Consider the following 57671-nt stretch of genomic DNA (forward strand, 5'->3'; position numbering starts at 1 on the left):
AGCCGAGCGCCTGCGTAATCTACTGACGACCACATAGGCCATCAGGTGTTGCGAAGACCCCGAGAATCCGCCCACCGGCGACGGGCCCCTCGCCATGCCCGAACCAAACCGCACGGCCGAGGTCGAGGTTTCGAAGTACGTGAAGGCCCCCTTCATTGCGCTAGGCGCAAGCAAGGGGGCCTTCACGTACTTCGGGCGGCGCATGAACCGCGACACCCCGTCAAGCCGACTCCAGATAGGCCAACGCCATCTCGGTCGTCTCACGCGCCCAACCGTCCCAGCTCAGGCCGTCCGACCAGAACCGGCCGCTGGCGGCCCGGTGCACACAGGATCCGATGATGGTCCGGCTCATCATCCGGATCGCCTGCTCCCCGTCCGGCCGGCGGATCTCTTCCAGGCACGGTCGAGCGGCGTCCACGAATTCGCGCTGGATCGTGGCCAGCGCTTGGAGGCCACGATCGCGCCCCTCGGCGCGCTGGCTGTCGAGCAGCTCGGAGAAGATCCGGTCGTGACGGGCGAAAGTCCGCGCCAGAGCCTGGGTGAACGCGTCGACAAGCCCGCTCAACCCCGGCGCCGCGGAGCCAAGCGCTTCGCTGACGGCGGTCTCCAATTGTCCGAGCAGCTCGTCTTTCACGGCGTACAGCAGCTGGTTCTTGCCGGAAAACCGGCGATAGATCGCGCCCACCGACATCCCAGCCTGCTCGGCGACCGCCGCGACGGTGAACTCCTCGAAGCCCTGGCCTGCCAGAACGTGCTCGGCGGCGGCCAGCACCTTCTGCAGGGACTCCCGGCTGCGGGCTTGCTGCGGCGGGCGGAAGCCCTGATCGACGGATAGCTGACTCACCGGCCGCACGTTACCGCACTCAAAAGCGAATGATAACTTCCGTTCGCATCTGACGAGGGCGAGGAGGCCGGCACCGTGGTGAGCATCGAGGTACAGGGCGCCTACGTCGACTTCCCGATTTTCGACGCCAAGACCCGGTCACTGAAGAAACAGGTGCTCGGCAAGGTCGGCGGCAAGATCGGGACCGACGCGAAAGTCCCGGTCATCGAGGCGCTGCGGGACATCTCCCTGTCCCTGAGCGAGGGCGATCGCGTCGGCCTGGTCGGGCACAACGGCGCGGGCAAGTCCACGCTCCTGCGGTTGCTGTCCGGCATCTACGAGCCGACCAGGGGCAGCGCGCGGGTCGTCGGGCGGATCGCGCCGGTGTTCGACCTCGGCGTGGGGCTGGATCCCGAGGTCTCGGGACACGAGAACATCCTGATCCGGGGCCTGTTCCTCGGCATGAGCCGCAAACAGATGGAGAAACGGGTCGACGACATCGCCGAGTTCACCGAACTGGGCGACTACTTGCACCTGCCTTTGCGCACCTATTCCGCGGGCATGCGAGTACGGCTCGCGCTCGGCGTGGTCACCACCATCGATCCCGAGATCCTCATCCTCGACGAGGGTCTCGGCGCGATCGACGCCGCTTTCCTCACCAAGGCACGCGAACGCCTGGTCGACCTCGCCCGCCGCTCGGGCGTGCTGGTGTTCGCATCGCACTCGGACGAACTGCTGCGCGAACTGTGCACCACCGCCCTCTGGATGGACGAAGGCCGGATCCGCGCGCGCGGCTCATTGAACGCGGTTCTCGCCGAATATCACGAGGTCCTTCGCGCGTAGCCGTCCAACTCCGCCCGGGAAAACGAAAGCTCTCCCACGTCCACGGCTCCGCAGTCCAGCCCTCGCAACAAGAAACCCGCCAGAGCCTGCGCGGTCGCCGGCTCGTCCAGCACACCACGCCCGGTCTGGTCCGCGTAGTCCCGCAAGCGGCCCAGCGCCTCCGGGAAGCCCTCGCGGAAGAACGCGTACGTGGCGGCGAACCGGGTCGGCAACTGGTGCGGGTGCAGATCCCAGCCCTGGTAGAAGCCGCGTTCGAGGGATCGCCGCACCAGCCGCAGATGTTCGCGCCAGGCCGGGAGGATCGCGTCGCCGACGGGCAGCTTGTTCGTCGAGCCGTCCGAAAGCCGGACGCCGGTGCCCGCGGCCGAAACCTGCATGAGCTGCTTGGCGAAATCGGCGGCCGGGTGTTCCATGCTCTGGTACTCGGCGCTGATCCCGAGACCGGCGCTGTAGTCGTAGGTGCCGTAGTGCAGTCCTGAACACCGGCCGCGCGCGGCTTCGATGATCCGCGGGACCGCCACCGTCCCGGCGGTGTCCACAATGGACTGCGCCGTCTCGATCTGGACTTCGAACCGCAGCGCGCCGTCAGGCAGGCCGTATGCGGATTCGAGGCGCTCCACGACATCCGCCGCCACTTCGACCTGTTCGACAGCGGTCACCTTCGGCAGCGTGACGACGAAACCTTCCGGCAGCGGACCGCTTTCCAGCAACCCGGTCAGAAAGAGATCGAGCGTGCGGATGCCGCGACGGCGGGTCGCCTGCTCGAAGCTCTTGAACCGGATGCCGACGAACGGCGTGCCGCCCGTGACGGCGAGGGTCCGCCCCGCGGCGAGCGCGGTGGCGTCCTCCTCGTCGTCGCCCGGCCTGCCGAGGCCGTCCTCGAAGTCGATCCGCAGATCTTCGATCGGCTCGGTCAGCAGTTTGGTCCGGACCCGGTCGGCGATGTCCGCGTCCAGGCCCAGCTGATCGGCGTGCTCGCCGAAGACCCGCAGGGCCTGTTTGCCCCAGTCCGCCACGAGCCGCGTCTTGTACCGCGACGCGGGCACGTACACGGTGTGCACGGGCTGGCGGCCGGGCGGCTCGCCGGGGTACTTGGCCGCGACGCGCGCGTCCGCCTCGGCGAGGCGCGCGTCCGCGGCGGTGTAGACGTCCTCGGTGAGCCGCCCGTTCCCCATCTGTCTACTTGATCCGTTCGTAGGCGGGCAGGGTCAGGAAGTCCGGGAACTCGTCGGCGAGCGCGACCTGCTCGAACAGCTCGACGGCGGGCTCCAGCAGCTCCGGCTTGATCTCCGCGGCGAGTTCGCCGCGGACCTCGGCCAGCACGCCGCGCACCAGTTCCCCGGTGACCTTGTCGCCGGTGTCGAGCAGCGTGCCGTTGCGCACCCATTGCCACACCTGCGAACGCGAGATCTCCGCGGTGGCCGCGTCCTCCATCAGGTTGTGGATGGCCGCCGCGCCGTTTCCGCCGAGCCAGGAGGCGATGTAGCGGATGCCGACGTCGACGGCGGCACGCAGACCGGCCGCGGTGGCGCCACCCGGCGTCGAAGCCGCGTCGAGCAGCTGGTCGGCGGTGACGGACACCTCGTCGCGGGTGCGGTCGAGCTGGTTCGGCTTGTCGCCGAGGACCTTGTCGAACTCCTCGCGGCAGATGTCCACCATGCCGGGGTGCGCGACCCAGGAGCCGTCGAAGCCGTCGCCCGCCTCGCGGCTCTTGTCGGCGCGGACCTTGTCGAGCGCCGCGGCGGTGACTTCCGGGTCCTTGCGGTTCGGGATGAACGCGGCCATGCCGCCGATCGCGAACGCGCCCCGCTTGTGACAGGTGCGCACCAGAAGTTCGGTGTACGCGCGCATGAACGGCGCGGTCATGGTGACCGAGTTGCGGTCCGGCAGCACGAACTTCTCGCCCGCGTCGCGGAAGTACTTGATGACGCTGAACAGGTAGTCCCAGCGGCCGGCGTTGAGGCCGGAGGCGTGCTCGCGCAGTTCGTAGAGGATCTCTTCCATCTCGAACGCGGCCGGGATGGTCTCGATCAGCACGGTCGCGCGGACGGTGCCGTGCTCGATGCCGAGCGTCTTCTCCGCGTGGGTGAAGACGTCGTTCCAGAGCCGGGCTTCGAGGTGGCTCTCCATCTTCGGCAGGTAGAAGTACGGGCCCTTGCCGCGGTTGAGCAGCTCCTGCGCGTTGTGGAAGAAGTGCAGGCCGAAGTCGACCAGCGCGCCGACGGCCTGGCGTCCGCCGAAGGACAGGCCTCGCTCGTCGAGGTGCCAACCGCGCGGGCGGACGACGATGGTCGCGTGCTCGACGTCGTCACGCAGCGCGTAGCTCTTGCCGCCGCTCTCCAGCGTGATGGTCTCGCGGACCGCGTCGTACAGGTTGACCTGGCCGGACACGACGTTCGCCCAGTGTGGCGTGTTGGCGTCCTCGAGGTCGGCGAGCCAGACCTTGGCGCCGGAGTTCAGCGCGTTGATGGTCATCTTGCGGTCGGTCGGGCCGGTGATCTCGACGCGGCGGTCGCGCAGGGCGGGCGGGGCCTCGGCCACCTTCCAGTCGCCCTCGCGGATCTCCTTGGTCTCGGGCAGGAAGTCGAGTTTGCCCGTGGTCCTGGCTTCCTCGCGGCGCTTGCTCCTGGCCTGCAGCAGCTCGTCGCGGCGGGCGGCGAAGGCCTCGTGCAGGCCGGCGAGGAAGGCGAGCGCCTCCGGCGTGAGGATTTCGTCCCCGCGCTCGACCGGATCGCCGAGCACCTGAGCTTCAGACATGAGTAACACCCCGAGTTCGGATAAATAACGTCCCTACGGTTTTACATGACGGACTATAGTTTCTGCATAGCGGAACCTCAACGCCGACGTAAGGAGTACCACGGTGGCAGCGGAGAAGAACGGGCGTGATGGCGGCGTCCAGTCACTTCAGCGGGCCTTCGAGCTCCTCGAGCATCTCGCGGACACCGGCGGGGAGGCGAGTCTTTCGGAGCTGGCGACGCTGTCCGGGCTGCCGATGCCGACCATCCACCGGCTGATCAGGACACTGGTGGACCTGGGCTACGTCCGGCAGAACACCAATCGCCGGTACGCCCTGGGCGCCCGGCTCATCCGGCTCGGCGAGAACGCCAGCATGCAGTTCGGCTCGTGGGCGCGCCCGCTGCTCGCGGAACTGGTCGACGAGGTCGGCGAGACCGCGAACCTCGCCGTCCTGGAACGGGACGAGGTCGTCTACGTCGCCCAGGTGCCTTCGAAGCACTCGATGCGAATGTTCACCGAGGTCGGACGGCGTCTCTTGCCGCACGGCACCGGCGTGGGGAAGGCGATGCTCGCGCACCTGCCGTCCGACGACGTCACGGCGCTGCTCGCGCGGACCGGAATGCCCTCGTACACCGAGCACACCTTCACCGACCAGGACGCGCTCCTGCGCGAGCTGGCGAAGATCGCCCAACAGGGTTACGCGCTCGACGAAGCGGAGCAGGAACTGGGCGTCCGCTGCGTGGCCGTCGCGGTCCCGGGCGCGCCGGTGCCGGCGGCCGTCTCGGTGTCCGGGCCTTCGGGACGGCTCACGATGGAGGCGGTCGAGCGGATCGCGCCCGTCGTCCAGCGGATCGCGACCTCACTCGGCTCGACCCTTTCGCGGGACGGGGTCACCGTTTGAGCATCCGCTAGCTGCTCAGAAGCGCTTCCACGAACGCGCCCGGCTCGAACGGCGCCAGGTCGTCCGGCCCCTCGCCGAGGCCGACCAGCTTGACCGGCACACCGAGTTCGCGCTGCACCTGGAAGACGATGCCGCCCTTCGCGGTGCCGTCCAGTTTGGTCAGGACGATGCCGGTGACGTCGATGACCTCCGAGAACACGCGCGCCTGCATCAGCCCGTTCTGCCCGGTGGTGGCGTCGAGCACCAGCAGCACCTCGTCGACCTTCGCCTGCTTCTCGACGACTCGCTTGACCTTGCCCAGCTCGTCCATCAGGCCGGTCTTGGTGTGCAGACGGCCGGCGGTGTCGACCAGGACCGCGTCCACACCCGCCTCGGTGCCGCGTTTGACGGCGTCGAAGGCGACCGCCGCCGGGTCGGCGCCTTCCTTGCCGCGCACGACCTCCGCGCCGACCCGCTCGGCCCACGTCTGCAATTGGTCCGCCGCGGCGGCGCGGAAGGTGTCGGCCGCGCCGAGCACCACGGTGCTCCCCTGCGCGACGAGCACCCGGGCGAGTTTGCCGGTGGTGGTGGTCTTGCCGGTGCCGTTGACGCCGGCGATCAGCACGACGGCGGGCTGCTTCACCCCGTCGACGGTGTGCGGCAGCGCGCGGACGGCCCGGACCGCGTCGGTCGACAGCGCGGAGGTCAGCACCTCCTGCAAGACCGCGCGCGCCTCCTCCGACGTCCGCACGGCGCGGCGCTTCAGCTCGTCGCGAAGGCGCTCGACGATCTCGGTGGTCGTCGCGGCGCCCAGGTCCGCCATGAGCAGCGTGTCCTCGACGTCCTGCCAGGAGTCCTCGTCCAGGTCGCCGGCGCCCAGCAGGCCGAGCAGGCTCTGCCCGAACACCGAACGGGACTTGCCGAGCCTGCCGCGCAGCCGCTCCAGTCGGCCGGTGGCCGGGGCGATCTCCTCGGCGGGAGCGGGCTCGGGAGCGGGCTCGGGCGCCGCTTCCTCGGCGGGTTCGGGAAGTTCGACGTCGCGCACCGTGCGCTGCGCGGAATCCCTCGGCACCGCCGCGTCGTCCCCGACGGCGGGCTGGCCGTCGGTCTCCGGGCGATCCTCGACCGGGTGTTCCGGTTCCTCGGCCTCTTCGGTCTTTTCGCCACCCGGGGCGAGCGCGATCCCGCCTGTCGCGGTATAGCCGCCGCCCTTCGGCTTCTCGACGACGTCGGCAGCCTTGGACTCGTCCAGGCTGATCCGGCGGCGGCGCGCGATGAGCAGGCCGGCCACCAGAACGGCGACCAGGACCACGACGGCAACGACAACGATCCAGAACCAGGGGCTACTCGACACGGCGCCATCCTCGCATCCGCATCCCGCCGCGCTCAGACGCCCCACGGGAAGGAAGCCGATCTTGTCACCTACCCACTGGATAGGACTCATTTCGGACAAGAAGAAACGGTCTCGCTTGCGCGGTCTCCCGGACGACGGCTAGACCACTCCGAATGACGGTTTTCTCCGGCACTGGGGTCCGGGTGATCGGACTCATCTCCGGCACATCGATCGACGGAATCGACGTGGCGGCCGCCGAACTGCGCGCCGACGGGGACACCGTGGTGCTCTCGCCACTCGGGCAGCTCGAAGTCCCTTATCCCGAAACACTCCGCGAAGCCTTGCTCGCCGCTCTGCCGCCGAATCCCTGCGACGCCGAACAGCTCACGAAACTCGACACCCTGGTGGGCCAGGCCTTCGCCGAGGCGGCCACGCGCGGCGTCGAGGAACTGGCCGGCGGCGAGGCGGACGTCGTCGCCTCGCTGGGCCAGACGGTGTTCCACTGGGTCGAGGACGGCATCGCGCGCGGCACACTGCAACTGGGGAACCCGGCTTGGATCGCCGAACGCACCGGACTGCCGGTGGTCGCCGACCTGCGCGTGCGCGACGTCGCCGCCGGCGGGCACGGCGCGCCGCTCGCGAGCACGCTGGACGCGTTGTGGCTACGGGAAATGGCCGCGCTCGGCCCGGTCGCGGCGCTGAACATCGGCGGGATCGCGAACATCACCGTGGTCCCCGCGGACGGTGCGGTCCTCGCCTACGACACCGGGCCCGGCAACGCCCTGATGGACATCGCCGCGCACCGCGTCACCGGCGGCGTTCAGCGCGCCGACCTCGGCGGCGCGCTCGCCCTGCGCGGCTCCGTCCGGCCCGACCTGCTGGCCAGACTCCTGCTCGATCCCTACTACGCGGCCGCGCCGCCGAAGTCCACCGGCAAGGAACTGTTCCACGTCGCGTACCTCGACACGGCGCTCGACGGGCTCCCGCCGGTCGGTGCGGAAGACCTCCTGGCGACGCTGACCGAACTGACCGCGGTGACGATCGCCGCGGAATGCCGTCGCCACGACACGGCCACGGTGATCGTCTCCGGCGGCGGTGCCGACAACCCGGCGCTGATGGCCGCGCTCGCCAGGAACCTGCCGGGTACGGCACTGAAGACCAGCGACGACCACGGCCTGCCGCGCGCGGGCAAAGAGGCATACCTGACCATTCTGCTCGGCTGGCTGACCTGGTCCGGCGTCCCGGGGAACCTCCCGTCGGCGACCGGTGCCCGCGGCGACCGGCTGCTCGGCAGCATCACCCCGGGCGCGGGCCCCCTGCGGCTCCCCGCCCCGCACAGCTCAACCGTGACCCGGCTACGGGTAGCGGCGAAGACCGGCGAGCGATAGGAGATACGGATGCGCGCACTTGACCTCGCGATCATCGGGCTTTTTCTGGTCGGCATGCCCCTGCTGGGCGTCTGGATCGGCGGCAAACAGAAATCCGGCTCCGACTACTTCGTCGGCGAAGGCAAGATCTCCTGGTGGGTGGCCTGCCTTTCGGTCGTCTCCGCGGAGACGTCGACCCTCACCGTGCTTTCCGTGCCGACGGTGGCCTACATCGCCACTCCCGGCGACGGCGGGATGACGTACCTGGCCTTGGCGATCGGTTACATCGCCGGCCGGATCGTGGTGTCGATGGTGCTGTTGCCGCGCTACGTCGCGGGCAACCTGGTCACCGCGTACGCCTTCCTGGGCAAACGGTTCGGCAGCGGGCTGCAGGGCACCGCGTCGGTGACCTTCCTGCTGACCCGGACCCTGGCCGACGGCATCCGGCTGTTCGCCACCGCGATCCCGATCAAGGTGGTGATGGCGGCCTACGGCCTGAACGTCTCGTACTGGACCATCGTGGTCGGACTGGGCATCGCGATGGTGCTCTACAGCTTCTTCGGCGGGGTCCGCGCGGTCGTCTGGGTCGACGCGATCCAGATGCTCTGGTACATCCTCGGCGCGGCCATCGTGATCTGGGCGATCTCGAGCAGGCTGCCGGACGGCTGGTTCGGAAAGGCCTTCGACGCCGGCAAGTTCCAGATCTTCGACTTCTCCTCGAACATGCTCACCGGACAGTACGCGTTCTTCACCGCGGTGATCGGCGGCGCGGTGCTCTCGATGGCTTCGCACGGTTCGGACCAGCTGATCGTGCAGCGCCTGCAGGCCACCAACGATCTGCGCGCCGCGCGGAAGGCCTTGGTCGCCAGCGGTTTCGTGGTCTTCCTGCAGTTCGCGCTGTTCCTGTTCATCGGTGTGCTGCTGTGGGCGCTGTACAACGGCCTGAACCCGACCAAACCGAAGCCGGAAGGCCTGGGGCTGGCCAACAAGGACGAACTGTTCGCGAACTTCATCGTGAACGACCTGCCGAGCGGCCTGTCCGGTTTCGTGATCGCCGGGATCCTCGCCGCCGCGCTGAGTTCGTCGCTCGGCGCGCTGGCCTCGTCCACGGTGACCGATGTCTACGAACGGGTGATCGGCAGGGAACTGCCGGAAGCCGACCGGCTGAAGCACGGCCGGATCTGGACGATCATCTGGGCGAGCGCGCTCATCCTGTGCGCGGGTTTCTTCGCCTCCTCCAACAAGACCTCGGCCGATCCGATCGTGGTGCAGGCGCTCGGCATCACCGGCTACACCTATGGCGCGCTGCTCGGCGCGTTCCTGCTGGGCCTGCTGTTCAAGCGGGCGAGGCAGGCGGACGCGATCGTCGCGTTCGTGTCGACGGTGATCGTGATGGCGTTCATCATCCTGGGCGTCAAGTTCAACAAACCGGACGGCAACCTGATCGGCGTCGACTTCAGCAAGGCGTCCGGGAACACGGTGGCGCTGGCGTGGCCGTGGTACACGCTGTGCGGCGTGGTGATCACGCTCGTGGTCGGCGGGTTGCTGTCGCTGCGGCACAAGAGCCGGGACCCGCTCGCCGAGCCGGACGTGAAGGAATCCGAACCCGTGTAGGCCTCGTGAGTGGTAAGGACGGTTAGAACCGTCCTTACCACTCACGAGGCGGTGAGCTAGGCGGGGACCGGGTCCTCTTCGGAGGTCCGCAGCCGCTGCGAGATGACCTTCGTGATGCCGTCGCCCTGCATCGAAACGCCGTACAGGGCGTCGGCGATCTCCATGGTCGGCTTCTGGTGGGTGATGATGATCAGCTGCGAAGAGTCCCGCAGCTGCTCCAGCAGCCCGATCAGCCGTCGCATGTTGGTGTCGTCGAGCGCGGCCTCGACCTCGTCCATGACGTAGAAGGGCGAAGGCCGGGCGCGGAAGATCGCCACTAGCATGCCAACGGCGACGAGCGACTTCTCGCCACCGGAGAGCAGCGAGAGCCGCTTGACCTTCTTGCCCGGCGGGCGCGCTTCGACGTCGACACCGGTGGCGAGGAGGTCGTTGGGCTGGGTGAGCACCATGCGCCCCTCGCCGCCCGGGAACAGCACTCCGAACACGGTCTCGAACTCGCGCGCCACGTCCTCGTACGCCGACGCGAAGACCTCGAGGATCTTTTCGTCGACCTGTTTGATGACGGCTTCGAGGTCCTTGCGGGTGTCCTTGAGGTCTTCGAGCTGGGTCGAGAGGAACTTGTACCGCTCCTCCAGCGCCGCGAACTCCTCCAGCGCCAGCGGGTTGACCTTGCCCAGCAGGCTCAGGTCCTTCTCCGCGCGCTTCGCCCGGCGGGCCTGGGTGTCGCGATCGAACGGCATGGGCGGCGGCGGGGTGACGTCCTCGCCGCGTTCCTTCGCGGCCTCGTACTCGGCCATCTCCCCCGCGCTCGGCGGCACGGGATTGTCCGGGCCGTACTCGGCGACGAGGTCCTCGAGACCGATGCCGAAGTCCTCGGCGATCTTGGTTTCGAGCTGTTCCAGCCGCAGCCGCTGCTCGGCGCGCAACACCTCGTCGCGGTGGACGGCGTCGGTGAGCTTCTCCAGTTCGCCGGTCAGCTCGCGGACCTTGCTGCGGACCTGGGTCAGCGCGGTCTCCCGCGACTGCCGCTGCGCCTGCGCCTCGTCCCGTTCGTGGGCGGCGCGCTGCACGGAGACCTCGATGCGCTCCAGCGCGATCTCACCGCCGTTGACCACCGCGTTGGCGATCTCGGCGCCGCGTTTCCGCGCGGCCCTGGACTTCTCGGCCCGTTCGCGGGCCTGCCGCTCGGCGTGCGCGGCCCGGCGGAGCGATTCGGCCTTGCCCTGGATGCTCCGCGCGCGCTCCTCGGCGGTGCGCAGCGCGAGCCGGGACTCCATCTCCTCCTGGCGGACCGTGCCGAGGTCTTCGGCGGCCTGATCGCGCTCGGCGGTGTCCGGATCCTCGTCGACTTCCTGCTCGGCGACGGCGGCCAGTCGTTCTTCGAGTTCGGCGAGCTGCTGCAGCGCCTGCTCGCGGCTCTGCTCGACCTTGGCGCGCTGAGTGCTCAGCCGGTCCATCTCGGCCTGCGCTCCGCGCGCGGCCTGCTGCAGCCTGTTCAGCCGCTCGGACGAGCGCGCCTTGCGGACCTTCGCGTCCCCGAGCGCTTCCTTGGCCCTGCCGACCTCTTCGCGGCGGGCCGCCTGTCCGGCGCGGGCGCCTTCGAGTTCCGCGGCGGTGCGTTCCAGCGCGCGCTCGGCGGCGTTCAGCCGATCGCCTGCCTCGTCGACCGCGGCCTGCACCTCGATGACGCTCTCGCTGCGGGCGGAACCGCCGACCGCCCAGCGGGCGCCGAAGACGTCGCCCTCGGGCGTCACCGTGCTGACCTCGGGATACACCTCGACGAGACGGCGCGCGGACTCCAGACCGTCCACAATGGCCACCCGGTCGAGCGCGTGCTCGACGGCGGAGCGCAGCGCGGGCGGCGCCGTGACCACTTCACGCGCCCAGCGCGCGCCCTCGGGCAACGGCGGCCAAGCACTGGTGTCCACAGTGGATTCGAGACCGCCGAGCAGAATACCGGCGCGACCGGAATCGTTTTCCTTCAGGAACTTCAGCGCGGCGAGCGCGTCGGCGCCGCCATTGACCGCGACCGCGTCGGCGACCGGGCCGAGCGCCGCGGCCAGCGCGACCTCGTGGCCCGCCTCGACGCTGAGCAGCGCGGCCACCGAACCGAGCAGACCCGGCAGTTCGTGCTGCGCGCCGAGCAGCGCGCCGGCGCCGTCCTTGCGGCGCAAGCCCATCGACAGCGCCTCGACGCGCGCCTTCTCCGACGCGATCTCGCGTTCGGCGGCACGCTCGGCCTTGACCAGTTCCTCGACCCGGGCCTTGGCGGCGTTGTTGGCCTCCACCGCGCGGTCGTGATGGGCCTGCAGGTCGAGGTCGTCGGACTCCTCCACACCGCCTTCGGCCTTGGCCTCTTCGAGTTCCTCGACGGCGATCTCCGCGCGCTCGGCGGCCTCTTCGAGCGACACGGTGAGCCTGTCGATCTCGTCGGAGGTGGCGCCGTTCTTGCTGCGCAGCGCTTCGACCTGTCCGGTGAGCTTCGCGAGCCCTTCCCGGCGGTCGGCGATCGCGCGGACGGCGGCCATATGCGCGCGCTCGGCTGCCTGGACGAGGTGTTCGAGCTGCTCGCGCCGCTGGACGGTCTCCGAAAGCACCATGCGGGCCTCGGCGACGGCCTCGTTGAGCTCCTGCTCCCGCTCGGCGACCTGCTCGGCCTCGGCGAGCAGCTCGTCGGGATCGCGGCCGGTGCTCGCCTGCTGCACGTCGGAGGACAGGTGCCGTTGCCGCTCCAGCGCGAGCCGCACGGTGCCGCGCAGCCGCTCGGTCAAGGCGGAAAGCTTGTACCAGGTCTCCTGGGCGGCGGCCAGGCGTGGCGCGTCCTCGGCGAGCGAGGCTTCGAGCTCGGCCTCCTCGGCGGCGACGATCTCCAGCGCCTGCTCGACTTCGGCGCGGCGCTGACGGGCAACGCGCTCGTCGGCCTCTTCCTTGGCGATGCCTTCGCGCTGGGTGACCAGGTCGTGGGCGAACAACCGCAGCCGGGCGTCGCGTAGTTCCGACTGCACCCACTGCGCCTTGCGGGCGATCTCGGCCTGCTTGCCCAGTGGTTTGAGCTGGCGGCGGAGCTCGGTGGTGAGGTCGCCGAGGCGGTCGAGGTTGCCCTGCATGTTCGCGAGCTTGCGCAGGGTCTGTTCCTTGCGCTTGCGGTGCTTGAGGACACCGGCGGCCTCTTCGATGAAGGCGCGGCGCTCCTCGGGCTTCGATTCGAGGATCGCCGAAAGCTGCCCCTGCCCGACGATGACGTGCATTTCGCGGCCGATGCCGGAGTCCGACAGCAGTTCCTGCACGTCCATCAGACGGCAGCGGTCACCGTTGATCTCGTATTCGCTCGCGCCGTCACGGAACATCCGGCGGGTGATCGAGACCTCGGAGTACTCGATGGGCAGCGCGCCGTCGGCGTTGTCGATGGTGAGGGTGACCTCGGCGCGCCCGAGCGGGGCACGGCCGGCGGTCCCGGCGAAGATGACGTCCTCCATCTTGCCGCCGCGCAGGTCCTTCGCGCCCTGGGTCCCCATGACCCAGCGGAGCGCGTCGAGGACGTTCGACTTGCCGGAGCCGTTCGGTCCGACCACACAGGTGATGCCCGGCTCGAAACGCAACGTCGTCGCCGAGGCGAAGGACTTGAAGCCCTTGAGCGTCAGGCTCTTCAGGTGCACGTCGTGCTGACCCCTCTGGCTGCGGGAACCGGTCGTTCAATCGGTCCAGGCTACCTGTGCGCTCAGGGTGATCGTGGGACGCGGGGTCTCAGCGCTCCACGAACCCTTGGAGCCCGCCCTTCGCGGGTGACCAGCGCTCGACGACGTGATCCACACTTCCGGGTGATTCCCCGGATCGCAGGGCCGCCAAAAGCCGCTCACAGTGTTCACGAACACCCTCAGCCACCACCTCGACACGCCCGTCGGCCAGATTGCCCGCGCTGCCGACCAACCCCAGCTCAAGCGCCCTGCTGCGGGTCCACCAGCGGAAACCGACACCCTGCACCCGGCCGTGCACCCACGCGGTCAGCCTGATGTGCGTTACTTCTCCACTCACGACCCCTATCGTGCACCATGCGGATGAACGCGGAGGGTGAACACGACGTTCGCTGTAGTTCGCAGACGGTGAAGCGGCGGTGATAATCTCCGCGCCAGGTCCCCACTTCGGGCTACCTCGCCCGGGTAGCCGGAGGCGGCTCGGCATACGTCCGTATCGCCATTGCCACCTCGAACTCCCCGAAGCCCCCCATCCGAGGAGTCAGCACATGCCCCGTCCCGACGGGTCTGATTCGAGCGCACGCGTGTCCGTGGCGCCCCCGCGCGGCGCCACCGGCAAGCTCAACCGCGCCGGCTACGCCGTACTCGGCGTCAGCGGCCTCGTGGTGGCGACGGCCTTCGCCGCGATCGCCGAACTCGCGGGCCCCGGCGTCTCCGCCACCGCGGGCGGCACCGGCGTCCCCGGCGGCGGACAGGGTGTCGCCCCAGCCGGCGTCCAGCTGGTGCCGGGCAACGCCGTCCCCGGCGGCCCGATGACCGTCAGCGGCTCGCCGACCCCCGGCGCGTCCTCCAGCTCGACGGCGCCGCCGACCACGGTGACGTCGGTCGGCCCGGACGGCAAGGAGACGACGAGCGTCGTCGTCCCGACCCCGCCCGCGACGAACCCGGGCGGCGGTGAGCCGCCGCACACGGTCCTGCCGCCGACGACGCCGACCACCCCGAAGCCCACACCGTCGGCGACGACGACCACGCCGCCGAAGACGACTCCGTCGGACCCGCCGTCGACCACGCCTGACAGCTCGAGCCCGCCGGGTGGCGGCTCCAGCTCCAGCGGCGCACCCAGCGAGTCGACTCCGGGCCGGTCCAGTACCTCCGGCACCTCCACGAGCAGCGCTCGGTAAGACGCGCAAGTAGTCACCTACTTGCGCGCCGGGCCGCGGTTCACATTTCGAAGCGGTACCCCATCCCCGGTTCCGTCAGCAGGTGCCGCGGCCGTGAGGGTTCCGGTTCCAGTTTCCGCCGCAGCTGCGCCAGGTACACCCGCAGGTAGTGCGATTCGGTCTCGTAGGCCGGGCCCCACACCTCGTGCAGCAGCTGCTTCTGCGCCACCAGGCGGCCGCGGTTGCGCACCAGCAGTTCCAGCACTCCCCATTCGGTCTTGGTGAGGTGCACTTCCCTGCCGTCCCGGCGCACCTTCTTCGCCGCCAGGTCGATGCGGAACGATCCCGTGTCCACCACCGCGTCCGCACCGTCCACACTGGACGCCGACGAACGCCGCACGGCGGCACGGAGCCGCGCCAGGAGTTCGTCCATGCCGAAGGGTTTGGTGACGTAGTCGTCGGCGCCGGCGTCGAGGGCCTGAACCTTGTCGGCCGAGTCGCCGCGCGCGGACAGCACGATGATCGGCACCGTCGTCCAGCCGCGAAGCCCGGCGATCACCTCGGTGCCGTCGAGGTCGGGCAGGCCGAGGTCGAGGACGACGACGTCGGGTTTGGTCTCGGCGACGGCCTTCAGCGCGGCCGTCCCGTCGTGCGCGGTGATCACCTTGTAGCCGCGGGCGGACAGGTTGATCCGCAGGGCTCGCACGATCTGCGGTTCGTCGTCGACGACCAGCACGGTCGCCGACGCGGTGTCTGCGCTCATCGCACTCGCTCCTCCTCTTCGTTCTCAAGGCCCTCGTCGTCGAAAGCGAGGAGGCTCTTTTCCGGATCCTGACCAACATATGCGGGCAGCGAGATGACGACGGTGAGCCCGCCGCCGGGCGTGTCCTCCGCCCGGATCCGCCCGCCCATCGCCTCGGTGAACCCCTTGGCGACCGACAGCCCCAGTCCCACACCGGGCACGCTGTCCCGGTCTCCCCCGAGCCGCTGGAACGGCGCGAACGCCGAGTCCGCGGTGCCCTTCTTGAGCCCGCGCCCGTGATCGATGACGCGCAGTTCGACGTGATCCGAATGCGTGCTGGCACGGGCCGAGACCGGCTCCCCGGACGCGCCGTGCCGCAGCGCGTTGTCGATCACGTTCGCCACCACCCGTTCCAGCAGGCCGGGGTCGGCGCACACCGACGGCAACCGCGAGTCGATCGCGACCACGACCGAAGCCGAGTTGTCCACATTGGACAGGGCGTGCGAGACGACCTCGTCGTAGCCGACCGGGCGCAGGTGCGGGCGTACCGCGCCGGTCGCCAGCCGCGAGGAGTCGAGCAGGTTGTCGATCAGCCCGGCGAGCCGGTCCGCCGATTCCTCGATCGCTTCGAGCAGCTCGTCGGTGTCCTCTTCGGACAGTGAGATGTCGGTCGCGCGCAGGCTGCCGATGGACGCCTTGATGGACGTCAGCGGCGTCCGGAGGTCGTGTCCCACGGCGGAAAGCAGTGCCGTGCGCAGTTCGGTCGCCTCGGCCTTGCGTTCGGCCCGGATGGCCGCCTTCGCCGTCCGCTGCTGCCGCAGGGCCAGCAGGGCCTGTCCGGCGACGGCTTCCAGCACTCCCCGGTCCGACGCGGGCAGCGCGCGGCCCCGCAGGGTCAGGTGGACGTCGGCGGTGACCGCGATGTCGGCGTCGGCCTGATCGGGATCGGCGCAGGGATCCGAGCCCGCGTTCGCCACCCGCTTCCACTTCCCGTCCCGCTTTTCCAGCAGGGTCACCGAAGTCATCCCGAAGTTCTCACGGACCTTCTCCAGCAGCCGCTCGATCGGGTTCGTGTGCGTGAGCACTGTCCGCGCGTAGGAGGCGAGCAGCGCCGCCTCGGTCCGCGCCCGCGCGGCCTGCGCCGCGCGCCGGGCCGCCGTGTCGACGACCGCCGCGACGAGGATCGCCACGAGCACCATCGCGACCAGCGTGATCACGTTGCGCGGCTCGTGGACGGTGAGGGTGTACAGCGGCGGGGTGAAGAAGAAGTTCAGCAATCCCGCCGAGACCACCGCCGCGAGCAACGCGGGCCCGAGCCCGCCCACGAGCGCCACCAGCACCGTCGCGAGGACGTAGTCGACCACGTCGGTGGAGAAGTCGAGATGATCCCTCAGCAGGACACCGAGCAGCGTCGCCAGCGCGGGCAACCCCAGCGAGAGCGTCCAGCCGGTCAGCCGTCGCGAAGGCGTGAGCGGGCTGCGGTTGAACCGGGCGCGCAGCCGTCCGCCCGCTTGGGCGTGCGTGACCATGTGGACGTCGATCGGCCCCGATCGCTGGACCACGGCCGCGCCGATGCCCTCGTCGAACAACCGCGCCACCCGCGACCGCCGCGAGGTTCCGACGACCAGCTGCGTCGCGTTCACACCCTGGGCGAAGTCGAGCAGGGCCGTCGGCACGTCGTCGCCGACGACGGTGTGGAAGGTCGCGCCGACCTCTTCGGCCAGCTTCCGGTACCTGCCGACCGCCGTCGGTCCCATCCCGGCGAGCCCGTCACCGCGCAGGATGTGCAGCACCTGCAGGTCGGCGCCCGCGCGGTTCGCGATGCGGCTCGCGCGGCGGATCAGCGTCTCGCTCTCCGGACCGCCGGTGATGGACACGACCACCCGTTCGCGTGCTTCCCAGGTGTCGGTGATCTTCTGCTCGGCCCGGTACCGCTGCAGGGCGACGTCGACCTGGTCGGCGACCCACAGCAGCGCGAGTTCCCGGAGCGCGGTGAGGTTGCCGGGCCGGAAGTAGTTGCCCAGCGCCGCGTCGATCCGCTCGGCCGGGTAGACGTTGCCGTGCGCCAGGCGCCGCCGCAGCGCTTCGGGCGTTATGTCGACCAGCTCCAGCTGCCCGGCCCGCCGCACGACCTCGTCGGGCACCGTCTCCTGCTGGGTGACGCCGGTGATCCGCTCCACGACGTCGTTGAGGCTCTGCAGGTGCTGCACGTTGACCGTGGAGAGGACGTCGATCCCGGCGGCGAGCAGTTCGTCGATGTCCTGCCAGCGCTTCTCGTTGCGCGAACCCGGCACGTTGGTGTGGGCTAGTTCGTCGACCACCGCGACCTCGGGGGCGCGGGCGAGCAGCGCGTCGAGGTCCATCTCCTCGAACTCGCGGTCCCGGTGCGCGGAACGGCGGCGTGGGACGGTCTCGAGGCCTTCGACGAGCTCCGCGGTCTTCTTCCGCCCGTGCGTCTCGACCAGGCCGATGACCACGTCGGTGCCCCGGTCGAGGCGTCGCCGCGCCTCGCCGAGCATCGCGTAGGTCTTGCCGACGCCCGGGGCCGCGCCGAGGTAGATCCTCAGCTCGCCCCGGCGCGGCTTGGTCGTGTTCTCGTCCACGTCTGTCAGTGTGCTCCTCCGGCCGCGTCGCGCACGGCCAAGTTGACCTTCAGCACATTGACTCCCGGCACACCGATCCCGGCACCGCCCGTGTTCTCGGCCACGAGCTGCCGGACCTTCTCCTCCGGCAGGCCGGTGTTCCGCGCCACACGCGGGATCTGCAGCTCCGCGTAGGCGACGCTGATCGCCGGATCCATCCCGGAGCTCGAAGCCGTCACCGCGTCGGCGGGCACTCGCGACTCCTGGACGCCCTCGCGCGCGGCGATGAGTTTCTTGCGTTCACCGATCGCGGCGATCAGGCCCTCGTCGTACGGGCCCTTGTTCGAGGCGCCGGACGACGACGGGTCGCCGGGGCCGAGGGCGTCCTTCGATCCCGCTGACGGGCGGTTGTGGAACCACGGGTCCTTGGCCGGGTCGGCCGCGACCGGGTCCACACCGATCAGGGACGAGCCGGCGGCCTGTCCGTCCTGGCCGATGATCGAACCTTCCGCGTTGCCTTCGAGGCCGGGGATCCGGGAGACCGCCCACACGCCCAGGGGGTAGACCACACCCAGCAGAACCGTGAAGACGAGCAGGACACGCAGCCCGGCGAGGGTCTGCTTCAACAGTGCGTTCATGGGTTATCCGATTCCAGGGATGAGACGGACGAGCAGGTCGATCAGCCAGATCCCGAGGAACGGGCTGACGATGCCGCCGAGGCCGTAGACCAGCAGGTTCCGGCGCAGCAGCGCCGAGGCTGAAGACGGTTTGTACCGGACGCCGCGCAGGGCGAGCGGGATCAGGCCGACGATGATCAGGGCGTTGAAGATGACCGCCGACAGGATCGCCGACTTCGGCGTCGCGAGCTGCATGATGTTGAGCGCGCCTAGCTGGGCGAAGATGCCGGTGAACATCGCGGGCAGGATCGCGAAGTACTTCGCGAGGTCGTTGGCGACGCTGAAGGTGGTCAGCGCGCCGCGGGTGATCAGCAGCTGTTTGCCGATCTCCACGATCTCGATCAGTTTCGTCGGATCGGAGTCGAGGTCCACCATGTTCCCCGCCTCCTTGGCGGCGGAAGTCCCGGTGTTCATCGCGACGCCGACGTCGGACTGCGCGAGCGCGGGGGCGTCGTTGGTGCCGTCGCCGGTCATCGCGACCAGCCGCCCGCCCTCCTGCTCCTTCTTGATCAGCGCCATCTTGTCCTCGGGCTTGGCCTCGGCGAGGTAGTCGTCGACGCCCGCGTCCCGCGCGATGGCCTTGGCGGTGAGCGGGTTGTCCCCGGTGATCATGACGGTCTTGATGCCCATCGCGCGAAGCTGGACGAACCGCTCCTTCATCCCCGGTTTGACCACATCGGACAGCCGGATCACGCCGCGCACGAACGCTTTCGCACCGTCGTACTCCGCGACCACGAGCGGGGTCCCGCCCTGCCGGCCGATCTCGTCGACGACGCGTTCGGTCTCGTCCGGCATGTCGCCACCGCGTTCGCGGACCCACTCACGCACGGCGGTGGTGGCCCCCTTGCGGACCTGGCGTTCACCGATGTCGATGCCGCTCATCCGGGTCTGCGCGGTGAACTCGACGAAATCCGCGAGCTTCTCGTCGTCGGACGCCGTCTCCGCGAGACCGTGTTCCCTCGCGACGAGTTCGACGATGCTGCGGCCTTCCGGCGTGCCGTCGGCGAGGCTGGACAACCGGGCCGCCTTGGCGATGTCGTCCACAGTGGACGCTCCGACCGGGATCAGCTCGGTGGCCTTGCGGTTGCCGAAGGTGATCGTGCCGGTCTTGTCCAGCAGCAGCGTCGAGACGTCCCCTGCGGCCTCCACCGCGCGACCGCTCGTCGCCAGGACGTTCCGCTGCACCAGCCGGTCCATCCCGGCGATGCCGATCGCCGACAGCAGCGCGCCGATCGTCGTCGGGATCAGGCAGACCAGCAACGCGGTCAGCACGATCACGGACTGCTGGCTCCCGGAGTAACCCGCCATCGGCTGCAGGGCCACGACGGCGAGCAGGAAGATGATCGTGAGCGTCGAGAGCAGGATGGTCAGCGCGATCTCGTTCGGCGTCTTCTGCCGCGAAGCGCCCTCCACCAAGGCGATCATGCGGTCCACGAAGGACTCGCCGGGTTTGGTCGTGATCTTCACGACGACGCGGTCAGAGAGCACCGTGGTGCCGCCGGTGACCGCGCACCGGTCACCGCCCGATTCGCGGATGACCGGGGCCGACTCGCCGGTGATGGCCGATTCGTCGACGGTCGCGATGCCCTCGACGACGTCGCCGTCACCCGGGATCACCTGGCCGGCCTCGACGACCACGAGGTCGCCGACGCGCAGGTCCGCGCCCGGCACTGTCTCCTCGTCGCCGTCCTCGGTGAGGCGGCGCGCGACGGTCTCCTTCTTGCTGCGCCGCAGGGTTTCCGCCTGTGCCTTGCCCCTGCCCTCCGCGACGGCCTCGGCGAGGTTCGCGAACAGGACGGTGAACCACAGCCAGATCGTGATGAGGATGGTGAACACGCTCGGGTCGGTGATCGCGAAGACGGTGGTCAGCGCCGAGCCGATCCACACCACGAACATGACCGGGTTGCCGAGCTGATGGCGGGGATTGAGCTTGCGCAGCGCCTCCGGCAGGGAGGTCAGCAGCTGGCGCGGGCTGAAGATCCCCGCGCCGACCCGGCCGGTGTTCTCCACGTGGTGCTGCGTTGTCTCTTCAGGGGTCCGTTCCTGGGTCATGGTCATGCGAGTGCCTCTGCTATGGGCCCGAGCGCGAGCGCCGGGATGAACGTGAGGGCCGCGACGAGCACGATCGTGCCCGCGAGCATCGTGCCGAAGAGCGGTCCGGTGGTGGGCAGCGTGCCGGCGGTCTCCGGAACCTTCCTCTGCGCGGCAAGGGATCCGGCCAGGCACAGCACGGCGAGGATCGGGACGAACCTGCCTAGCAGCATGGCGACGCCGAGCGAGGACTGGAACCAATCATTGGTGACGGTGATGCCGGCGAACGCGCTCCCGTTGTTGTTGCCCGCCGACGCGTAGGCGTAAAGCACCTCGGAAAGCCCGTGGGCGCCCGAGTTGTTCAACGCGGCCAGGTTGCCGGGGTTCATCAGCGCGATCCCGGCGCCGAGCAGCACCACCGTCGGCATGGCGAGCATCGAGACCGCCGCGCAGGTGACCTCGCGCTTGCCGAGTTTCTTCCCCAGGTACTCCGGCGTCCGGCCGACCATCAGCCCGGCGAGGAACATCGCGATCACGGCCATCACCAGGATCCCGTAGAGACCGGTGCCCACCCCGCCCGGCGAGATCTCGCCCAGCAGCATGTTGAGCAGCGCTCCGCCGCCGCCGAGCCCGCTGTAGCTGTCGTGCATGCTGTTGACCGCGCCCGTCGACGTGCCCGTGGTGGCGTTGGCGAACAGGGAACTCAGTCCGATGCCGAAGCGCTGTTCCTTGCCCTCCATGTTCGCCCCGGCGGCCAGCGGCGCCGGTCCGCTCGCGTTGGCTTCGGACAGCCAGGTCACGGCGAGCATCGCGGTGAACAGCCCGGCCATCACCGAAAGCAGGACGTAACCCTGCCGCGTGTTGCCGACGAGCTTGCCGAACGTCCGGGTGAGCGAAACCGGGATGACCAGGATCAGGAAGATCTCGATCAGGTTGGTCCAGGCGTTCGGGTTCTCGAACGGGTGCGAGGAGTTGGCGTTGAAGATGCCGCCACCGTTGGTACCGAGCTCCTTGATCGCCTCCTGGCTCGCGGCGGGCGCGAGCGCGATCTTGCTCGCGCTGCCGTCCGGGTTGAGGACATCGATCCCGCTCTTGAGGCTCTGGACGACGCCGAGTGCGATGAGCACGATCGCGGCCACGAACGAGATCGGCAGCAGGATCCGGATCGTGCCGCGGGTCAGGTCCACCCAGAAGTTGCCGAGGCGGTCGGTCTTCGAGCGGACGAACCCGCGGACGACCGCGACGGCGACCGAAAGGCCGACGGCGGCGGACAGGAAGTTCTGCACGGTCAGTCCGGCCATCTGCACGAAGTGACCCATGGTCGCTTCGGGGCTGTAGGACTGCCAGTTCGTGTTGGTCACGAAGCTGACGGCGGTGTTGAAGGCGACCGCCGGCGAGACCGGTTCCTTGCCGAGACTCCACGGCAGGATCGCCTGGAATCGCTGAAGCAGGTACAGGAGCACGACGGAAACGAACGAGAAGCCGATCACGGCGGACGCGTAGGTCTTCCATTGCTGTTCCGATCCGGGGTTCACCCGGAACAGGCGGTACAGGCCGCGTTCGGCCTTGGTGTGCTCCTCCGTAGAGGAGACAGTGAAGACGCGCGCCATGTAGTCGCCCAGTGGCCGGTAGACCACGGCGAGCGCGACGAGGAGGAGACCGGCCTGCAGGAGGCCGGCCGCGGTGTCTGACATCAGAATTTCTCCGGCCTGACCAGTGCGATGAACAGATAGACGATCAGCCCCAACGCCAGCAGTCCGCCGACGACGTTGGCCACGGCTCCCGTGCCGGTCACAGCTTTTCCAGACCGCGAAGGGTCAGGGCGAGAACCACGAATACGCCGATCAGGAGCACGGCGTAGAGCAAGTCGGCCACTAGGCACCTCTCAGGACAGGTCACCCCATCGGCGACCAGGACCCCGCAACACTGCGCCTGGTACAGACCATCGAGGCCCCTGCCTGACGGCCTCTTGATGCCCCGATCGGGTGCCTTTACGACTTCTTGATGCCCGGTGACGTGCCCCACAGACCGTGACGCACTGCGGACGGAGCGTGCAATTCGGGCAGACAAGCCGCCCGAAGCGTGTTACACCAGTGTTACGGGTAGTTGTATGTGCTAACTAATCACCAGGAGGTAGCGATGTGCGGAATCGCCGGGTGGGTCTCCTACGGCACGGACCTGACACAACGCCGCGAGGTCGTCGACGCGATGACCGCGACCATGGCGTGCCGCGGACCGGACGACTCGGGCACCTGGGTCCGGCCGAACGTCGCGCTGGGCCACCGGCGGCTGGCGATCATCGACCTGCCGGGCGGCAGGCAGCCGATGGCCGAAGCCGGGCTGGCCGCGATGGTCTACAGCGGTGAGGCGTACAACTTCACCGAGCTGCGCGAGGAACTTCTCAAGCGGGGCCACAAGTTCGAGACCGACAGCGACACCGAGGTCGTGCTCCACGGTTACCTGGAGTGGGGCGACGAGGTCGTCGACCACCTCAACGGCATGTACGCCTTCGCGATCTGGGACGAGCGCGACGAGAAGCTCGTGATGATCCGCGACCGCATGGGGATCAAGCCGTTCTACTACTACCCGACCCCGGACGGCGTCCTGTTCGGCTCGGAGCCGAAGGCGATTCTCGCGAACCCCTTGGCGCGCAAGGTGGTCGACACGGACGGCTTGCGCGAGCTGATGTCCATGACCAAGACCCCGGGCTGGTCGCTGTGGAAGGGCATGCACGAGGTCGGGCCGGGCACGATCGTCACCGTCGACCGCTCCGGGATCCGCACGCGGACGTACTGGAAGCTCGACGCGAAACAGCACACGGACGACCAGGAGACCACGGTCGAACGGGTCCGCGAGCTGATGACCGACATCGTGCACCGTCAGCTGATCGCCGACGTGCCCCGTTGTGTCCTGCTCTCCGGCGGGCTCGACTCCAGTGCGGTCACCGGCCTCGCCGCCGCACGGCTGGCGGAACAGGGCGAACGGCTGCGCACGTTCTCGGTCGACTTCCAGGGCCAGGAGGAGAACTTCCAGCCGGACGAGGTGCGGGACACCCCGGACTCGCCCTACATCCGCGATGTCGCGCGGCTGGTCGGCTCGGACCACAAGGACGTCGTGCTGAACCCGGCCGAGCTCAGCGACCCCGAGGTCCGTCGCAAGGTACTGACCGCGCGGGACATCCCGGCCGGGCTCGGGGACATGGACACCTCGCTGTATCTGCTGTTCAAGGCGATCCGCGCGGAGTCGACGGTGGCACTGTCCGGCGAATCCGCCGACGAGGTCTTCGGCGGATACCGCTGGTTCCACGACGAAGCCGCGGTCAACTCGGGAACGTTCCCCTGGCTCGCCTTCCAAATGGGGCTCACCAGTGAGCGGGGCGCCCTCCTGCGCGGCGAGGTCCAGGAGAAGCTGGACCTGCCCGGCTACATCGCCGACCAGTACGCCACCGCCGTCGCCCAGGTCGAGCACCTCGACGGCGAGAGCGAACAGGACCGCAAGATGCGCACGGTCTGCAACCTCCACCTGAGCCGGTTCGTGCGGATGCTGCTGGACCGCAAGGACCGGGCGTCGATGGCCGTCGGGCTCGAGGTGCGCGTGCCGTTCTGCGATCACCGCCTCGTCGAGTACGTCTACAACACGCCGTGGTCGCTGAAGACGTTCGACGGCCGGGAGAAGAGCCTGCTGCGGCACGCGACCGAACACGTGCTGCCGACGTCGGTGCGGGACAGGGTCAAGAGCCCGTATCCGTCCACTCAGGACCCCGGCTACGCGGCGGCGCTGCAGCAGCAGGCCAAGGAGGCCCTGACCGAACGGGACAACCCGGTGTTCGACCTGGTGGACCGCGACTGGCTGCACCGGATGTCCGAAGTGGATCCGGCCACGATGCCCTCGGCCCAGCGCTCCGGGATCGACCGGGCGCTGGACCTCTACCACTGGTTCGACCTGTACCGGCCCGAACTTCGGCTCGACTGAGTTCCCGGTCCGCCGCCGTCTCAGCGACGGCGGCGGACCGTGCCCCCTACCGCGACGCCCCCGAGCACCGCGGTCGCGGCGAGCAGGATGCCCGCCTCGGTCCACTGGAACCGCCAGAACCGGCCGGCGGGCTGGTAGACGGTGAAGTCGCGGTATCCCGCCGCCTCGACGCAGGCGTTCATCCCCTTGCCGCGAGGACATTCGGGCACCTCGTCCAGCAACCGCAGCTCCCGCCCGTCCGGCGCGACCCTCCCCGCCCGCACGATCAAGCCGTCCTTTGTCGAGGGATCGACGCCGACCGTGCGGACCGGCTCGGCGTAGTGCGGCCGCAGGAGCATCAGCGTGATCGCGGCCGCGACGAACACCGCGGCCGTGATCGCGATGGCGGGCAGGGTTTTGCGCACCAGCACCCCCGCCGCGGCCCCGAGGGCGAAGGCGAACAGCCACCACGCGGCGGGCGCGACGCCGACGGCGCCGAAGTACGACGTCTCGCCGAGCGTCTCGGCCTTGCCGGGGAAGATCTCCAGCCAGCTGCCGAACATCTGCCCCGAGGCGAGCCCGGCGAGCGCCGCGGCCACGGCGAGGACGCCGAACTTGACGCCCAGCCAGCGTCCACGGTTCACCGACTGCGTCCACGCGAGCTGATACGTGCCCCGTTCGTATTCCCTGGCGAGCAGCGGCGCTCCCCAGAAGACACCCGCCAGCAATGGGACGAACGGCAAGGTCACGATCAGCGGGTAGACCTTCTGGTAGAGGTCTTCCAGTCCCGCGTCGTAGTCGCGGCAGGGCACGCCGCCGCCGTAGCAGTACGAGGAGATCTCGCCGCTCGCGGCGTCGCGGGCGGCCTGCCCGGACAGGAGCAGGATCCCGCCGACCACGGCCAGGAAGCCGAGGGTGACGAGCAGCTGAGTGCGGTGCTGCCGCCAGGTGAGCCAAAGCAAGGAAATATGCCTTTCTAGGAACGGCGCCGGATGGCGAAGGTCGCGGCGACGGCGAGCAGGAGGGAGACGCCCGCCAGGATCGCGGCTTCGGTCCACTGGAAGCGCCAGTACCAATCCTGGGGCAGGACCTTGAGCGCGGTGATCTCTCCGGCGGCGTCCCTGACCATTTCGACGACCCGGCCCACGGGTTCCTGACCGGTTCCCAGCGTGACGAGCCGCGGTTCCGCGTAGAGGTCGCGCACGTTGCTCAGGCCGATCATCAAGCCCACCGTCACCGCGATGGTGGCGGCGATGGCGGGCAGGGTCTTGCGGATGAGCGCGCCCGCCGCGGTACCGAGCACGAACCCGAAGAGCCACCACGCGCCCGGCGCGACGCCGGTCATCGTGAACAGGACCGGGTTGTCGAAGCGGCTGGTGAAGGCGGTGTCGCCGCGGTCGGCGGGGAAGACCTCCACCCAGCGCTGCATCATCGCGCCGAACGCGAGGCCGCCGAGGGTGGCGAGAACGGCGAGGAACCCCAATTTCACGCCCAGCCAGCGGAATCGTGAGATCGACTGCGTCCAGGCGAGTTTCGTCGTGCCGCGCTCGTATTCGGCCGCGACCAGCGGGGCGCCCCAGAAGACGCCGATCGCCACGGGGACGACCTGGAGCCAGGAGAGGTACTGGTACAGATCCGCGAACAGCTTCGCCGGGTTCGGACTGTCCGCCGCGGCGTTCCCGTTGACCAGCAAGAGGATCCCGACGGCCACGAGCAGGGCCGCGGTGACCAGCAGCTGCATCCGGTGCTGGCGGTAGGTGAGCCAGAACATCATTCCCCCTTACGCCGAAGCCAGTGTCGGACGAGGCAGGCTCGCGGACTCGGGCCGCCTCAGGTAGGCGAGCACCAGTTCCTCCAGGTTCGCCGGCCGCTCGGTCCACTGTGGACTCAGCGGAACCGGCGCGGTGCGGGCGAAGACGGTCGCTTGCCTTCCGGTCCTGACCTCGTCCACGACCGTGACACGCTTGGCCAGCGCGTCAGCCTCCTCCACCGGCCCGGACAGGGTCCGGTGCCCGGCGACGAGTTCGTCGATGTCGCCGCTGACCTGGACACGGCCGCCGTTGAGGACGATCAGCCAGTCGCAGGTGTTCTCCAGGTCGGAGACGACGTGGGACGAGAGCAGGACGGTCATCCCGGTTTCGGCGACCGCCTCCATCAGCCCGCGCATGACCTCGTGGCGGGCCAGCGGGTCGAGATTGGCGAGCGGCTCGTCGAGCACCAGGAGGTCCGGGCGTTTCGCGAGCGCGAGGGTGAGCGCGACCTGCGCGCGCTGCCCGCCGGACAGCTTGCCGACCTTGTGCTTCAAGGAGAGCCCGAGCGAATCGACGCGCTTGAGCGCGAACTCGTCGTCCCAGCCGGGATTGAGGCGCCTGCCGAACTTGAGCATCTCCGCGATGCTGAAGCCGGAGTACAAGGGCTTGTCCTGCGCGAGGAAGGCGGCGGTTCCCTGGATCGAGACCGAGCCGAGGCTCGCGTCGAGCAGTCCGACGGCCAGGTGCAGGAAGGTCGTCTTGCCCGCGCCGTTGGGCCCGACCAGTGCGACGACGCGTCCTTTCGGGACGGAGAGGGAGCAGTCCCGCAACGCCCACTTGCGGCGGTAACGCTTGCCGAGACCGGTCGCCTCGATGACGGGATTCTCAGTCATGCGGTTCGCTCCCCTCGAAAGCCGTCGACCACCACCGAGGTGAACAGTGCCTCGACGTCTTCCTGATCCAGCCCCGATTCCCGCGCGTCGCGGACCCAGGCTCCGAGGCTCTTGCGCAAGCGTGTGCGCTCCGCGAACGAAGCGCCTCCCAGCGTCTTCTGCACGAAGGTGCCGAGGCCCGGCTTCCCCTCGACGAGCCCTTCGCGTTCCAGCTCGCGATAGGCCTTGAGGACGGTGTTGGGGTTGATCGCCAGATCGGCGACCACTTCCTTCGCCGTCGGCAGCCGGTCCCCCGGTTCCAGCAACCCCAGCCGGAGGGCGTTCTTGACCTGCTGGACGAGCTGGACGTACGTCGCGACGCCCGAGCCCTTGTCCAGGTGGAAGGTGACCACTGGCAACACCCTTTCACTAATTAAGTAGTGAAAGGGTGCAGGCAGGCGCCCGCACCTGTCAAGTGATCGATGGTGGTCACGCCGAAAACCGTGAAGGCCCCCTTGAGGGACTCTGGATCCCTCAAGGGGGCCTTCACGGAAAACCCCAGCCCCAGTCAAGAAGAAGCGCCAGTCCGACGACACGGGGGAAGACGTCGAGCTGGCACTACCCCCAACCCCCACCGCCGTCAGATGGCGGTGCCTGTGCAAGTTGAAGGTGCCCACCGTCGTACCGGAACCGATTGGGGGGTCCTGCCCGTCTGGTTGGTTGGGCACGGTTCCGGCGACGGGTCCTCGGTGGACACAGGGCAAGGATCACGCCGTCCGGATGCAGGGCGCTTGCACTACGCTTGCAGGCTCCGACGAGGTGAGCGGAGGTGACCGGGTGGAGTTCCGCGTCCTCGGCGCCGTCGAGGCGTGGGCCGGTGGCGTTCCGGTCGATCTCGGCTCGCCCAAACAACGGCTCGTGCTGGCGGTTCTGCTGCTGGAGGCGGGCAAGCCGGTGCCGCGCGACCGGATCATCGACCTGCTCTGGCCCGAAGAACCACCCGCCAGTGCACGGAACACCGTTCAAGCGCTGGTGTCCCGGCTGCGTGCGGTGTTCCGCGGCGCGGGCGGACCGGAGATCGTCTCCGAGGGCACCCGGTACCTGCTCAAGGTCGACCCGCGCCAAGTCGACCTGCATCGCTTCACGGAGCTGACGGCGCAGGCCAGGGACGCCGACGACGAGACCGCCGTGGAGCTCTTGGACGAGGCGCTCGGTTTGTGGCGTGGCGAGGCGTTGTCCGATGTGGTGAGCGGCGAGGTCGCCCAGCGGCTCCGCGGCGGCATGAACGAGGAACGCTGGACGGCGCTGGAGGATCGCGCCGAAGCGCAGCTGCGGCTCGGCCGCGGCAGGCAGGTCCTCGCGGAGCTGACCGAACTGGTCGCCGCGCATCCCTTGCGGCAGCGGTTCGTCGGGCAGCTCATGCTCGCGCTGCACCGCGAAGGCCGCACCGACGACGCCCTAGAGGCCTACCGTGCCTTGCGGGACCGGCTCGGTGCCGAACTGGGCCTCGATCCGTCGCCTGAGCTGCGACGGCTGGAAGCCGCCATCCTCGCCGCCGATCCCGCCCTCGAGCCCGGGACGGCCGCGGCCAAACCCGAGCCGGTCCGTCCGGCGCAGTTGCCGCACGACGTCCGGGGGTTCGCCGGGCGGGCGGCCGAGCTGGAACGGCTCGACGAGGCGACCCGGCACGCGGGCGAGGGCACCGACATCTGGGTCATCAGCGGGACCGCCGGGGTCGGCAAGACCGCGCTCGCGGTCCGCTGGGCCCACCGCGTGCGCGACTCGTTCCCCGACGGCCAGCTCTATCTCGACCTGCGCGGCTTCGACCCCGACCACGAACCGCTCACCCCTGCCGTCGCGCTCACCCAGCTCCTCCAGGCGCTCGGCACCGCGCCCAAGGCGATCCCGCCGGACACCGACACACGAGCCGCGTTGCTCCGTTCCCTCCTTGCCGACAGGCAAGTGCTCCTGGTGCTCGACAACGTGCGCGACAGCGGCCAGGTGCTGCCGCTGCTGCCGCCCTCGGGCACCGTCCTGGTCACCAGCCGCCAGCGACTCGGTGACCTCATCGTCCGCACCGGCGCCCGCGCGCTCCCGCTGTCCGTGCTGCCCGCCGAGGACGCGCGGCATCTGCTGGAAGCCGTGCTCGGCAGCGAAACCGTGGCCGCCGAGGAGGGCGCGGCCGCGGAACTGGCCAGATTGTGCGGGCATCTCCCGCTCGCCCTCCGGATCGCGGCGGCCAACCTCGGCGCGAGCGGCGAACCCGAGATCGCCGAACTCGCCCGCGAGCTGGCCGGTGGCGACCCGCTGGCGGAGCTGACCGTCGACGGCGCCGAAGAAAGTGCCGTGACCACGGCGTTCGGCGTCTCCTACCGGGCGCTTCCCGAAGAGCACCGGCAACTGTTCCGCCGTCTCGCGCTCGTCCCCGGCCAGACGTTCACCGCCCCCGCCGCGCAGGCGCTGACCGGCGTTCCGCACTCGAAGGCGAACCAGCAACTCAAGGCGCTCGCGGCGGCGCATCTGGTCGAGCGCTACACCCCGGGGCGCTACCGGTTCCACGACCTTCTCCGCAGTTTCGCGGCGGGCCGCACGTGGGCGGAGGACACGAAGGGCGAACGGGACGCCGCGGGGAGGCGGCTCTTCGAGAGCTACCTGACCACCGCCGACGCCGCCGGCCGTGCCCTCATCCCGCACTTCCTGCGCCTGCCGCGCGAAGAACCGGCGGACAAACCCTTCGCCGACACCGAAGAGGCGCTGGCGTGGCTGGACGCCGAATGGCCGAACCTGGCCGCCGCGGTCGAGCACAGTGCCGAACACGGCCCGCCCGAGTTCTCCTGGCACCTCGCCGACGCGCTCCGCGCCTTCTTCCACCAGCGCGGGCATCACGCGGAATGGATCGACACGGCCTCGACCGCGCTCAAGGCCGCCCGCCGCAGCGGTGCGGGGCAGGCACAAGCCGCGATGCACCTGAGCATCGCGCTGGCCTGTGTCAACAGCGGCCGCTACGACGAAGCGCGCGAACACCTCACCAGTGCCTTGCGCGGAGACCTGCTCGACGGATGGGACGCCGGCCGCGCGGCCGTGCTCAACAATCTGAGCGCGGTGCACCAGCGCCTCGGCGACCCGCAGGAGGCGATCCGCTGCGGGCTGGAATCCCTGCGGCTGTGCGAAGAACTGAACATGCCCGCCGTCTCGATGGCACTGGCGAACCTCGGTTTCCCGTACTGGCAGACGGGTCAGCTCGACGAGGCGCTCGCCAACTTCACCCGTGCGCTGACGATCGCCGAACGGGACGGCGCCCGGTTCAGCGTCGCGGTGCTGCTCGTCGACCTCGGCAACGTGCACCGCGACCTCGGCCTTCCCGACGACGCCTACGACTTCTACACCCGCGCGCTCGCGGCCAACCGCGAACTGGGCTACACCTACGGCGAAGCGACGGCGCTGTCCGGCAGGGCCGTGCTCGAAAGCAGGCGCGACCCGAGCGAGCAGAACCGCAGGGACGCGCTCCAAGCCGTCGAACTCACCCGCAAGATCGGTGACCGGGGCACCGAGGCATGGACGCTCGTCGGGCTCGGCGAGGTCTGCCTGCGGCTCGGCCTGCCCGAGGAGGCCGCCGAACATCACCGGCTCGCGTTGTCCATCGCGCGGACGACCAGTTTCTTCTGGTGTGAGGCCGCCGCGCGGACCGGGCTCGCGGAAACCCTGCTGAAACTGGGAAAGCTCACCGAAGCCCGGACGCACGGCGAACTGGCTCTGGAACTCGCCGCGCGCTCCGGTTACCGGCTCGTCGAGGAACGCGCGAAGCTGATCCTGGACGAGCTTTAGCCGCGCGCCTCCTCGACCCGGACCGGGCGGCGTTCACGACGCGAGACCTCGCACGCCTCGGCGATGTAGAAGGCCTCCAGCGCGTCCGTCACTCCGCACGGGCTCGGCGCGCGACCCGCGGCGACATCGAGGAACGCCTTCAACTCACTGATGTACGCGGGCCGGAAGCGTTCCATGAACCCGGGATAGGCCGGGCCGGGCAACGGCTGGGCGCCGGGTTCCACCGAGGTCAGTGGCGCACGGTCGTCCAGGCCCACCACGGCGTTGCCCGCCGAGCCGAGGACCTCCAGCCGGACGTCGTAGCCCGCCCCGTTGTAGCGCGTCAACGAGACCACCGCCAGCGTTCCGTCGTCGAGCGTCAGGGTGGCGGCCGCGGTGTCGACGTCACCGGCGTCGACGAAGAACCGCTCGCCCTTGTTGGTACCGACGGCGTAGACCTCGACGACTTCGCGGCCGCTCACGAACCGGACGACGTCGAAGTCGTGCACCCCGCAGTCGCGGAACAGACCGCCGGAGTGCGCGACGTACTCGGCGGGCGGCGGTGCCGGGTCGAGCGTGGTCGCGCGCAAGGTGTGCAGCCAGCCGAGTTCGCCCGAAGCCACCGCCGCCCGGGCGGCCGCGTAGCCCGCGTCGAACCTGCGCTGGAAACCGATCTGCACCGGCACGTCCGAACCGGAGATCTTGTCGATCACCGCGAGTGTTCCCGGGATGTCGGCGGCGACCGGTTTTTCGCAGAACACGGGGATTCCCGCGTCCACGGCCTTGAGGATCAGCTCCGGATGCGCGTCCGTCGCCGCGGCGATCACCAGGCCGTCCAAAGAGGACGCGAAAAGCGAGGGGATGTCCGCCGCCGCTTCGACACCGAGCTTGGCCGCGGCGGCCTGGGCGCGGGCGGCGTCGACGTCGGCGACGACCACGGAGGAAACCTCGTCGAAGCTCTTCAAGGTCTCGGCGTGCGAAGTGCCGATCCGGCCGGTGCCGGCGAGTCCCAATCTCATGTGGTTACCTTTCTGGAGCGGCGGTGGTCGAGCGGACCACCAGCGACGGGTGCAGCAGATGCCGGACCGGTTCGGCACGTTCGCCCCGGACCCGTTCGAGCAGTGCTTCGACGGCCAGCCTGCCCATTTCCGTGCGCGGCTGGTCCACAGTGGTCAGTGAGAGATGGCGCAGCGCGGCGAGCGAGGTGTTGTCGTAGCCGACCACGGAAACGTCTTCGGGCACTCGCAGGCCCGCCTCCTCCAGTGCGGAGATCGCGCCGACGGCGTTGAAGTCGTTGCCCGCCACCAACGCCGTCGGCATTCCCCCTTGCGGAGGCTCGCCGAGCAGTTCGTGCACGGCCTTCTCCCCGGCGGTGTCGGTGTGCTCGCTGCGCACGATGACCGGGTGCAGCCGATGCCGCCGCATGGCCTGCTGGTACCCCCTGCGCCGGGCCGCCGCGCCGGCCGCGAGACCACCGTCCAGATGGGCGATCCTCCGGTGCCCCAAGGAGACCAGATGATCGACGGCGAGCGCGGAACCCGCCTCCCCGTCGTCGTTCACCGTGTCCACCCCCGGGGCGCGCGAAGTACGCGACACCAGGACGACGGGGCCTTGCGCGGCCGCTTCCTCGATCGCCGCCGCGGGCACCACCGGCGACAGCAGGATCACCCCGGCCGGACGGAAGGACAGCAGGCTTTTCAGCGCGGCGCGCTCACGCGCGGGGCTGCGGCCACCGGTGTTGAGGATCAAGTGGAACCCGGCCGCTTCGGCCGCCGCGTCGAGCCCTTCCACGACGTCGGCGAAGAACGCGTTGCGGAGATCGGAGACCATCACACCGAGGACGGTCGACGTCCGGCTCGCCAGCGACCTGGCCATCGCGTGCGGTTCGTAGCCCAGTTCGTGCGCCGCGCACAGCACCCGCGTGCGCCGTTCGTCGGAGACGTTCGGCGCGTTCCGCATCACCAGTGACACGAGCGCACGGGACACCCCCGCTTTCGCGGCGACGTCCTCCATCGTCGGTCGCGCCATCTTCACTGCCTCCAACCCCTTGACTTTGCTGTGACGGACGCTACAAGATTAGAGCGCTCTAAGCAATAGAGCGCTCTAATCCGACTCCGGAGGCCGCCGATGACAGGGACGACATCCCGGATCCGCATCGCCGCCGCCCCGATCTCCTGGGGCGTCTGCGAAGTCCCCGGCTGGGGCCGCGTGCTCGACGCGGGGACCGTACTGGGTGAAATGGCGGAGCTGGGGGTGCGCGCCACCGAACTCGGCCCGCCCGGCTACCTGCCGCGCGATCCGGCCGGGCTGCGCGAACTGCTCGGCGGGTACGAGCTCGAACTGGTCGGCGGCTTCCTCGCGGTGGTACTGCACGAGAACCCCGGAGCCGCGCTGGCGGAGGCCGAGGAGTCCGCCGCGCTGTTCGCCGCCTGCGGTGGCGACATGCTCGTACTCGCCGCCGCGACCGGCCTCGACGGTTACGACGACCGCCCCAAGCTGAGCGACGCCGAATGGGCGGCCTTGATCGAAACCTCCGGCGAGATCGGCGAGATCGCCGCGCGTCACGGGCTTCGCACCGTACTGCATCCGCACGTCGGGACACAGGTGGAAACCGAGGAGGAGGTCGAGCGCTTCCTCGGCGACTCCGCTCTCCCGCTGTGCCTGGACACCGGGCATCTCATGATCGGCGGAACCGATCCGGTCGCGCTGGCCGAGCACTATCCGGAACGGGTCGGCCATCTGCATCTCAAGGACGTTCGCGGCGAACTCGCCGACGAAGTCCGCGACGGACGGCTTCCCTACGCCGAAGCCGTCGGCAAGGGTTTGTATGTCCCGCTGGGTGACGGGGACGTCGACATCGAAGCGATGGTCAGGTTCGTCCACGGGGCGGGCTATGACGGGTGGTACGTGCTCGAACAGGACACCGCGCTGAGCGAGGGGAGCCCGGAAGATCTGCCGAAGCGGGACGTGGCCAGGAGCCTGGCGCATCTCGACGGAATCGTCAGCCGGCTCCCGGCTGCCAGGTAACGGAAGAAGCGAGGAGAGACGACGATGTCCCATCGCTTGAAAAAGGCTTTGGTGGTCGTGGCGGGGCTGGCGCTCCTGTCCGCGTGCACCGGGCCGAAGGCCGAGGAGAAACCCGCCGCGGGCGCGGGCCCGGTGACGACACAGCCCAGCGGGCCGCTGCGGGTCGCGGTCATCTCGCACGGCACGGCGGGCGACGCCTTCTGGAACGTGGTCAAGAACGGCGCCGAGGAGGCGGGCAGGCAACTCGACGTCCAGGTCGAGTACAACTCCGACGGGGACCCCGGCAACCAGGCCAAGCTGATCGACAACGCGGTCGCCCAGCGGGTCGGCGGGCTGGTGGTGTCGATGGCGAATCCGGAGGCGCTCAAGACCTCGATCGAGAACGCGGTCCGCGCCGGGATCCCGGTCATCACCATCAACTCCGGCGAGGACGAGAGCGCGGGCTACGGCGCGCTCACCCACGTCGGGCAGAACGAGACCATCGCCGGCGAGGAGGCCGGGAAGAAGTTCCGGGAACTCGGCAAGAAGAAGCTGCTCTGCGTGGTTCACGAAGCGGGCAACGTCGGCCAGGCGCAGCGTTGCGACGGCGCCAAGACCGGTTTCGCGGGCGACGTGCGGACCCTGCAGGTCGACATCGGCAACCCCACCGACGCGGAATCCCGGATCAGGGGCGCGGTGCAGACCGACTCCTCCCTCGACGCCGTCCTGACGCTGAACTCGCAGGTCGCCGCGCGGGCGGTGAGCGCGATCAAGGCGGTCGGCTCGCGGGCGCAGGTCGGCACGTTCGACCTCAACACCGACGTGGTCGGCGCGATCAAGGCGGGCGACGTGGTCTTCGCGGTCGACCAGCAGCAGTACGAGCAGGGCTATCTCCCGGTGCAGTTCCTCAAGCTCTACCGGGACAACGCGAACGTCGTCGGCGGCGGGAAGCCGGTGCTCACCGGGCCCGACCTGGTCGACAAATCCACTGTGGACACCGTCGGCCAGTACGTGCGAAGGGGCACGCGATGACAACCACCACTCTCGACGAACGGATCGCGAAACCGCGGCTGCTCGACCGGCTGGTCGTCCGGCCCGAGATCGGCGCGCTGCTCGGCGCCGTCGTCGTCTTCCTGTTCTTCACCGTCGTCACCGACCAGTTCTTCAGCGGCAGCGGCGTGGCGACCTGGCTCGACGACGCCTCGACGCTCGGCATCATGGCGGTCGCCGTATCCCTGCTGATGATCGGTGGCGAGTTCGACCTCTCGGCCGGTGTCATGACGGCGTCCACCGCGCTCGTCACCGCGACATTGGCGACGCAGGCGGGCTGGAACGTCTGGCTCGCGCTGTTCGCGTCGCTGGTCTTCGCCCTCGCGGTCGGCGCGTTCAACGGCTGGCTGGTGATGCGCACCGGCTTGCCCAGCTTCATCGTCACCCTGGGCACCTTCCTGGCGCTGCAGGGGCTCAACCTCGGCGTCACCCGGCTGGTCACCGGCACCGTCCAGGTGTCCGGGATGCGCTCGACCGACGGCTACGAGTCCGCCGGTTTCGTCTTCGCGTCCACAGTGGACATCGGTGGGACGGCGTTCCAGATCTCAGTCGTCTGGTGGATCGGCTTCGCCGTGCTGGCGGCCTGGCTGCTGGTGCGGACCCGGTTCGGCAACTGGATCTTCGCCGTCGGCGGCTCCGCGCAGAGTTCGCGCGCCGTCGGGGTCCCGGTGGTGCGCACCAAGATCATGCTGTTCATGACCACCGCGCTCGCCGCGTGGCTGGTCGGCTCGATCAACATCCTGCGGTTCGCCAGCGTCCAGGCGAACCAGGGCATCGGGCTGGAGTTCCAGTACATCATCGCGGCCGTCATCGGCGGCTGCCTGCTGACCGGCGGGTTCGGTTCGGCGATCGGCGCCGCGATCGGCGCGCTGATCTTCGGTATGGCGAGGCAGGGCATCGTGTTCGCCCGCTGGGACAGCGACTGGTTCATGCTGTTCCTCGGGGTGATGCTGCTGTCCGCGGTCCTGGTCAACAACGCCTTCCGGCGGCGCGCGGAAAGGGTCCGGCGATGAGTCGTCTCCTCGAGGTCAAGGACGTCGGCAAGACCTACGGCAGCGTGATCGCGCTGCGCGACGTGTCCACCGTGGTCAACGCGGGCGAGGTGACCTGCGTACTCGGCGACAACGGCGCCGGCAAGTCCACCCTGATCAAGATCCTGGCCGGAGTCCACCAGCACGACAGGGGCGAGTTCCTGGTCGAGGGCCGGCCGGTCAAGTTCGCTTCGCCACGCGAGGCGCTCGATCGCGGCATCGCGACGGTGTACCAGGACCTCGCGGTCGTACCGCTGATGAGCGTCTGGCGGAACTTCTTCCTCGGCTCCGAACCGACGGTCGGCTTCGGCCCGTTCCGCGCGCTGGACCGGAAGAAGGGCCGCGAGACGACCAAGAAGGCGCTGTCCGACATGGGCATCGACCTGCGCGACGTCGAGCAGCCGGTCGGCACGCTCTCCGGTGGCGAGCGGCAGTGCGTCGCCATCGCCCGGGCCGTGCACTTCGGGGCGAAGGTGCTGATCCTCGACGAGCCGACGGCCGCGCTGGGTGTCAAGCAGGCGGGTGTGGTGCTCAAGTACGTCGCGCAGGCCCGTGACCGCGGGCTCGGCGTCGTGCTGATCACGCACAACCCGCATCACGCGTACCCGGTGGCCGATCGCTTCCTGCTGCTCAAACGGGGCGCGTCGCTCGGTGCCTACGAGAAGTCCGAGATCGACCTGGCCGAGCTGACCCGGCAGATGGCGGGCGGCGCGGAACTGGAAGCCCTCGAACACGAATTGCGAGCCGCGGAGTCCCCTTCATGACCGCTCTCGAAGCACTCACCGTCGGCCGGGTCGGGGTGGACCTCTACCCCGAGCAGAGCGGCGTGCCGCTGGCCGGGGTCAGCACCTTCGCCAAGTCGCTCGGCGGCACCGCGACCAACGTCGCGGTCGCCGCCGCGCGGCTCGGCCGCTCGACGTCGGTGCTGACGAAGGTCGGCCCGGACGGCTTCGGTGAGTACGTGCGGCAGGCGCTTCGAGGGTTCGGCGTGTCCCCCGAGCACGTCGGGACGTCGGCCGGGTTGCAGACGCCGGTGGTGTTCTGCTCGCTGGACCCGCCCGCGGATCCGCCTCTGCTGTTCTACCGGTCCCCCATCGCCCCGGATCTGACCATCACCGAGGACGACGTGCCCTGGGACGTCGTGGAGACCGTTCCGCTGCTGTGGGTCACCGGGACCGGTGTCTCCGTCGAACCGGCGCGCGGCACCCAGCGCGAGATGCTCGAGCGGCGCGGACGCCGGTCGCACACCGTGCTGGACCTCGACTTCCGGCCGATGTTCTGGCCGGACACCGAGACGGCGCGCGAGGAGATCGGCTGGATGCTCGACCACGTCACGGTCGCGGTCGGCAACCGCACCGAGGCGGAGGTCGCCGTCGGCACGGCGGACCCCGACGAGGCCGCGTCCCGGATGCTGGCCAGGGGTGTCGAACTGGCGGTGATCAAGAAAGGCGCGGAAGGTGTGCTGGTGGCCACCGCCGAGGGCCGCTGGACCGTGCCGCCCCGGCGGGTCGAGGTCGTGTGCGGGCTCGGCGCCGGGGACGGTTTCGGCGGCGCGCTGATCCACGGTCTGCTGTCCGGCTGGGATCCGGTGCGCATCGCCACCTACGCCAACGCGGCGGGCGCGCTCGTCGCTTCCCGGCTCGCCTGCGCCGACGCCATGCCCACCGCCGACGAGATCGAGGAGTTGCTGTGAGCAAGCTGCACCGTCCACTCGGGACGCTTTCGGACGAGCGGGATCCGGTCCGGCTCACCCCGGATTCGGCGGGCTGGAGCTACAGCGGCCTGAGGGTTCTCTCGCTGGCCGCCGGGGAGTCCCGGGTGGTGCGCACCGGCGAGTACGAAGCGTTCGTGCTGCCGTTGGCGGGGGCGTGCACCGTCCGGGTCGACGGACAGGTCTTCGAACTCGCGGGGCGGGATTCCGTGTTCACCCGGGTCACGGATTTCGCCTATGTGCCACGGGACGCCGAAGTCGAGTTGTCGACAGTGGCGGGGATCGAGGTCGCGCTGCCGATGGCGCGCTGCGCCCGCCGCCTCGAACCGCGGTACGGACCGGCCGAGAACGTGCCGGTGGAGGTGCGCGGGGCGGGGCAGGCGACCAGGCAGGTCACCAATTTCGGTGTGCCCGGCGTCTGGGACCACGCGGACAAGCTGAACGCGTGCGAGCTGATCACCCCCGGCGGCAACTGGTCGTCGTACCCGCCGCACAAACACGACGAGGCGTCCGGATGCGAGGTCGTCAACGAGGAGATCTACTACTTCCGCATCGCCGGCCGCGACGGCGTGACACCTTCGCGCGAGGGGTTCGGCCTGCACCGGACGTACACCTCCGACGGTGAGCTGGACGAGGACGTCGCGGTCCGGGACGGGGACGTCTTCCTGATCCCGCGCGGCTACCACGGTCCTTGTGTCGCCGCGCCGGGCTACCCGATGTACTACCTGAACGTCCTGGCCGGGCCTGCCGACGAGCGATCGATGGCGTTCTGCGACGACCCCGCGCACGGCTGGGTCCGCGAGACGTGGAACGACCAGGAGCTCGATCCGCGCTGCCCGGTCACGAGCCACGAAGGGCGGGTCTCATGAAGCTGACCACGGCACAGGCCCTGGTGCGCTGGCTGCTCGCGCAGCGGTCGGAAACCCTGGACGGGCGGGAAGTCCCGTTGTTCCCCGGGGTGTTCGCGATCTTCGGGCACGGCAACGTCCTCGGTCTCGGCACCGCGCTGGAGGAATACCGCGACGAACTCCCCGTGTGGCGTGGGCAGACCGAGCAGGGCATGGCACTCGCGGCGGTCGGCTACGCCAAGGCGACGCATCGTCGCCAGGTCTGCGTGGTGACGTCGTCGATCGGGCCCGGCGCGCTGAACATGGTCACCGCGGCCGGGGTCGCGCACGCGAACCGGTTGCCGGTGCTGCTGCTCCCCGGTGACACCTTCACCAGCCGTGCCCCGGATCCCGTGCTGCAACAGGTGGAGCATTTCGGTGATCCGACGGCCACGGTCAACGACGCCTTCCGCGCGGTGAGCCGGTACTTCGACCGCATCGTCCGGCCGGAGCAGCTGCTTTCGACGCTGCCGCAGGTCGCCAGGGTGCTGACCGATCCCGCGGACGCGGGACCCGTGACGCTGGCGCTCCCCCAGGACGTCCAGGCGGAGACCTACGACTTCCCGGACGCGCTGTTCGCTCCGGTGACCCATCGTCCGCAGCGTCCGCGCCCCGATCGCCGGGCGCTGACCGAAGCGGCGGGCGTGTTACGGACAGCGCGGAAACCGTTGCTGGTGCTCGGGGGCGGCGTCCGGTATTCCGGCGCGGGCGAGCGCGCGCTGGCCTTCGCCGAACGGCACGGTATCCCCGTCACCGAAACCACGGCAGGACGCACCCTGGTCCCGCACGGCCATCCGCTGCACGCCGGCCCGCTGGGGGTCACCGGCTCGACGTCGGCGAACGTCCTGGCCGCCGAGGCCGACGTCGTACTGGCCGTCGGCACCCGCTTGCAGGACTTCACCACCGCGTCCTGGACGGTGTTCTCCCCCGACGTCCGGCTGATCACCCTGAACGCCGCCCGGTTCGACGCGGTCAAGCACGGCGCGCTGGCCGTCGTGGGTGACGCCGACGCGGGTCTCGTGGATCTGTCCGCCCAGCTCGAAAACCAGCGGGTCGATCCACTGTGGACAGAGCGCGCCGCGGCGGAGCGCGGCCGCTGGGACGCGCACATCGACACCCTGCGCGCCGTTTCCGGTGAGGTGCCGACCTACGCCCAGGTCGTCGGCGCGGTCAACGATCTGTCCGGGCCGCACGACTATGTGATGACAGCGTCCGGCGGGATGCCGGGCGAACTCATCGGAGGCTGGCGCGGCTCGGGCTCGATCAGCATGGACGTCGAGTACGGGTTCTCCTGCATGGGTTACGAACTCGCGGGCGCCTGGGGTGCGGCGATGGCGCACACCGACGGCCTGGTCACCACGATGCTCGGCGACGGTTCGTACCTGATGCTGAACTCGGAACTGTTCTCGGCCGCCTTCGCCGGGCATCCCTTCGTGGCGGTGGTCTGCGACAACGACGGCTACGCGGTCATCGCCCGGCTGCAGGAGGGGCAGGGCGGCAAACCGTTCAACAATTTCCTCGGCGACTGCCGCAGCGCGCACGCCACTCCCCCTCGGGTCGACTTCGCCCGGCACGCGGAGTCGCTGGGGTGCGCGGTGTTCACGGCGTCCACTGTGGACGACGTGCGGGCGGCTTACGCGAAAGCACGGGAAGCCGCGGTAGCCGAGCGCCGACCGGCGGTGGTCGTGGTGCGGACCCGGCCGGACTCGTGGACCGAAGCCGGCGCCTGGTGGGAGGTCGGCGTTCCGGAGTACCTCTCGGGAAGGGAGGACTTCGAGCACGGAAAAGCGGCGCAGGTGCGGTATGTGGACCGCAAGTAGGTGACTACTCGCGGTCGAAGAAATTCGCGCGAGCGCGGGGGTACTGTCACGAAACCTGGAACATCACAACCCCTGGATGGTGGTTTCGACTACCTGGGTGAGCGCTTGCCGGTCCGCGGTCTTGCCCAGCACCCGCAGGCCGTACATCGCGGCGAGGGTGAACTGCGCCAGCGCCCGCGGATCCCGGTTCGGGCCGATCTCGCCCTCCTGCCGCGCGGCGGCGAACTCGGCGTGGAACGCGTTCTCCACCCGCTCGAAGTTGTGGCGGACGCGGGCGGTGACCTCGTCGTCGATCCCGCCGAGTTCGAGGGCGGCGTTGACGGCGAGACAGCCGCGATGCCCGTCCGAGGTGTCCATCTCGTCGTCGACCACGTCCATCAACACGCGCCTGATCCGCTCGCGGATGGTGCCCGGCGCGGCCAGTATTTCTTCCACCCGGGTCGCGGACGTCTCCTCGTAGCGGCGCAGCGCCTCCTTGAACAGCTGCTGCTTGCTCGAAAACGTGTTGTACAGGCTTCCCCGACCCAGCCCGGTGCCGTCGACCAGATCCTGGGCCGACGTGGCGGCGTATCCCTTGCGCCAGAACGTGCCCACCGCGGCGTCGAGCACCTCGGTGGGATCGAATCCCTTGGGGCGGGGCATGCCGTCCAGCCTCCCACGTTCTGTAACGATCAGTCAAATACTCCCCACCAGCATCCGAATCCGCCACACTCAACGCATGATTCCCACTTTCGTCTTCGTGCACGGTTCGGGAAGTTCGGCACACGCCTGGTCTGCCACCCAGCGGGAGATGGCATCACGCGGGCATCGGACGCTCGCGCTCGACCTCCCCGGCCGGGGCGCGGGTTTCACCAGGGCCTACCACGAACAGGACCTCGAAACCTTCGCCGCCGAGCCGTCGGTGATGAGCGACCTGACCGCGGACGACTTCACCCGGCAAGTGGTCGACGCGGTACAGCGGGTGCGCCACCACGGCCCGGTCGTCCTGGTCGCGCACAGTTTCGGCGGGCTCCCGGTCACCGCCGCCGCCAACGCGATCCCCGAATTGATCGACCGGATCGTCTACATCGCCGCGCAGTGCCCGGTGGACCGCGCGCCCGGCGAGTACCCGGCACTGCCCGCGTGGTCGTCGTCCGATCTCTTCACCGCGACGGCACCGCTCCTCGTCGGCGACCCGTCGCGTCAGGGTTTCGTCCGGGTCAACTGGCGTGGCGCAGACCGCGCCCAGCGCGACGCGCTGCGGAAGGCCATCTCCGGAGAACTCACCGAGGAGGAGTTCCTCCAGGTCGTCGTCACGAGCCAGCCGGACGAGGTGTTCTGGCTGACCGGGCCGGAGTGGGATCACCGCGCCGACAAGGATTCCTGGGGCCGGATCCCGCGAACGTTCATCAGACTGACCGAGGACCGTTCGATGCCGCCCGCCGTGCAGGACCTCTACATCGCCGAGGGCGACGCGCTCACCCCGGACAACCCGTTCGACGTCCGCGAGCTCGCGAGCAGTCACGCCGGGTTCTTCCGGCGGCCCGCCGAACTGGCCGGGCTCCTCGACGAACTCAGCGTCCGAGCAGGCGCCGGATCTCGGTGACGGCCGCGCGGCCCGCCCGGTTCGCGCCGACGGTGCTGGCGGACGGGCCGTAGCCGACCAGGTGCAGCCGCGGTTCGGCGACGACGCGGGTGCCGTCCATCCGGATACCGCCATGTCCCGACGCGCGCAGCCTCAGCGGCGCGAGGTGGTCGATCGCGGCACGGAACCCGGTGGCCCACAGGATGACGTCGGCGGGCTCGAAGGTGCCGTCCGCCCACTCCACGCCGTCCGGTGTGATCCGCTGGAACATCGGCCGGCGGTCGAGGACGCCCGCGTCCAGCCCCGCGCGCACCTCGGGTGTCACCGCCAGGTCGGTCACGCTGACGACGCTTTCCGGCGGCAGGCCTTCGCGGACGCGGCGGTCGACCTTCGCGACGGCCTCACGGCCCCAGTCCTCGCTGAACGGCTCGTCGCGCCAGACCGGCGGGCGCCGGGTCACCCAGCGCGTCGAGCGCGCGAAGGGCGCGATCTCCAGCAGCAGCTGTACGGCCGACGAGCCTCCGCCGACCACGACGACACGTTTCCCCCGGAAGTCCTCGACGCCGGTGTAGTCGGCGGTGTGCAGCTGGCGGCCGCGGAAGGTCTCCTGCCCTGGGTAGTGCGGCCAGAACGGCCGGTCCCAGGTGCCGGTCGCGCTGATCACCGCGCGGGCGGCCCACGTCTCCGCCGCGCTCGCGACGATCAGCCTGTCGTCCTCGTCGCTCACCGACAAGACGTCGACGGGGCGATGGACCGGGAGATCGTAGGTGCGTTCGAAGCGGCCGAAGTACTCGGAGACGACATCGGCGGCGGGCAGTTTCGGGTCCGGCGTGCCGAAGGCCATCCCGGGGAGGTCGTAGATGCCGTGGACCTTCTCCACGCTCAGCGAAGGCCAGCGGTACTGCCACGCGCCGCCGGCCCGTTTGCCGTGGTCGAGCACGACGAAACCCGCCTCGTTGGCGAATCCCGCGCGGCGCAGGTGATACGCCGCCGACAGACCGGCCTGGCCCGCCCCGATCACCGCCACGTCGACTTCGTGATCCGCCTTCATACCGGATTCAACGGTGGCGGGCCCTGGCTATTTCCTTCTCTGTCACTGTGCGCGCTGCGTCACAGCCCGCACGATCGCGACGATCAGGAGCACCCCGGCGAGGGCCACCAGCACCGGCGCCACCCGTTTGACCACGGATTCGCCCGCGTACTCCATCAGGTCGATGGCTTGGCCCTCCGTCACCGGCTTCACCGCTTTCAACGGCGGGTGTTCCTTCGGTTTCTCAGGTTCCGGCTCGGGCGTGGTGGCGAGCTTGCCGGACAGACAGTCCGCGAACGAGTCGAGGATCTTGCCACCGACCTCGGAGATCATCCCGCGCCCGAACTGCGCCGGCTTACCGGTGACCGCCAGGTCCGTGGCGACGGCGCCATGGGTGACACCGTCCTTCTCGGTCAGGGTGAGCGTCACCGTCGCCGACGCCGTGCCCGCTCCCCGGGCGTCCTTGCCCGCGGCCTTGATCACCACCTTCCTTGCGTCGGCGTCCTTCTCGACGAAGTGGCCGGTTCCCTTGTAGAGCAGGGAGATCGGCCCGAGCTTGACCTTCACCGTGCCTTTGAAGGCGTCCCCGTCGACCTCGGTGACGGTGGCGCCGGGCATGCACGGCGCCACCCGCTCCGGGTCGACGACGGCCTTCCAGACCTCGCCGACCGGGGCGGGAACGGTGAATTCGTGGTCGAGCCGCACGGGCCGACCTCCCTTCTGTCTAGGAACCCGCGGCCGCGAGGACCGCGCGCCCGGTCAGCACCCGCGCGAGATGCTGCCGGTATTCGACGTCGGAGTTGTCGTCCGCGGTCGGGTTCGTGCCCTCGGCCGCGCGTTCGGCCGCGCCGCGGATCGCCTCGGCGGTGGCCGCGCAACCGACCAGCGCCTCCTCGACCCCGGCCGCCCGCACCGGGGTCGAGCCCATGTTGGTCAGTGCGACCCGCGCCTCCTCGATGATGCCCGCCTCGGTGCGGACGCAGGCCGCGACCGCGACCATCGACCACGCCTGCGCGACCCGGTTGAACTTCTCGTAATGGGCACGCCAGCCGGTGTGCTTCGGCACCCGGACCTCGACCAGGAGTTCGTCCGCGGCGAGCGCGGTGGTGAACATGTCCTGGAAGAAGTCCGCCGCGGCGACCGTCCGCCGCCCGCCCGGTCCGGCGACGACGAGTTCGCAGCCGAGCGCGAGCACGGGGGCCGGCAGGTCACCGGCGGGATCGGCGTGCGCGAGGGCGCCGCCGAACGTGCCGCGATGACGGATCTGCGGATCGGCCACCGTGTCGGTGGCGGCTTTGAGCAACGCGGCGTGCTCGGCGACCAGCGCGTCCCGCTGGACGTCGTAATGCGTGGTCATCGAGCCGATCACCAGCGCGTCACCGTCCTCGCGGACACCGCGCAGCTCGGCGACCTTCCCGAGGTAGACCAGCGTGGCCGGCGTGGCGAGCCGCATCCGCAGCACCGGCAGCAGGCTTTGCCCGCCCGCCAGCACCTTGGCGTCCTCACCGACTTCAGCGAGGACGGTCACTGCTTCGTCCACTGTGGACGGAGCGACGTAGTCGAACGGGGCCGGGATCACTGGGCACCTCCGGTGGCGTCGATCGAACCGAGACCGCCACCGGCTTCGGAGCCCAGTCCGCCCGCGGCGGCCGTTCCGTGCTGGATGGCGTGCCAGACCCGCATCGGGGTCAACGGCATTTCGATGTCGTTCACCCCGAAGTGCCGGACGGCGTCGACCACGGCGTTGACCACCGCCGGGGTCGAGGCGATCGTGCCCGCCTCCCCGACTCCCTTGGCGCCCAACGGGTTCGTCGTCGACGGTGTCTCGGTGCGGTCGGTGGTGAAGCTGGGCAGATCCGCCGCCGACGGCAGCAGGTAGTCGGCGAACGTCCCGGTGGTCAGCGTCCCGCCTTCGTCGTGGACGGCCTCTTCGAACAGCGCCTGCGCGATGCCCTGCGCGAGCCCGCCGTGCACCTGGCCTTCGACGATCAGCGGGTTGACGGCGACGCCGACGTCGTCGACGCACACATAGGAGCGCAACCGCACGCGTCCGGTCTCGGTGTCGACCTCGGCCGCGCACAGATGCGTGCCGTGCGGGAACGAGAAGTTCTCCGGATCGAACGTGTCCGATGAATCCAGTGAGGGTTCGACCCCGTCCGGCAGGTTGTGCGCCGAGAACACGGCCCACGCGATGTCCTGGATGGACGTCGAGGAATCCGTGCCCTTGACCGAGAACTTGCCCGCCGAGAATTCGAGGTCGTCCTCGGCGCATTCCATCAGATGCGCCGCGATCGGCTTGGCCTTGGCGAGGACCTTGTCCGCCGCCTTGACCACCGCGATCCCGCCGACCACCAGTGACCGGGAGCCGTAGGTGTCCATGCCCTTGTGCGAGGACTGGGTGTCGCCGTGGATGACCTCGATGTCCTCGAACGGGACGCCGAGTTTGTCGGCGACGATCTGGCTCCACGCCGTCTCGTGTCCCTGGCCGTGCGCGGAGGCGCCGGTGATGACCTCGATCTTGCCGGTGGGCAGCACCCTGATCTCCGCGTGCTCCCAGCCGCCCGCCGCGTAATCCAGCGAGCCGAGCACCCGCGACGGCGCGAGACCGCACATCTCGGTGAACGTCGAGATGCCGATGCCCAGCTGGACCGGGTCGCCCGATTCCCGCCGTTCCTTCTGTTCGCGGCGGAGACCGTCGTAGTCGAAGAGTTCCTTGGCCTTGGCGGTGGCGGCCTCGTAGTTTCCCGAGTCGTAAGTCAGCCCGGCCACCGTGGTGAACGGGAACTCCTCGTGCTTGATCCAGTTCTTCTCGCGGATCTCCATCGGGTCCATGCCCAGTTCGACGGCGAGTTCGTCCATCATCCGCTCGATCCCGAACGTGGCCTCCGGCCGCCCGGCGCCGCGATACGCGTCGGTGAGCGTGGTGTTGGTGAACACGTTGGTGCAGGCGAAGTGGTACGCCGGGAACTTGTAGATCGCGTTGAACATGAACGCGCCGAGGATCGGCACGCCGGGGCCGACGAGGCCGAGGTACGCGCCCATGTCGGCGAGCAGTTCGACCTTGAGGCCGGTCACCGTGCCGTCGCGGTTCGCGGTGATGGTGATGTCCTGGATCTGGTCGCGGCCGTGGTGCGCGGCGACCATCGTCTCCGAACGGGACTCGGTCCACTTGACCGGTTTGCCCAGCCGCTGCGCGATGAGCGTCGACATCATCTCTTCGGGCAGCACGGCGATCTTGCCGCCGAACCCACCGCCGACGTCGGGCGCGATCACCCGCACCTTGTGCTCGGGCAGGCCGAGCGTGGCCGCGGTCATCGTCTTGAGGATGTGCGGGACCTGGGTCGCCGACCACATGACCAGCTGATTGCCGGTCGGGTCGACGACGCACGCCCGCGGTTCCATGAACGCCGGCACCAGCCGCTGCTGACGGAACCGCCGCTTGAGCACGACCTCGGAGTTCGAGATCGCGTCTTCGACGCTGGAACCCGTTCCCGCGTCGGCGGAATCGAAGACCCAGACAGCATTTTGGTTGGTGCCGAGATCTTCGTGCACCAGCGGCGCGCCCTCGGCGAGCGCGTTCTCGAGCCCGAGGACGACCGGCAGTTCGTCGTAGTCGACGTCGATCGTTTCGAGCGCGTCATGCGCTTCGGCCGACGTCCGGGCGACGACCACCGCGACGCCCTCACCGGCGAAGTTCACCGTGTCCGAAGCGAGGACGGGCCGCCTCGGCGATTTCATGTCCGGAGTGATCGGCCACGCGCACGGCATGCCGATGGCACCCTCGGGGTCGAGGTCCTTCCCGGTGAAGACCGCGACCACACCCGGCGCGGATTTCGCTTCGGTGACGTCGATCGAGACGATCTTGGCGTGCGCGAACGGGCTGCGGAGCACCGCCAGGTGCAGCATGCCGGGCAGGGTCAGGTTGTCGGTCCAGCGGGTCCGGCCGGTGATGAGGCGCTCGTCCTCCTTGCGGCGACGGGCCTTCCCGACCTCCGGTTCGATCGTGGAGGTCATCACTCACCACCCGCGCCGACACGGGAAGCGGTGTCCGAGGCGAGCCGCTCGGCCTCGGGACCGGCGCCGGGCCGCATCTCGTGGGCGGCGTCGCGCACCGCGCGGACGATGTTCTGGTAGCCCGTGCAACGGCACAGGTTGCCTTCGAGCCCTTCACGAACGGCTTTCTCGTCCGGATCGGGATTGTCGGCGAGCAGGTCGATCGACTGCATGATCATGCCGGGAGTGCAGAAACCGCACTGGAGCGCGTGATTCTCGTGGAAGGCCTTCTGCACCGGATGCAGTTCGCCGTCGCGGGCGAGTCCCTCGATCGTGGTGACCTCGCAGCCGTCGGCCTGGACCGCGAGTACCGAACAGGATTTCACGCTGCGCCCGTCGAGGTGGACGGTGCAGGAACCGCAGTTGCTGGTGTCGCAACCGACCACGGTACCCACCTTCCCGACCCGTTCGCGCAGATGGTGCACGAGGAGGGTGCGGGGCTCGACGTCGTCTGTGCAGGGTGTGCCGTCGACGGTGACGGTGATGCGCATCAGGCCTCCAAAGCAAGAGAAACCCCGCGCTGGTCCGGGGTCGTTCGGGAACGGCCGGTCATTCGGTTGTCACGGACCGACCCCGGAGCGACCGTGATCGGACTCACAGCCGAGAGTGCTACGCTGGCCCCCTCCAGATCAACCCCCGCCGGGGGGTCTTACCGACTCGTGACTGGTTAGGACGGTTAGAACCGTCCTAGCCACTCACGAGGCCAAGTCGCGTTCGCGCCGGTGATCACGGTGGCGACCCGGTCGCCCGGGATGTCGTGCACGGTCAGTGCGGCCAGGCCGGCAGCCCCCGCGGGTTCCGGGAGTACACCGAGGGTCTCCGCGCCCAGTCGCATGGCCGCGCGCAGATCGTCGTCCTCGACCAGGACGAAGTCGTCGACCAGCGACCGCATCCGCCGGATGGATTCGGGTTCCGGCGAGCGGATCGAGATGCCGCCGGCGAACGAGTTGGCCCGGTCGACGGTGATCGGCTCGCCCGCCAGCCAGCTCTTCGCCATGGCGGGCGCCGACGTGGTCCCGACACCGACGATCCGGACGTCCGGCGAGTGCGCCTTGAGCCACAGCGCGACCCCGGCGATCAGCGCGCCGTCGCCGACCGGGAGCACGACCGTGTCGATCCCGTCCTCCCGCGCCAGTTCCAGGCCGATCGTGCCCGCCCCTTCGGAGATCGCGGGCTCACGGCCGTCGACCACGAAGACGCGGTCCGGGGCTTCGGCGGCGAAGGCGGCCGCGGCGACCTTCGCCTCGCCCTCGACCCGGCGCACTCGCGCGCCCAGCGTCTTCATCCGCCGCAGTTTGACCGGGGAGATGTCGGCGGGGACGAACACCTCGGCCCGCAAACCGTGCTTCCGGGCGGCGAAGGCGACGGCCTGCCCGAAGTTGCCGCTGGTCCCGCACACCATCGTGGTCCCCGGCTCCAGTCCGGCGGCGAAGTAGTCCGCGCCGCGGCCTTTGAAGCTGCGCAACGGATTCAGCGTCTCGATCTTCACCAGCACGCGTCGTCCGAGCCGTTCGTTCAGCTGTTCGTCGCTGTATTGCGGGGAGTCCAGGAAAACGGGATCGATCACCTTCGCCGCCTCGGCGACGTGGTCCAGCTGCAGGTCGATGTCGGTCATGACGCCCAAGCTAGGCCGGGAGCCGATCATGCCGATTGTAAATTTTCCCACCTCCGTGCAAAAATCTTGCGTGCCACTAGACGAGATCGACCGTCTGCTGCTCGACCTCGTCCAGGCCGACGCCGCCCGTCCTCTGCACGATCTGGGCGACGCCGTCGGCCTCTCACCCAGCGCGGTCCAGCGGCGGCTGACCCGGCTGCGCGCCGCGGGCGTGATCCGCGCCCAAGTCGCCGTGCTCGATCCGGAGACGCTCGGCGCGGGGATGACGTCGGTCATCCTGGTCGCGCTGACCGACGACGACGAGAAGCGCCACGCGGCTTTCCGCGAGCGCATGCTGGCCGAGCCCCGCGTCCAGCACTGCTACAGCATCGTCGGGCAGTGGGACTACGTCGTCGTGCTGCTCACCCCGGATCTCAAGGCGAGCCGGTACCTGTCCAGGAAACTGTTCGACGAGCACGTCAAACGGTTCGAAACCCTGCCCGCCTTCGACGTGGTCAAGTCGAGCCAGGCGGTCCCGGTGCCCGGCGTCAGCCGTGGATCCGGCCGGTGAGTTCGGCGAGCCGCGATCCCGAGCCACTCCACCGCAGCGCGATGATCTCCGCCGCGATCGACACGGCGGTCTCCTCGGGTGTCCGTGCGCCGAGATCGAGGCCGATCGGCGACGAAAGCCGTTCGAGTTCCGCCTCGGTGACCCCGGCCTCGCGCAGCCGCGCGAACCGGTCGTCGTGGGTCTTGCGCGAGCCCATCGCGCCGACGTAGCCGACGTCGAGGCGCAACGCGACCTCCAGCAACGGCACGTCGAACTTCGGATCGTGGGTGAGCACGGCGATCGCGGTCCGGCCGTCGATCCGGCCCGCGTCGGCTTCGGCCTTGAGATAGCGATGCGGCCAATCGACGACGACCTCGTGCGCGTCGGGGAAACGGCTCTTCGTCGCGAACACGGGCCTCGCGTCGCAGACCGTGACCTGGTAGCCGAGGTACGCGCCCATTTTCGCCATCGCGGCCGCGAAGTCGATCGCGCCGAAGACCAGCAGGCGCGCCGGCGGTTCGAAGGAGTTGACGAAGACCGTCATCCCTTCGCCGCGGCGCTGTCCGTCCGGTCCGTAGTGCAGGGTGCCGGTGCGGCCGCCGGCGAGCATGCCGCGCGCGTCGTCGACGACGGCGTCGTCCATCCGCGAAGAACCGAGCGAACCGGCGACCCGGTCCGGCCAGACGATCAGATGCTCGCCGACCAGGCCTTCCCGTTCGTGTTCGATCACCGTGACCACGGCGACCGGGTGTCCACTGTGGACCGATTCGACGACGTCGCCGAACTCCGGCATCGAGTCGCTGTCGACGTGCTGGACGTAGATGTCGATGATCCCGCCGCAGGTCAGCCCGACGGCGAACGCGTCGTCGTCCGACACGCCGTAACGTTGCAGCACGGGTGCGCGGTCGGCGACCACCTGCTGCGCGAGTTCGTAGACGGCGCCCTCGACGCAACCGCCGGAGACGCTGCCGGTGACCGTGCCGTCCGGCGCGACGAGCATCGCCGCGCCGGGGCTCCGCGGCGCCGACGAGAACGTCGCCACCACGGTGCCGACCCCCACCGTCTCGCCTGCCGCCCAGCGGCGGTGCAGTTCGTCCAGTACGTCACGCATCGGCGATCTCCACCAGCAGTCGTTCCAATGTGGCCACACTGTGCCCGGCGAGCAGCCGATCGAGGTACGGGAGCGCGGCCACGATGCCGGACTGCACAGGAGCGTAACCCGCCCGCCCCGCGTGCGGATTCACCCAGAATACGACGTGCGCGAGCCGCCGCAGCCTGGCGAGCTGCTCGCCGAGCAGGCCGGGATCGCCCCGTTCCCAGCCGTCGGAGAACACGGTGACCACGGATCGCCTGGCCACGCCGCGTTGCCCCCACCGGTCGAGGAACGCCCGCAAGGTCTCGCCGAGCCTGGTCCCGCCCGCGAAATCGGGGACGGCCGCGGCCGCGGCGAGCATCGCGTGCTCGGGATCGCGCAGCCGGAGCTGGCGGGAGACCCTGGTGAGCCGGGTGCCCAGCGTGAACACCTCGACCCGGCCGGGAGCGCGCCGGGCCACGACGTGCGCGAACCTCAGCAGGGCGTCGGCATACGGCCCCATCGAGCCGGAGACGTCGATCAGGAAGACGAGACGGCGTGGCTTGGTCCCTCTCCGCCGATACGCCAGGCGCACCGGCTCGCCGCCTCCGGCCAGCATCGCCCGGAGCGTGCGCGACGGATCGAGAGTGCCCCGCCGGGCCGTGCGACGACGCGGCGACGACCGCAAGGGCAGCGCCGGGCGCAGTTTCGCGAGCAGTTCCCGCAGGTGAGCACGTTCGGCGACGCTCAGTTCGGCGAGGTCGCGATGCCGCAGGATCTCTTCCTCGCTCGCCGCCACCCGGAGCTCGTCGGGTTCCGCGCCGGACTCGCCCTGGCCCGCCTGCGCGAGCGTGGCGATCCTGGCGCGTTTCGGGGCCGCCTTCCGGTCTCGCCGCCGTGGTCCGGCTTCCTTTTCGGTGAACCATCCGTCGAACGCGGCGTCGTAACGCGGGAGGTCGTCGGGGTCGGCGCACAGCGTCAGCCGTCCGGCCCAGTACAGCTGCTCCGGATCGGCCAGATCGACCTCGCCGACAGCCTCGAGATACGCCCGCACTCGGTGCGCGTCGCACGGCAAACCGGCTTCGCGCAATGCCTCCGCGAAGCCGACGAAGCCCGCCAGTGGGTCGCTCACTCCTCCATTATGAGCCTCGGCGGGCGAAGACCGGGGTCTTCTCGCGCAGGGGACCACTGCCGCCCATGACGGCCGCGAGGGCGGTGAGCTGCGGAAACCGGTCCGAGATCCGGAGTGGCAGCGGCACGGTCCGCTCGTTGAGCGTCCCGTCGAGGGCGGGTTCGATGAGCATCTTGTGCTCCTCCAGTTGCTGCTTCTGGGCGAGCGTGACGGCCACGGCCCGCCGGCGCTGCACGCGGGCGAGATCCCGCGCGGTCAGTGTCCCGCGCAGCAGCGGGGCGGCGAGGATCCGCGCGGCCGCCACGGCGTCCTGCACCGCGATGTTGACGCCCATGCCGCCGACCGGCGACATGGCGTGCGCGGCGTCGCCGATGCAGAGCACCCGGCCGGAGTACCAGTGCGGGAGCTTGGACATCCTGACCTTCAGCAATTTGACGTCGTCCCAGCCGCGGATCTCGCTCAGCTGCTCGTCGTTCCAGCCGAACAGGCCGCCGATCCGTTCCCGGAACCTCTCGATCCCTTCGGCCCGCTGCGCGGCGTCCTGTCCCTTCCTGATCAGGTACGAGGTCTGGAAATAGTCGCCGCGGTCCATGGTCACCCCGGCGAGCCCGCCCTCGAACCGGCCGAACACCTGGGCCTCCTTGCCGGTGTCCTCGAGTTTGGGCACCCGGACCCACCAGACGTCCATCGGCACGTCGTATTCCTTCGGCACGAGTCCCGCTTCCGCGCGGATCAGCGAATCCCGGCCGTCGCAACCGACCACGAGCGGCGCGGCCAGTTCCCGCTCGGCACCGTCGGGATCGCGATAGCGCACGCCGCCGCCCTCGCGCAGGCCGAGCACCTCGGCACCCATCTTGAGGGTGAACGCGGGTTCCCCGGCCGCGGCTTCGGCGAGCAGGTTCAGGAAATCCCATTGCGGGACCATCGCGATGTACTTGTGCGGTCCGGGAATGCGGCTGAAATCGGCGGCGACGATCGTCCTGTCGCCGATCAGCATCCGCATCTTCTCCAGCCGTCGCGACGGCAGTTTCGCGAAGCGCTCGCCGAGCCCGAGTTCGTCGAGCAGCATCAGCGTCGGGGGATGCACCGTGTCGCCGCGGAAATCGCGGAAGAAGTCCTTGTGTTTTTCGAGAACGGTGACCTCGACCCCGGCCCGCGCCAGCAGGAGCCCGAGCACCATTCCCGCCGGACCGCCCCCCACCACACAACACTGTGTACGTTCCATAACCGAGTTGTAGCGCGCCCGGTGGGCCGTCGCCACGTATTCGGGTTCGAAGAGGACCTAGGTCCTACCGGGAATCCTCGCTACGGTGCCGTACTCACCACGCTGCTCGCCTGCGTCGTCGGCGCGGCCGTCGCGGTGATGGGCGGCGCCTTCGACGTCCCCATCACATCGTCCTATGTGGAGCGGCTGGGCCGTGAAGGTGAAGCTGCGGAAATCGACGTACGGCAGGCCGACGCCCTAGGCCCGCAAGCCCGCGATGAGGACCTCGACCATCTTGCGCGCGTTGTAGCGGGGGTCGTTCTCGGCGCCGATACAAAGGTTCCCGACGCCGCGCATGACTTCGAGCGCCTGCAGATCGGAGCGGATCTCGCCGGCCTGCGCGGCCGCGTCGAGCAACCGGGCGCACACCGGCAGGAGGGTGTCGAGGAAATAGGTGTGCAGCGTCTCGAACCCGGCATTGTCGGACTGCAGCACCGCCGCCAGGCCGTGTTTGGTGACCAGGAAATCGACGAAGAGGTCGATCCAGCGCCGCAACGCCTCGTACGGGGAGTCGCTTGCCGCCAGCAGTTCCGGCCCGGCTTCGGCGCACGCGTCGACCTGGTGCCGGTAGACGGCGATGATGAGGTCGGCCCTGGTCGGGAAGTGCCGGTAGATCGTGCCCATCCCGACGCCCGCCTTGGCGGCGATGTCACGGACCGGCGCCTCGACGCCCGAAGCGACGAAGACGGCGGCGGCCGCGTCGAGCAGGGTCTTCTCGTTGCGCCGGGCGTCCGCGCGTTTGGCCTTGGTGCCCTCGTCACTCATCACGCCACTCCTTCACCGCCGAGGTTGCCAAACGGAACACTGCTCCGTATCGTTAGCGGAGCAACGTTCCGCTTGCTTATCTTGCCATGGAGGACATCGTCATGCAGTACCGCACCTTGGGCAGGACCGGTGTGCAGATCAGCACCCTCGCGCTCGGCGCGATGAACTTCGGCGCGATCGGGCGCACCACCCAGGACGAGGTCACCGCGATCGTCGACACCGCGCTGGCGGGCGGGATCAATCTCATCGACACCGCCGACATGTACAGCGGCGGCGAGTCGGAGAAAATGGTCGGGAAGGCCATCGCAAGCCGCCGTGAGGACATCGTGCTGGCCACGAAGGCGAGCATGCCGATGGGCGACGAGCGCAACCATCAGGGCGCTTCACGCCGCTGGCTGGTCACCGAACTGGACAACAGCCTGCGCCGCCTCGGGGTCGACCATGTCGATCTCTACCAGATCCACCGCTGGGATCCGAAGACCAGCGACGAAGAAACCCTTTCCGCGCTGACCGATCTCCAGCGGGCGGGGAAGATCCGCTACCTCGGTTCGTCGACGTTCCCCGCGTATCGCATCGTGCAGGCCCAGTGGGCCGCCCGCGAACACCGTTTCAGCCGGTACGTCACCGAGCAGCCCAGCTACTCGATCCTGCAGCGAGGGGTCGAAACGCATGTCCTGCCCGTGACCGAGGAATACGGGATGGGCGTGCTGGCGTGGAGCCCGCTGGCGTCCGGCTGGCTGTCCGGCGCGATCCGGGAAGGGCGCGAGATCAGCACGAACCGTTCGGGGGTCCTGCCGCAGCGTTTCGACCTGACCCGGCCCTCCAACCGGGTCCGGCTGGAAGCCGTCGAACGGCTGGCCAAGGTCGCCGACCAGGCGGGGCTGAGCCTGATCCAGCTCGCGCTCGGCTTCGTCGTCGCGCATCCGGGGGTGACGAGCGCGATCATCGGGCCCCGCACGCTGGAGCACCTCGAGTCACAACTCGCCGCCGCGGACACGGTGCTGCCGGCCGACGTCCTCGACGCGATCGACGGGATAGTCGCCCCGGGCACCGATCTCGCCCCGGAGGAGAAGCACGACACCCCGCCCGCCCTGCTCGACGCGTCACTGCGGCGACGCTGACCCTCAGGCGAGCAGTTTGTCCAGCTTGGCCCGCACCCTGTCGAGGTCTTCGCTGTACTTGAGCACCGAGCCGAGCGTCCGCGCGGCGGCCGCGGCGTCCAGTTCGGGCATTCCGAGCGCGAGGAGCGCCTGAGCCCAGTCGAGGGATTCCGCCACCCCGGGCGGCTTCAGCAACTCCATCGAGCGGAGCCGGTGCACCGCCGTCGCCACCTGCGCCGCGAGCGCCTCGCCCAGGTTCGGGATCTTGCGGCGCAGGATCTCGACCTCGCGGCCGAGGTCCGGATGTTCCAGCCAGTGATAGAGACAGCGGCGCTTCAGCGCGTCGTGCACCTCCCGCGTCCGGTTGGAGGTGAGCACCACGAGCGGCGGATGTTCGGCCCGCACCTCGCCGAATTCGGGGATCGTCACCGCGTTCTCGTCGAGGAGTTGCAGCAGGAAGGCTTCGAACTCGTCGTCGGCCCGATCGATCTCGTCGACGAGCAGGACACACGGCGCGGTCTGCAACGCCTTCAGCAGCGGCCGGGAGAGCAGGAAACGCTCGGTGTAGAGGGACTGTTCGGCGGCCTCGACGTCGAGGCCGCCGTCACCGGCGGCTTCCAGCGCCCGCAAATGCAGCAGCTGGCGGGGGAAGTCCCATTCGTACAGCGCCTGCGCCGCGTCGATCCCCTCGTGACATTGGAGCCGGATGAGCGGCATGCCGAGCGCTTCCGCCAGTCCCAGTGCGAGCGAAGTCTTGCCGGTGCCCGGTTCGCCCTCACAGAACAGCGGGCGGCCGAGCGCCACGGCGAGGAATCCGGCCGTGGCGACGCCGTCGTCGGCGAGATAGCCGACAGCTTCGAGGGCTTCGGCCAGTTTCTCGGGCGATTCGACGGTCACGTGCCGATCGTAAGCCTCGGGCAGCCCGAGATCAGCGTGGAAGATCCTCGCGGCGGTCCACGTCGTGTCCGGTGCCGAGGTCACCGCATTCCACGAGCCGCAGGTCCTGGCGTCCTTTGAGCCAGTCGCGGGCGCCCTTGTCCCCGGACGCGCCGGCCATGATGTCCAGCCACCAGCGGCGGCCGAGTACGACGGGATGACCGGGAATGCCTTCATAGGCGGCACGCGCGACGATGTTCTCGTCGGCTCCGGCGGCGACCCGGCGGACCACTCCGGCGCCGACGCCGGGTAGATCCACGAGATGCACGACGGCGGCCTCGGCATCGGTCTCGGTGAGCGCGCTCAAGCCCGCGCGCAGTGACGCGCCCATGCCGGACTCCCAGTCTTCGGCCACGACAGCGGCCGCGGAGTCGGGCAAGAGCGCGCGGACTTGCGGGGCCGAGGCACCCAGCACCACCCGGACCGGTGTGCAGCCCGCGTCGGTGAGCACCCGCAGCGCCCGGACGACGAATGGCTCGCCGTGGACGACGGCCAGCGCCTTCGGCCCGCCGAACCGGCGCCCGGCCCCGGCCGCGAGCAGGAGCCCCGCGACCTCAGCCATGTCGCGCTTTGGTCGGCGGCGCCGAGGCCAGATCGGTCTCGATGGCCCGCGCCGCCGAGAGCAGCGACGGCAGTAGTTCCTGCTCGACGGACTCCGGCGTCGTGCGGCTGGCGTGGGTGGAGAGGTTGACCGCGGCCACGACCTTGCCCCGCCGGTCCCGGATCGGCGCGGCGATCGAGCGGAGGCCCTCTTCGAGTTCCTGGTCGACCATCGCATAGCCCTGCTCGTAGACCTTCACCAGTTCGGCGAGCAATTCCTCGGGCCGGGTCATGGTGCGCGCGGTGAGCTTGTCGAGCTTCGCCCCGTCGAGGTAGTCGCGCAGTTCGGCGTCTTCGAGACCGGCCAGCAGGACGTGCCCCATCGACGTCGCGTGGGCCGGGAACCGGGTGCCGACGTTGATGCTGACGGTCATGATCCGCGAAACGGCCACGCGCGCGACGTAGACGATGTCCATGCCTTCGAGCACGGAGACCGAACTCGACTCGTGCACCTCGGCGGAGAGCCGTTCCAGGTGCGGCTGGGCGACCTCCGGCAGCGACAGGCTCGACAGGTACGAGTAGCCGAGTTCGAGGACCCGCGCGGTGAGCGAGAAGTACTTGCCGTCCGTGCGCACGTACCCCAGGTCGACGAGGGTGAGCAGGAACCGGCGGGCGGCCGCCCTGGTCAGCCCGGTGGAGCGGGCGACGTCGCTCAGCGTGAGTTCCGCCGCGTCCGCGTTGAACGCCTTGATCACCGCCAGCCCGCGCTCGAGCGACTGGACATGATGCGCCCCGCGCTCGGTCACCTCGCCTTCGTCCATAGGAGAACCCTAGCCGCCACCTTCTTCCTGGGCTGTAGGCTCACCGAGTTCGGCCAGTACCCGCTGGGCGACGGCGAACGCCGCGTTGGCGGCCGGGGCGCCCGTGTAGACGGCGGTGTGCAGCAGGACCTCGGAGATCTCCTGCGCGGTGAGTCCATTGTGGATGGCCGCGCGGACGTGCATCGCGAGTTCGTCGTGGGCGTGCAGCGCGGTGAGCGCGGCCAGGGTGACGCAACTGCGGGTCTTGCGGTCGAGTCCGTCACGCGACCAGACCGTTCCCCAGGCACCCCGGGTGATGTAGTCCTGGAAGGGGCGGCTGAACTCGGTGGTGCGGGCGACCGCACGATCGACGTGCGCGTCCCCGAGGACCTCGCGGCGCACCTTCATACCGGTCTCGTAGGGGTCTTCGCTCATCGGGCGGCCTCCAGATGTTCGAGGATCAACGCGGTGAACCGCTCCGGCTGTTCGAAACTCCCCAGATGCGCGGCGCCTTCGACGACCTCGAGCCGCGCGTCCGGGACGCCGCCCGCGATCACCTCGGCGTGCTCGACCGGCGTGGCCGGATCCTCGGCCCCGGCGATGACCAGGGTTCGCGCCGCGATCTTGGGCAGGTCGCCGACGAGGTCCATCCGTTCGATGGCCTGGCAGGACGCCGCGTATCCCTCGGCGGGGACGCTCGCGATCATCTCGCGCAAGTACCCGGCCCGCTCGGGGTGGGCGGCGGCGTAACCCGCGGTCAACCAGCGGGCGGCCCCGGCCTCGGCGACCGCGGCGGTGCCGTTCTCCCGGACCGTTTTCGCCCTGTCCGCCCACATGCCAGGCGGCCCGAGTTTCGCGGACGTGCAGCACAGCACGAGGCTCGCGACCCGGTCCGGCGCGTTCACGCC

The 57671-nt window shown here is 69.6% G+C and carries 51 protein-coding genes (1 of these 51 running past the window's edge); 16 read left to right on the forward strand and 35 right to left on the reverse strand.

Going from position 1 to position 57671, the window contains the following annotated elements; translation table 11 throughout:
- Window positions 1-220 precede the first annotated feature (220 nt).
- Window positions 221-844 carry a TetR/AcrR family transcriptional regulator gene (locus tag H074_RS17185; RefSeq protein ID WP_007031309.1) on the reverse strand — a complete coding sequence of 208 codons (624 nt, stop codon included), beginning with the start codon at window positions 842-844 and terminating at the stop codon, window positions 221-223.
- Between the two features lie 75 nt (window positions 845-919).
- On the opposite strand from H074_RS17185, the gene wzt reads away from it, so the two are divergent.
- A complete protein-coding gene (gene wzt, locus H074_RS17190) occupies window positions 920-1666 on the forward strand; it encodes a galactan export ABC transporter ATP-binding subunit Wzt/RfbE (RefSeq protein WP_039922695.1) in 747 nt (248 codons plus the stop codon).
- On the opposite strand, the gene H074_RS17195 is transcribed toward wzt, so the two are convergent.
- Together H074_RS17195 and aceB are read right to left on the reverse strand one after the other, a co-directional pair.
- Entirely contained in the window at window positions 1645-2841 is a 1197-nt protein-coding gene (locus H074_RS17195) for a DUF6986 family protein (protein WP_007031311.1), read from the reverse strand. The two genes, wzt and H074_RS17195, sit on opposite strands and share 22 nt — an antisense overlap.
- A 4-nt stretch (window positions 2842-2845) precedes the next feature.
- Window positions 2846-4423, reverse strand: a complete 1578-nt coding sequence (gene aceB / locus H074_RS17200) for a malate synthase A (protein WP_039922699.1) — start codon at window positions 4421-4423, stop codon at window positions 2846-2848.
- 103 nt (window positions 4424-4526) lie between these two features.
- Between aceB and H074_RS17205 the strand changes: the two genes are divergently transcribed.
- On the forward strand, window positions 4527-5303 hold the full coding sequence (locus H074_RS17205; protein WP_007031313.1) for an IclR family transcriptional regulator: 777 nt from the start codon (window positions 4527-4529) through the stop codon (window positions 5301-5303).
- A gap of 7 nt (window positions 5304-5310) precedes the next feature.
- Here H074_RS17205 and ftsY read toward each other — a convergent pair whose 3' ends face one another.
- Window positions 5311-6636 (reverse strand): signal recognition particle-docking protein FtsY, encoded by a 1326-nt coding sequence (gene ftsY, locus H074_RS17210; protein ID WP_007031314.1) that lies wholly within the window; start codon window positions 6634-6636, stop codon window positions 5311-5313.
- 152 nt (window positions 6637-6788) lie between these two features.
- Between ftsY and H074_RS17215 the strand changes: the two genes are divergently transcribed.
- Both H074_RS17215 and H074_RS17220 read left to right on the forward strand, forming a co-directional pair.
- A complete protein-coding gene (locus H074_RS17215; RefSeq protein WP_007031315.1) occupies window positions 6789-8003 on the forward strand; it encodes an anhydro-N-acetylmuramic acid kinase in 1215 nt (404 codons plus the stop codon).
- A gap of 9 nt (window positions 8004-8012) precedes the next feature.
- Window positions 8013-9596: a sodium:solute symporter gene (locus tag H074_RS17220; protein ID WP_007031316.1), complete on the forward strand. Its 1584-nt coding sequence runs from the start codon at window positions 8013-8015 to the stop codon at window positions 9594-9596.
- A 56-nt stretch (window positions 9597-9652) separates the two neighbouring features.
- On the opposite strand, the gene smc is transcribed toward H074_RS17220, so the two are convergent.
- The 9 genes from smc to kdpF form a co-directional block, all read right to left on the reverse strand.
- Window positions 9653-13252 (reverse strand): chromosome segregation protein SMC, encoded by a 3600-nt coding sequence (gene smc, locus H074_RS17225; protein WP_007031317.1) that lies wholly within the window; start codon window positions 13250-13252, stop codon window positions 9653-9655.
- Between the two features lie 88 nt (window positions 13253-13340).
- Complete coding sequence (locus H074_RS17230) at window positions 13341-13628, reverse strand: acylphosphatase (protein WP_007031318.1); 288 nt, start codon at window positions 13626-13628, stop codon at window positions 13341-13343.
- Between the two features lie 294 nt (window positions 13629-13922).
- The gene (locus H074_RS17235; protein WP_007031319.1) at window positions 13923-14453 is read right to left on the reverse strand and encodes a hypothetical protein; all 531 of its coding nucleotides are present in this window, start codon (window positions 14451-14453) and stop codon (window positions 13923-13925) included.
- 56 nt (window positions 14454-14509) lie between these two features.
- Window positions 14510-15211, reverse strand: a complete 702-nt coding sequence (locus H074_RS17240; protein ID WP_007031320.1) for a response regulator — start codon at window positions 15209-15211, stop codon at window positions 14510-14512.
- Window positions 15208-17793, reverse strand: a complete 2586-nt coding sequence (locus H074_RS17245) for a sensor histidine kinase (protein WP_007031321.1) — start codon at window positions 17791-17793, stop codon at window positions 15208-15210. The genes H074_RS17240 and H074_RS17245 overlap by 4 nt, the downstream gene beginning before the upstream one ends.
- Before the next feature lie 5 nt (window positions 17794-17798).
- Window positions 17799-18410 (reverse strand): potassium-transporting ATPase subunit C, encoded by a 612-nt coding sequence (locus tag H074_RS17250; protein WP_007031322.1) that lies wholly within the window; start codon window positions 18408-18410, stop codon window positions 17799-17801.
- 3 nt (window positions 18411-18413) lie between these two features.
- Entirely contained in the window at window positions 18414-20507 is a 2094-nt protein-coding gene (gene kdpB, locus H074_RS17255) for a potassium-transporting ATPase subunit KdpB (protein ID WP_007031323.1), read from the reverse strand.
- On the reverse strand, window positions 20504-22174 hold the full coding sequence (gene kdpA / locus H074_RS17260) for a potassium-transporting ATPase subunit KdpA (RefSeq protein WP_007031324.1): 1671 nt from the start codon (window positions 22172-22174) through the stop codon (window positions 20504-20506). Before kdpA ends, kdpB begins: the two co-directional genes overlap by 4 nt.
- Window positions 22174-22275 (reverse strand): K(+)-transporting ATPase subunit F, encoded by a 102-nt coding sequence (gene kdpF / locus H074_RS17265; RefSeq protein ID WP_007031325.1) that lies wholly within the window; start codon window positions 22273-22275, stop codon window positions 22174-22176. The genes kdpA and kdpF overlap by 1 nt, the downstream gene beginning before the upstream one ends.
- Before the next feature lie 344 nt (window positions 22276-22619).
- On the opposite strand from kdpF, the gene asnB reads away from it, so the two are divergent.
- The gene (gene asnB, locus H074_RS17270) at window positions 22620-24452 is read left to right on the forward strand and encodes an asparagine synthase (glutamine-hydrolyzing) (RefSeq protein ID WP_007031326.1); all 1833 of its coding nucleotides are present in this window, start codon (window positions 22620-22622) and stop codon (window positions 24450-24452) included.
- Window positions 24453-24472: 20 nt separating this feature from the next.
- On the opposite strand, the gene H074_RS17275 is transcribed toward asnB, so the two are convergent.
- The 4 genes from H074_RS17275 to H074_RS17290 are packed head-to-tail and all read right to left on the reverse strand — an operon-like array spanning window position 24473 to window position 27467.
- Window positions 24473-25393 carry an ABC transporter permease subunit gene (locus H074_RS17275; protein ID WP_007031327.1) on the reverse strand — a complete coding sequence of 307 codons (921 nt, stop codon included), beginning with the start codon at window positions 25391-25393 and terminating at the stop codon, window positions 24473-24475.
- A gap of 14 nt (window positions 25394-25407) precedes the next feature.
- Window positions 25408-26202 carry a transporter gene (locus H074_RS17280; RefSeq protein ID WP_039922806.1) on the reverse strand — a complete coding sequence of 265 codons (795 nt, stop codon included), beginning with the start codon at window positions 26200-26202 and terminating at the stop codon, window positions 25408-25410.
- 9 nt (window positions 26203-26211) lie between these two features.
- Window positions 26212-27075, reverse strand: coding sequence for an ABC transporter ATP-binding protein (locus H074_RS17285; protein ID WP_007031329.1), 864 nt, complete (start codon window positions 27073-27075; stop codon window positions 26212-26214).
- Window positions 27072-27467 (reverse strand): GntR family transcriptional regulator, encoded by a 396-nt coding sequence (locus H074_RS17290; RefSeq protein ID WP_007031330.1) that lies wholly within the window; start codon window positions 27465-27467, stop codon window positions 27072-27074. The genes H074_RS17285 and H074_RS17290 overlap by 4 nt, the downstream gene beginning before the upstream one ends.
- 424 nt (window positions 27468-27891) lie before the next feature.
- Here H074_RS17290 and H074_RS17295 point away from each other — a divergent pair, with 424 nt between their 5' ends.
- Window positions 27892-30879 carry an AfsR/SARP family transcriptional regulator gene (locus H074_RS17295; protein ID WP_007031331.1) on the forward strand — a complete coding sequence of 996 codons (2988 nt, stop codon included), beginning with the start codon at window positions 27892-27894 and terminating at the stop codon, window positions 30877-30879.
- Here H074_RS17295 and H074_RS17300 read toward each other — a convergent pair.
- Complete coding sequence (locus H074_RS17300; RefSeq protein ID WP_039922703.1) at window positions 30876-31877, reverse strand: Gfo/Idh/MocA family protein; 1002 nt, start codon at window positions 31875-31877, stop codon at window positions 30876-30878. The genes H074_RS17295 and H074_RS17300 overlap by 4 nt on opposite strands.
- 4 nt (window positions 31878-31881) lie before the next feature.
- Window positions 31882-32886 carry a LacI family DNA-binding transcriptional regulator gene (locus H074_RS17305; protein ID WP_039922808.1) on the reverse strand — a complete coding sequence of 335 codons (1005 nt, stop codon included), beginning with the start codon at window positions 32884-32886 and terminating at the stop codon, window positions 31882-31884.
- Window positions 32887-32985: 99 nt separating this feature from the next.
- On the opposite strand from H074_RS17305, the gene H074_RS17310 reads away from it, so the two are divergent.
- Genes H074_RS17310 through iolD form a run of 7 tightly spaced genes read left to right on the forward strand, consistent with a single transcriptional unit; the run spans window position 32986 to window position 40363 of the window.
- Window positions 32986-33885, forward strand: coding sequence for a sugar phosphate isomerase/epimerase family protein (locus tag H074_RS17310; RefSeq protein WP_007031334.1), 900 nt, complete (start codon window positions 32986-32988; stop codon window positions 33883-33885).
- 24 nt (window positions 33886-33909) lie between these two features.
- Complete coding sequence (locus tag H074_RS17315; RefSeq protein WP_007031335.1) at window positions 33910-34896, forward strand: sugar ABC transporter substrate-binding protein; 987 nt, start codon at window positions 33910-33912, stop codon at window positions 34894-34896.
- On the forward strand, window positions 34893-35927 hold the full coding sequence (locus tag H074_RS17320; protein WP_007031336.1) for an ABC transporter permease: 1035 nt from the start codon (window positions 34893-34895) through the stop codon (window positions 35925-35927). The genes H074_RS17315 and H074_RS17320 overlap by 4 nt, the downstream gene beginning before the upstream one ends.
- Window positions 35924-36709 carry an ATP-binding cassette domain-containing protein gene (locus H074_RS17325; RefSeq protein WP_007031337.1) on the forward strand — a complete coding sequence of 262 codons (786 nt, stop codon included), beginning with the start codon at window positions 35924-35926 and terminating at the stop codon, window positions 36707-36709. The genes H074_RS17320 and H074_RS17325 overlap by 4 nt, the downstream gene beginning before the upstream one ends.
- The gene (gene iolC / locus H074_RS17330) at window positions 36706-37638 is read left to right on the forward strand and encodes a 5-dehydro-2-deoxygluconokinase (protein WP_007031338.1); all 933 of its coding nucleotides are present in this window, start codon (window positions 36706-36708) and stop codon (window positions 37636-37638) included. Before H074_RS17325 ends, iolC begins: the two co-directional genes overlap by 4 nt.
- Complete coding sequence (gene iolB, locus H074_RS17335; protein WP_007031339.1) at window positions 37635-38525, forward strand: 5-deoxy-glucuronate isomerase; 891 nt, start codon at window positions 37635-37637, stop codon at window positions 38523-38525. The genes iolC and iolB overlap by 4 nt, the downstream gene beginning before the upstream one ends.
- Entirely contained in the window at window positions 38522-40363 is a 1842-nt protein-coding gene (gene iolD / locus H074_RS17340; protein WP_007031340.1) for a 3D-(3,5/4)-trihydroxycyclohexane-1,2-dione acylhydrolase (decyclizing), read from the forward strand. The genes iolB and iolD overlap by 4 nt, the downstream gene beginning before the upstream one ends.
- A 63-nt stretch (window positions 40364-40426) precedes the next feature.
- Here the strand turns inward: iolD and H074_RS17345 are convergent, their stop codons facing one another.
- Window positions 40427-41005: a TetR/AcrR family transcriptional regulator gene (locus H074_RS17345; RefSeq protein ID WP_007031341.1), complete on the reverse strand. Its 579-nt coding sequence runs from the start codon at window positions 41003-41005 to the stop codon at window positions 40427-40429.
- 76 nt (window positions 41006-41081) lie between these two features.
- Here H074_RS17345 and H074_RS17350 point away from each other — a divergent pair, with 76 nt between their 5' ends.
- A complete protein-coding gene (locus H074_RS17350; protein ID WP_007031342.1) occupies window positions 41082-41948 on the forward strand; it encodes an alpha/beta fold hydrolase in 867 nt (288 codons plus the stop codon).
- Here the strand turns inward: H074_RS17350 and H074_RS17355 are convergent.
- From H074_RS17355 to H074_RS17380, 6 genes are all read right to left on the reverse strand, one after another.
- Window positions 41917-42978, reverse strand: coding sequence for an NAD(P)-binding domain-containing protein (locus H074_RS17355; protein ID WP_007031343.1), 1062 nt, complete (start codon window positions 42976-42978; stop codon window positions 41917-41919). The genes H074_RS17350 and H074_RS17355 overlap by 32 nt on opposite strands.
- A gap of 42 nt (window positions 42979-43020) precedes the next feature.
- The gene (locus H074_RS17360) at window positions 43021-43662 is read right to left on the reverse strand and encodes an SRPBCC domain-containing protein (RefSeq protein ID WP_007031344.1); all 642 of its coding nucleotides are present in this window, start codon (window positions 43660-43662) and stop codon (window positions 43021-43023) included.
- 19 nt (window positions 43663-43681) lie between these two features.
- Window positions 43682-44536, reverse strand: coding sequence for an FAD binding domain-containing protein (locus H074_RS17365; protein WP_007031345.1), 855 nt, complete (start codon window positions 44534-44536; stop codon window positions 43682-43684).
- On the reverse strand, window positions 44533-46971 hold the full coding sequence (locus tag H074_RS17370) for a xanthine dehydrogenase family protein molybdopterin-binding subunit (protein ID WP_007031346.1): 2439 nt from the start codon (window positions 46969-46971) through the stop codon (window positions 44533-44535). Before H074_RS17370 ends, H074_RS17365 begins: the two co-directional genes overlap by 4 nt.
- The gene (locus H074_RS17375; protein ID WP_007031347.1) at window positions 46971-47501 is read right to left on the reverse strand and encodes a (2Fe-2S)-binding protein; all 531 of its coding nucleotides are present in this window, start codon (window positions 47499-47501) and stop codon (window positions 46971-46973) included. Before H074_RS17375 ends, H074_RS17370 begins: the two co-directional genes overlap by 1 nt.
- A gap of 185 nt (window positions 47502-47686) precedes the next feature.
- Window positions 47687-48625: a threonine ammonia-lyase gene (locus H074_RS17380; protein ID WP_039922811.1), complete on the reverse strand. Its 939-nt coding sequence runs from the start codon at window positions 48623-48625 to the stop codon at window positions 47687-47689.
- Between the two features lie 70 nt (window positions 48626-48695).
- Between H074_RS17380 and H074_RS17385 the strand changes: the two genes are divergently transcribed.
- The gene (locus H074_RS17385) at window positions 48696-49175 is read left to right on the forward strand and encodes an Lrp/AsnC family transcriptional regulator (protein ID WP_007031349.1); all 480 of its coding nucleotides are present in this window, start codon (window positions 48696-48698) and stop codon (window positions 49173-49175) included.
- Here the strand turns inward: H074_RS17385 and H074_RS17390 are convergent.
- The 4 genes from H074_RS17390 to H074_RS17405 form a co-directional block, all read right to left on the reverse strand.
- A complete protein-coding gene (locus H074_RS17390; RefSeq protein WP_007031350.1) occupies window positions 49153-50265 on the reverse strand; it encodes an XdhC family protein in 1113 nt (370 codons plus the stop codon). The two genes, H074_RS17385 and H074_RS17390, sit on opposite strands and share 23 nt — an antisense overlap.
- Window positions 50258-51358 (reverse strand): vWA domain-containing protein, encoded by a 1101-nt coding sequence (locus H074_RS17395; RefSeq protein WP_007031351.1) that lies wholly within the window; start codon window positions 51356-51358, stop codon window positions 50258-50260. Before H074_RS17395 ends, H074_RS17390 begins: the two co-directional genes overlap by 8 nt.
- 7 nt (window positions 51359-51365) lie before the next feature.
- Window positions 51366-52583, reverse strand: coding sequence for an FAD-dependent oxidoreductase (locus tag H074_RS17400; protein WP_083920438.1), 1218 nt, complete (start codon window positions 52581-52583; stop codon window positions 51366-51368).
- A 237-nt stretch (window positions 52584-52820) separates the two neighbouring features.
- Window positions 52821-53387 (reverse strand): TetR/AcrR family transcriptional regulator, encoded by a 567-nt coding sequence (locus tag H074_RS17405; protein ID WP_007031353.1) that lies wholly within the window; start codon window positions 53385-53387, stop codon window positions 52821-52823.
- Between the two features lie 101 nt (window positions 53388-53488).
- Between H074_RS17405 and H074_RS17410 the strand changes: the two genes are divergently transcribed.
- A complete protein-coding gene (locus H074_RS17410; RefSeq protein WP_007031354.1) occupies window positions 53489-54508 on the forward strand; it encodes an aldo/keto reductase in 1020 nt (339 codons plus the stop codon).
- A gap of 3 nt (window positions 54509-54511) precedes the next feature.
- Here the strand turns inward: H074_RS17410 and H074_RS17415 are convergent, their stop codons facing one another.
- The 5 genes in view from H074_RS17415 to pcaD are tightly spaced (at most 31 nt apart) and all read right to left on the reverse strand, a layout consistent with a single transcriptional unit that may run on beyond the window.
- A complete protein-coding gene (locus tag H074_RS17415) occupies window positions 54512-55384 on the reverse strand; it encodes an AAA family ATPase (RefSeq protein WP_039922813.1) in 873 nt (290 codons plus the stop codon).
- A gap of 31 nt (window positions 55385-55415) precedes the next feature.
- A complete protein-coding gene (locus tag H074_RS17420) occupies window positions 55416-55985 on the reverse strand; it encodes a nucleotidyltransferase family protein (protein WP_007031356.1) in 570 nt (189 codons plus the stop codon).
- Window positions 55978-56784, reverse strand: a complete 807-nt coding sequence (locus tag H074_RS17425; RefSeq protein ID WP_007031357.1) for an IclR family transcriptional regulator — start codon at window positions 56782-56784, stop codon at window positions 55978-55980. Before H074_RS17425 ends, H074_RS17420 begins: the two co-directional genes overlap by 8 nt.
- A 9-nt stretch (window positions 56785-56793) precedes the next feature.
- Entirely contained in the window at window positions 56794-57198 is a 405-nt protein-coding gene (gene pcaC, locus H074_RS17430; protein WP_007031358.1) for a 4-carboxymuconolactone decarboxylase, read from the reverse strand.
- A protein-coding gene (gene pcaD / locus H074_RS17435; RefSeq protein WP_039922706.1) for a 3-oxoadipate enol-lactonase crosses the window boundary here: on the reverse strand, window positions 57195-57671 show its 3' portion. 303 nt of this gene lie beyond the right edge of the window; 477 of the gene's 780 nt are visible here — the last part of the coding sequence; its start codon lies beyond the right edge, outside the window; it ends in the stop codon at window positions 57195-57197. Before pcaD ends, pcaC begins: the two co-directional genes overlap by 4 nt.

The sequence above is a fragment of the Amycolatopsis decaplanina DSM 44594 genome (genome assembly GCF_000342005.1).
In the GTDB taxonomy this organism is placed as follows: domain Bacteria; phylum Actinomycetota; class Actinomycetes; order Mycobacteriales; family Pseudonocardiaceae; genus Amycolatopsis; species Amycolatopsis decaplanina.

Excerpts from the sequence above, each read along its gene's own strand:
- H074_RS17380 (WP_039922811.1), bottom strand. The coding sequence starts at position 48,625 with ATGACCGACATCGACCTGCAGCTGGACCACGTCGCCGAGGCGGCGAAG.
- H074_RS17285 (WP_007031329.1), bottom strand. The coding sequence starts at position 27,075 with ATGACTGAGAATCCCGTCATCGAGGCGACCGGTCTCGGCAAGCGTTAC.
- asnB (WP_007031326.1), top strand. The coding sequence starts at position 22,620 with ATGTGCGGAATCGCCGGGTGGGTCTCCTACGGCACGGACCTGACACAA.
- H074_RS17305 (WP_039922808.1), bottom strand. The coding sequence starts at position 32,886 with ATGGCGCGACCGACGATGGAGGACGTCGCCGCGAAAGCGGGGGTGTCC.
- H074_RS17400 (WP_083920438.1), bottom strand. The coding sequence starts at position 52,583 with ATGGAACGTACACAGTGTTGTGTGGTGGGGGGCGGTCCGGCGGGAATG.
- pcaC (WP_007031358.1), bottom strand. The coding sequence starts at position 57,198 with ATGAGCGAAGACCCCTACGAGACCGGTATGAAGGTGCGCCGCGAGGTC.
- kdpB (WP_007031323.1), bottom strand. The coding sequence starts at position 20,507 with ATGACCATGACCCAGGAACGGACCCCTGAAGAGACAACGCAGCACCAC.
- H074_RS17420 (WP_007031356.1), bottom strand. The coding sequence starts at position 55,985 with ATGGCTGAGGTCGCGGGGCTCCTGCTCGCGGCCGGGGCCGGGCGCCGG.
- H074_RS17195 (WP_007031311.1), bottom strand. The coding sequence starts at position 2,841 with ATGGGGAACGGGCGGCTCACCGAGGACGTCTACACCGCCGCGGACGCG.
- H074_RS17375 (WP_007031347.1), bottom strand. The coding sequence starts at position 47,501 with ATGCGCATCACCGTCACCGTCGACGGCACACCCTGCACAGACGACGTC.
- aceB (WP_039922699.1), bottom strand. The coding sequence starts at position 4,423 with ATGTCTGAAGCTCAGGTGCTCGGCGATCCGGTCGAGCGCGGGGACGAA.
- H074_RS17320 (WP_007031336.1), top strand. The coding sequence starts at position 34,893 with ATGACAACCACCACTCTCGACGAACGGATCGCGAAACCGCGGCTGCTC.
- H074_RS17425 (WP_007031357.1), bottom strand. The coding sequence starts at position 56,784 with ATGGACGAAGGCGAGGTGACCGAGCGCGGGGCGCATCATGTCCAGTCG.
- H074_RS17300 (WP_039922703.1), bottom strand. The coding sequence starts at position 31,877 with ATGAGATTGGGACTCGCCGGCACCGGCCGGATCGGCACTTCGCACGCC.
- H074_RS17350 (WP_007031342.1), top strand. The coding sequence starts at position 41,082 with ATGATTCCCACTTTCGTCTTCGTGCACGGTTCGGGAAGTTCGGCACAC.
- iolD (WP_007031340.1), top strand. The coding sequence starts at position 38,522 with ATGAAGCTGACCACGGCACAGGCCCTGGTGCGCTGGCTGCTCGCGCAG.
- H074_RS17370 (WP_007031346.1), bottom strand. The coding sequence starts at position 46,971 with ATGACCTCCACGATCGAACCGGAGGTCGGGAAGGCCCGTCGCCGCAAG.
- H074_RS17240 (WP_007031320.1), bottom strand. The coding sequence starts at position 15,211 with ATGAGCGCAGACACCGCGTCGGCGACCGTGCTGGTCGTCGACGACGAA.
- kdpA (WP_007031324.1), bottom strand. The coding sequence starts at position 22,174 with ATGTCAGACACCGCGGCCGGCCTCCTGCAGGCCGGTCTCCTCCTCGTC.
- H074_RS17215 (WP_007031315.1), top strand. The coding sequence starts at position 6,789 with ATGACGGTTTTCTCCGGCACTGGGGTCCGGGTGATCGGACTCATCTCC.
- H074_RS17355 (WP_007031343.1), bottom strand. The coding sequence starts at position 42,978 with ATGAAGGCGGATCACGAAGTCGACGTGGCGGTGATCGGGGCGGGCCAG.
- H074_RS17405 (WP_007031353.1), bottom strand. The coding sequence starts at position 53,387 with ATGAGTGACGAGGGCACCAAGGCCAAACGCGCGGACGCCCGGCGCAAC.
- H074_RS17280 (WP_039922806.1), bottom strand. The coding sequence starts at position 26,202 with ATGTTCTGGCTCACCTACCGCCAGCACCGGATGCAGCTGCTGGTCACC.
- H074_RS17410 (WP_007031354.1), top strand. The coding sequence starts at position 53,489 with ATGCAGTACCGCACCTTGGGCAGGACCGGTGTGCAGATCAGCACCCTC.
- H074_RS17325 (WP_007031337.1), top strand. The coding sequence starts at position 35,924 with ATGAGTCGTCTCCTCGAGGTCAAGGACGTCGGCAAGACCTACGGCAGC.
- H074_RS17310 (WP_007031334.1), top strand. The coding sequence starts at position 32,986 with ATGACAGGGACGACATCCCGGATCCGCATCGCCGCCGCCCCGATCTCC.
- H074_RS17315 (WP_007031335.1), top strand. The coding sequence starts at position 33,910 with ATGTCCCATCGCTTGAAAAAGGCTTTGGTGGTCGTGGCGGGGCTGGCG.
- H074_RS17250 (WP_007031322.1), bottom strand. The coding sequence starts at position 18,410 with ATGAACGCACTGTTGAAGCAGACCCTCGCCGGGCTGCGTGTCCTGCTC.
- H074_RS17220 (WP_007031316.1), top strand. The coding sequence starts at position 8,013 with ATGCGCGCACTTGACCTCGCGATCATCGGGCTTTTTCTGGTCGGCATG.
- H074_RS17390 (WP_007031350.1), bottom strand. The coding sequence starts at position 50,265 with ATGCGTGACGTACTGGACGAACTGCACCGCCGCTGGGCGGCAGGCGAG.
- iolC (WP_007031338.1), top strand. The coding sequence starts at position 36,706 with ATGACCGCTCTCGAAGCACTCACCGTCGGCCGGGTCGGGGTGGACCTC.
- H074_RS17345 (WP_007031341.1), bottom strand. The coding sequence starts at position 41,005 with ATGCCCCGCCCCAAGGGATTCGATCCCACCGAGGTGCTCGACGCCGCG.